53 protein-coding genes and 1 pseudogene (2 of these 54 cut by a window edge) are annotated in these 56,931 nt (G+C 68.9%); 35 read left to right on the plus strand and 19 right to left on the minus strand.

Features of this window, described 5'->3' with window-relative positions:
- Both KOE53_RS08735 and KOE53_RS08740 read left to right on the plus strand, forming a co-directional pair.
- A protein-coding gene (locus tag KOE53_RS08735) for a sensor histidine kinase (RefSeq protein ID WP_188058171.1) crosses the window boundary here: on the plus strand, positions 1-614 show its final stretch. The gene continues 676 nt to the left of window position 1, outside the view; the window shows 614 of its 1,290 coding nt (coding positions 677-1,290); the start codon falls outside the window, past its left edge; its stop codon occupies positions 612-614.
- Complete coding sequence (locus tag KOE53_RS08740) at positions 611-1,300, plus strand: response regulator (protein ID WP_188046224.1); 690 nt, start codon at positions 611-613, stop codon at positions 1,298-1,300. Before KOE53_RS08735 ends, KOE53_RS08740 begins: the two co-directional genes overlap by 4 nt.
- A gap of 74 nt (positions 1,301-1,374) precedes the next feature.
- Here KOE53_RS08740 and KOE53_RS08745 read toward each other — a convergent pair whose 3' ends face one another.
- Entirely contained in the window at positions 1,375-1,956 is a 582-nt protein-coding gene (locus KOE53_RS08745; protein WP_188058172.1) for a DNA modification methylase, read from the minus strand.
- A 164-nt stretch (positions 1,957-2,120) separates the two neighbouring features.
- Between KOE53_RS08745 and KOE53_RS08750 the strand changes: the two genes are divergently transcribed.
- From KOE53_RS08750 to rlmB, 4 genes and pseudogenes are all read left to right on the plus strand, one after another.
- Entirely contained in the window at positions 2,121-2,603 is a 483-nt protein-coding gene (locus KOE53_RS08750) for a CarD family transcriptional regulator (protein WP_188046226.1), read from the plus strand.
- 23 nt (positions 2,604-2,626) lie between these two features.
- A pseudogene (gene ispD, locus KOE53_RS13920) lies at positions 2,627-3,939 on the plus strand (2-C-methyl-D-erythritol 4-phosphate cytidylyltransferase).
- 10 nt (positions 3,940-3,949) lie between these two features.
- On the plus strand, positions 3,950-5,389 hold the full coding sequence (cysS, locus tag KOE53_RS08760) for a cysteine--tRNA ligase (protein WP_188058173.1): 1,440 nt from the start codon (positions 3,950-3,952) through the stop codon (positions 5,387-5,389).
- Positions 5,386-6,405, plus strand: coding sequence for a 23S rRNA (guanosine(2251)-2'-O)-methyltransferase RlmB (rlmB, locus tag KOE53_RS08765; RefSeq protein ID WP_188058174.1), 1,020 nt, complete (start codon positions 5,386-5,388; stop codon positions 6,403-6,405). Before cysS ends, rlmB begins: the two co-directional genes overlap by 4 nt.
- A gap of 88 nt (positions 6,406-6,493) precedes the next feature.
- On the opposite strand, the gene KOE53_RS08770 is transcribed toward rlmB, so the two are convergent.
- The gene (locus KOE53_RS08770) at positions 6,494-6,940 is read right to left on the minus strand and encodes an Rv3235 family protein (protein WP_188046229.1); all 447 of its coding nucleotides are present in this window, start codon (positions 6,938-6,940) and stop codon (positions 6,494-6,496) included.
- Positions 6,941-7,128: 188 nt separating this feature from the next.
- Between KOE53_RS08770 and KOE53_RS08775 the strand changes: the two genes are divergently transcribed.
- Positions 7,129-8,634 carry a sensor histidine kinase gene (locus KOE53_RS08775; protein WP_188046230.1) on the plus strand — a complete coding sequence of 502 codons (1,506 nt, stop codon included), beginning with the start codon at positions 7,129-7,131 and terminating at the stop codon, positions 8,632-8,634.
- Here KOE53_RS08775 and KOE53_RS08780 read toward each other — a convergent pair whose 3' ends face one another.
- Together KOE53_RS08780 and KOE53_RS08785 are read right to left on the minus strand one after the other, a co-directional pair.
- Positions 8,635-8,967: a hypothetical protein gene (locus tag KOE53_RS08780; protein WP_188058175.1), complete on the minus strand. Its 333-nt coding sequence runs from the start codon at positions 8,965-8,967 to the stop codon at positions 8,635-8,637.
- Complete coding sequence (locus KOE53_RS08785) at positions 8,964-10,544, minus strand: PspC domain-containing protein (protein ID WP_188058176.1); 1,581 nt, start codon at positions 10,542-10,544, stop codon at positions 8,964-8,966. Before KOE53_RS08785 ends, KOE53_RS08780 begins: the two co-directional genes overlap by 4 nt.
- A gap of 113 nt (positions 10,545-10,657) precedes the next feature.
- On the opposite strand from KOE53_RS08785, the gene KOE53_RS08790 reads away from it, so the two are divergent.
- On the plus strand, positions 10,658-12,079 hold the full coding sequence (locus KOE53_RS08790; RefSeq protein WP_353055621.1) for a PspC domain-containing protein: 1,422 nt from the start codon (positions 10,658-10,660) through the stop codon (positions 12,077-12,079).
- Positions 12,076-12,768 carry a LuxR C-terminal-related transcriptional regulator gene (locus KOE53_RS08795; RefSeq protein WP_188058177.1) on the plus strand — a complete coding sequence of 231 codons (693 nt, stop codon included), beginning with the start codon at positions 12,076-12,078 and terminating at the stop codon, positions 12,766-12,768. The genes KOE53_RS08790 and KOE53_RS08795 overlap by 4 nt, the downstream gene beginning before the upstream one ends.
- A gap of 20 nt (positions 12,769-12,788) precedes the next feature.
- Here the strand turns inward: KOE53_RS08795 and KOE53_RS08800 are convergent, their stop codons facing one another.
- The gene (locus KOE53_RS08800; RefSeq protein WP_353055622.1) at positions 12,789-14,324 is read right to left on the minus strand and encodes a phospholipid carrier-dependent glycosyltransferase; all 1,536 of its coding nucleotides are present in this window, start codon (positions 14,322-14,324) and stop codon (positions 12,789-12,791) included.
- A gap of 34 nt (positions 14,325-14,358) precedes the next feature.
- On the opposite strand from KOE53_RS08800, the gene KOE53_RS08805 reads away from it, so the two are divergent.
- From KOE53_RS08805 to rbfA, 6 genes are all read left to right on the plus strand, one after another.
- Positions 14,359-16,125, plus strand: coding sequence for a proline--tRNA ligase (locus tag KOE53_RS08805; protein ID WP_188046234.1), 1,767 nt, complete (start codon positions 14,359-14,361; stop codon positions 16,123-16,125).
- 267 nt (positions 16,126-16,392) lie between these two features.
- The gene (locus KOE53_RS08810) at positions 16,393-17,460 is read left to right on the plus strand and encodes an LOG family protein (RefSeq protein WP_188058178.1); all 1,068 of its coding nucleotides are present in this window, start codon (positions 16,393-16,395) and stop codon (positions 17,458-17,460) included.
- A gap of 105 nt (positions 17,461-17,565) precedes the next feature.
- Positions 17,566-18,558 carry a transcription termination factor NusA gene (gene nusA, locus KOE53_RS08815; RefSeq protein WP_188046236.1) on the plus strand — a complete coding sequence of 331 codons (993 nt, stop codon included), beginning with the start codon at positions 17,566-17,568 and terminating at the stop codon, positions 18,556-18,558.
- Positions 18,559-18,644: 86 nt separating this feature from the next.
- Positions 18,645-18,902, plus strand: a complete 258-nt coding sequence (locus KOE53_RS08820) for a YlxR family protein (protein WP_188046237.1) — start codon at positions 18,645-18,647, stop codon at positions 18,900-18,902.
- Between the two features lie 77 nt (positions 18,903-18,979).
- The gene (gene infB, locus KOE53_RS08825) at positions 18,980-21,721 is read left to right on the plus strand and encodes a translation initiation factor IF-2 (RefSeq protein WP_188058179.1); all 2,742 of its coding nucleotides are present in this window, start codon (positions 18,980-18,982) and stop codon (positions 21,719-21,721) included.
- A 71-nt stretch (positions 21,722-21,792) separates the two neighbouring features.
- Positions 21,793-22,329 carry a 30S ribosome-binding factor RbfA gene (gene rbfA, locus KOE53_RS08830; RefSeq protein ID WP_188058180.1) on the plus strand — a complete coding sequence of 179 codons (537 nt, stop codon included), beginning with the start codon at positions 21,793-21,795 and terminating at the stop codon, positions 22,327-22,329.
- A 76-nt stretch (positions 22,330-22,405) separates the two neighbouring features.
- On the opposite strand, the gene KOE53_RS08835 is transcribed toward rbfA, so the two are convergent.
- Complete coding sequence (locus tag KOE53_RS08835; protein ID WP_188058181.1) at positions 22,406-23,305, minus strand: iron-sulfur binding domain-containing protein; 900 nt, start codon at positions 23,303-23,305, stop codon at positions 22,406-22,408.
- Positions 23,306-23,323: 18 nt separating this feature from the next.
- Between KOE53_RS08835 and truB the strand changes: the two genes are divergently transcribed.
- From truB to KOE53_RS08855, 4 genes are all read left to right on the plus strand, one after another.
- Entirely contained in the window at positions 23,324-24,277 is a 954-nt protein-coding gene (gene truB / locus KOE53_RS08840; protein WP_188058182.1) for a tRNA pseudouridine(55) synthase TruB, read from the plus strand.
- Positions 24,274-24,633 (plus strand): hypothetical protein, encoded by a 360-nt coding sequence (locus KOE53_RS08845; RefSeq protein ID WP_188058183.1) that lies wholly within the window; start codon positions 24,274-24,276, stop codon positions 24,631-24,633. Before truB ends, KOE53_RS08845 begins: the two co-directional genes overlap by 4 nt.
- A 69-nt stretch (positions 24,634-24,702) precedes the next feature.
- The gene (locus KOE53_RS08850; RefSeq protein ID WP_223160186.1) at positions 24,703-25,143 is read left to right on the plus strand and encodes a hypothetical protein; all 441 of its coding nucleotides are present in this window, start codon (positions 24,703-24,705) and stop codon (positions 25,141-25,143) included.
- Positions 25,140-26,102, plus strand: a complete 963-nt coding sequence (locus tag KOE53_RS08855; RefSeq protein WP_188058184.1) for a bifunctional riboflavin kinase/FAD synthetase — start codon at positions 25,140-25,142, stop codon at positions 26,100-26,102. The genes KOE53_RS08850 and KOE53_RS08855 overlap by 4 nt, the downstream gene beginning before the upstream one ends.
- On the opposite strand, the gene KOE53_RS08860 is transcribed toward KOE53_RS08855, so the two are convergent.
- Entirely contained in the window at positions 26,099-26,725 is a 627-nt protein-coding gene (locus tag KOE53_RS08860; RefSeq protein WP_188058185.1) for a histidine phosphatase family protein, read from the minus strand. The two genes, KOE53_RS08855 and KOE53_RS08860, sit on opposite strands and share 4 nt — an antisense overlap.
- A gap of 185 nt (positions 26,726-26,910) precedes the next feature.
- Here KOE53_RS08860 and KOE53_RS08865 point away from each other — a divergent pair, with 185 nt between their 5' ends.
- Positions 26,911-29,019 (plus strand): DEAD/DEAH box helicase, encoded by a 2,109-nt coding sequence (locus KOE53_RS08865; RefSeq protein ID WP_188058186.1) that lies wholly within the window; start codon positions 26,911-26,913, stop codon positions 29,017-29,019.
- A 124-nt stretch (positions 29,020-29,143) separates the two neighbouring features.
- Complete coding sequence (locus KOE53_RS08870) at positions 29,144-30,178, plus strand: 6-phosphofructokinase (protein WP_188046246.1); 1,035 nt, start codon at positions 29,144-29,146, stop codon at positions 30,176-30,178.
- Between the two features lie 9 nt (positions 30,179-30,187).
- On the opposite strand, the gene KOE53_RS08875 is transcribed toward KOE53_RS08870, so the two are convergent.
- Positions 30,188-30,409, minus strand: coding sequence for a mycoredoxin (locus tag KOE53_RS08875; RefSeq protein WP_188046322.1), 222 nt, complete (start codon positions 30,407-30,409; stop codon positions 30,188-30,190).
- 305 nt (positions 30,410-30,714) lie between these two features.
- On the opposite strand from KOE53_RS08875, the gene KOE53_RS08880 reads away from it, so the two are divergent.
- From KOE53_RS08880 to KOE53_RS08890, 3 genes are read left to right on the plus strand one after another with little or no spacing between them, the layout of a single operon-like run.
- The gene (locus tag KOE53_RS08880; RefSeq protein WP_188058187.1) at positions 30,715-32,016 is read left to right on the plus strand and encodes an inorganic phosphate transporter; all 1,302 of its coding nucleotides are present in this window, start codon (positions 30,715-30,717) and stop codon (positions 32,014-32,016) included.
- Positions 32,016-32,309, plus strand: a complete 294-nt coding sequence (locus KOE53_RS08885) for a hypothetical protein (protein ID WP_188046248.1) — start codon at positions 32,016-32,018, stop codon at positions 32,307-32,309. The genes KOE53_RS08880 and KOE53_RS08885 overlap by 1 nt, the downstream gene beginning before the upstream one ends.
- A 10-nt stretch (positions 32,310-32,319) precedes the next feature.
- Complete coding sequence (locus tag KOE53_RS08890; protein WP_188058188.1) at positions 32,320-33,729, plus strand: aldehyde dehydrogenase family protein; 1,410 nt, start codon at positions 32,320-32,322, stop codon at positions 33,727-33,729.
- Positions 33,730-33,763: 34 nt separating this feature from the next.
- On the opposite strand, the gene KOE53_RS08895 is transcribed toward KOE53_RS08890, so the two are convergent.
- Positions 33,764-34,957 carry a winged helix-turn-helix domain-containing protein gene (locus tag KOE53_RS08895; RefSeq protein WP_188058189.1) on the minus strand — a complete coding sequence of 398 codons (1,194 nt, stop codon included), beginning with the start codon at positions 34,955-34,957 and terminating at the stop codon, positions 33,764-33,766.
- A 38-nt stretch (positions 34,958-34,995) separates the two neighbouring features.
- On the opposite strand from KOE53_RS08895, the gene KOE53_RS08900 reads away from it, so the two are divergent.
- Together KOE53_RS08900 and ilvA are read left to right on the plus strand one after the other, a co-directional pair.
- A complete protein-coding gene (locus KOE53_RS08900) occupies positions 34,996-36,216 on the plus strand; it encodes an AI-2E family transporter (RefSeq protein ID WP_353055624.1) in 1,221 nt (406 codons plus the stop codon).
- On the plus strand, positions 36,213-37,457 hold the full coding sequence (gene ilvA, locus KOE53_RS08905) for a threonine ammonia-lyase (protein WP_188058191.1): 1,245 nt from the start codon (positions 36,213-36,215) through the stop codon (positions 37,455-37,457). The genes KOE53_RS08900 and ilvA overlap by 4 nt, the downstream gene beginning before the upstream one ends.
- A 72-nt stretch (positions 37,458-37,529) precedes the next feature.
- On the opposite strand, the gene greA is transcribed toward ilvA, so the two are convergent.
- Entirely contained in the window at positions 37,530-38,018 is a 489-nt protein-coding gene (greA, locus tag KOE53_RS08910) for a transcription elongation factor GreA (protein WP_188046252.1), read from the minus strand.
- Between the two features lie 99 nt (positions 38,019-38,117).
- Positions 38,118-38,537, minus strand: a complete 420-nt coding sequence (locus KOE53_RS13720) for a DUF4307 domain-containing protein (protein ID WP_188058192.1) — start codon at positions 38,535-38,537, stop codon at positions 38,118-38,120.
- Positions 38,538-38,626: 89 nt separating this feature from the next.
- Here KOE53_RS13720 and mca point away from each other — a divergent pair, with 89 nt between their 5' ends.
- The 3 genes from mca to recQ are packed head-to-tail and all read left to right on the plus strand — an operon-like array spanning position 38,627 to position 41,848.
- Positions 38,627-39,490, plus strand: coding sequence for a mycothiol conjugate amidase Mca (mca, locus tag KOE53_RS08920; RefSeq protein ID WP_188058193.1), 864 nt, complete (start codon positions 38,627-38,629; stop codon positions 39,488-39,490).
- Positions 39,491-39,811 (plus strand): hypothetical protein, encoded by a 321-nt coding sequence (locus KOE53_RS08925; protein ID WP_188058194.1) that lies wholly within the window; start codon positions 39,491-39,493, stop codon positions 39,809-39,811.
- A 21-nt stretch (positions 39,812-39,832) separates the two neighbouring features.
- Positions 39,833-41,848, plus strand: coding sequence for a DNA helicase RecQ (gene recQ, locus KOE53_RS08930; protein WP_188058195.1), 2,016 nt, complete (start codon positions 39,833-39,835; stop codon positions 41,846-41,848).
- Positions 41,849-41,889: 41 nt separating this feature from the next.
- Here the strand turns inward: recQ and KOE53_RS08935 are convergent, their stop codons facing one another.
- Positions 41,890-42,687 carry an isoprenyl transferase gene (locus KOE53_RS08935; RefSeq protein ID WP_188058257.1) on the minus strand — a complete coding sequence of 266 codons (798 nt, stop codon included), beginning with the start codon at positions 42,685-42,687 and terminating at the stop codon, positions 41,890-41,892.
- A gap of 93 nt (positions 42,688-42,780) precedes the next feature.
- On the opposite strand from KOE53_RS08935, the gene trhA reads away from it, so the two are divergent.
- Positions 42,781-43,551: a PAQR family membrane homeostasis protein TrhA gene (gene trhA / locus KOE53_RS08940; RefSeq protein ID WP_188058196.1), complete on the plus strand. Its 771-nt coding sequence runs from the start codon at positions 42,781-42,783 to the stop codon at positions 43,549-43,551.
- Between the two features lie 132 nt (positions 43,552-43,683).
- Here the strand turns inward: trhA and KOE53_RS13725 are convergent, their stop codons facing one another.
- The gene (locus KOE53_RS13725; protein WP_285895462.1) at positions 43,684-44,400 is read right to left on the minus strand and encodes a GntR family transcriptional regulator; all 717 of its coding nucleotides are present in this window, start codon (positions 44,398-44,400) and stop codon (positions 43,684-43,686) included.
- 100 nt (positions 44,401-44,500) lie between these two features.
- Here KOE53_RS13725 and KOE53_RS08950 point away from each other — a divergent pair, with 100 nt between their 5' ends.
- The 3 genes from KOE53_RS08950 (at position 44,501) to KOE53_RS08960 (ending at position 47,498) form a co-directional block, all read left to right on the plus strand.
- The gene (locus KOE53_RS08950) at positions 44,501-45,292 is read left to right on the plus strand and encodes an SDR family NAD(P)-dependent oxidoreductase (RefSeq protein WP_188058197.1); all 792 of its coding nucleotides are present in this window, start codon (positions 44,501-44,503) and stop codon (positions 45,290-45,292) included.
- Between the two features lie 50 nt (positions 45,293-45,342).
- Positions 45,343-46,668: an amidohydrolase family protein gene (locus KOE53_RS08955; protein WP_188058198.1), complete on the plus strand. Its 1,326-nt coding sequence runs from the start codon at positions 45,343-45,345 to the stop codon at positions 46,666-46,668.
- A 74-nt stretch (positions 46,669-46,742) separates the two neighbouring features.
- Positions 46,743-47,498: a nucleoside phosphorylase gene (locus tag KOE53_RS08960; RefSeq protein ID WP_188046265.1), complete on the plus strand. Its 756-nt coding sequence runs from the start codon at positions 46,743-46,745 to the stop codon at positions 47,496-47,498.
- 154 nt (positions 47,499-47,652) lie between these two features.
- Here the strand turns inward: KOE53_RS08960 and KOE53_RS08965 are convergent, their stop codons facing one another.
- The 6 genes from KOE53_RS08965 to mtnA all read right to left on the minus strand — a co-directional run bounded on the left by KOE53_RS08965 (position 47,653) and on the right by mtnA (position 54,065).
- On the minus strand, positions 47,653-48,177 hold the full coding sequence (locus KOE53_RS08965) for a cupin domain-containing protein (protein ID WP_353055625.1): 525 nt from the start codon (positions 48,175-48,177) through the stop codon (positions 47,653-47,655).
- Positions 48,174-49,088: an ABC transporter permease gene (locus tag KOE53_RS08970; protein ID WP_188046266.1), complete on the minus strand. Its 915-nt coding sequence runs from the start codon at positions 49,086-49,088 to the stop codon at positions 48,174-48,176. Before KOE53_RS08970 ends, KOE53_RS08965 begins: the two co-directional genes overlap by 4 nt.
- Complete coding sequence (locus KOE53_RS08975; protein WP_188046267.1) at positions 49,085-50,221, minus strand: ABC transporter permease; 1,137 nt, start codon at positions 50,219-50,221, stop codon at positions 49,085-49,087. The genes KOE53_RS08970 and KOE53_RS08975 overlap by 4 nt, the downstream gene beginning before the upstream one ends.
- Positions 50,218-51,804: an ABC transporter ATP-binding protein gene (locus KOE53_RS08980; protein WP_215401683.1), complete on the minus strand. Its 1,587-nt coding sequence runs from the start codon at positions 51,802-51,804 to the stop codon at positions 50,218-50,220. The genes KOE53_RS08975 and KOE53_RS08980 overlap by 4 nt, the downstream gene beginning before the upstream one ends.
- A gap of 102 nt (positions 51,805-51,906) precedes the next feature.
- Positions 51,907-52,965 carry a BMP family ABC transporter substrate-binding protein gene (locus KOE53_RS08985; RefSeq protein ID WP_188058199.1) on the minus strand — a complete coding sequence of 353 codons (1,059 nt, stop codon included), beginning with the start codon at positions 52,963-52,965 and terminating at the stop codon, positions 51,907-51,909.
- Between the two features lie 59 nt (positions 52,966-53,024).
- Positions 53,025-54,065 carry an S-methyl-5-thioribose-1-phosphate isomerase gene (mtnA, locus tag KOE53_RS08990; RefSeq protein WP_188058200.1) on the minus strand — a complete coding sequence of 347 codons (1,041 nt, stop codon included), beginning with the start codon at positions 54,063-54,065 and terminating at the stop codon, positions 53,025-53,027.
- A gap of 449 nt (positions 54,066-54,514) precedes the next feature.
- Here mtnA and phoH2 point away from each other — a divergent pair, with 449 nt between their 5' ends.
- Positions 54,515-55,804: an RNA 5'-3' helicase PhoH2 gene (gene phoH2, locus KOE53_RS08995; RefSeq protein ID WP_241095627.1), complete on the plus strand. Its 1,290-nt coding sequence runs from the start codon at positions 54,515-54,517 to the stop codon at positions 55,802-55,804.
- A 132-nt stretch (positions 55,805-55,936) separates the two neighbouring features.
- Positions 55,937-56,931, plus strand: partial view of an acyl-CoA dehydrogenase family protein gene (locus KOE53_RS09000; RefSeq protein WP_188058201.1) — the 5' portion only. Its footprint extends 172 nt past the window's final position; only the first 995 of its 1,167 coding nucleotides appear in the window; the start codon lies at positions 55,937-55,939; its stop codon lies beyond the right edge, outside the window.

Here is a 56,931-nt window from a genome sequence, read left to right on the forward strand (position 1 = left end):
AGGAAGTGGACGCCCACCGCATCCTCGCGGGGGAGCGCCGGGTGGAGCTCGTCGTCATCGAGTCCGACGCCGCCGACGCCGCGCGCGCCGCCGTGATGCTGGGGCGCCCGAGCGCCCTCGGTGTGGCAGTGGCGAACCTGCTCTCCAACGCGATCGAGCATTCGCCGCCCGGCGGTCGAGTCGGGATCGGCATGGAGTTTGAGGGCCGCGCGCTGGTCGTGACGGTCACCGATCAGGGCAAGGGCATCGCCGCGGAGCACTTGCCGCGCGTCTTTGAGCGATTCTTCCGCGTCGACGACGGCCGCAGTCGCGACGAGGGCGGCACTGGCCTCGGCCTGAGCATCGTCCGGCACACGCTGCGGAGCCACGGCGGCGATGTCGACGCCTGGTCACAGCCCGGGGTGGGCTCGAGCTTTTCGCTCACCTTCCCGCTCGCCGAGGGGGGCGACGAGGGGCGAGGCAAGCGTTCTAAGAAGGCAAAGAAGTCGGGGCGCAAGCCCGGAAAGACTGCGAAGTCGGCACGACCCGCGCTCACCGCGCAGGGTGACGAGCCGACAGGGATCACGGGTGCGCGCCTCGGGGCCGCACCGAGCGAACTGGGGGAGAACTCATGACACAGCGCATCCTGCTCGTCGAGGACGAGGAGTCGATCTCGCAGCCACTCGCGTATCTGCTGGAGCGGGAGGGGTACTCCGTGCGCGTGGTCGGCGACGGCAACCTCGCCGTCCAGGCGTTTGGTGAGGAGACGTTCGACCTGGTGCTGCTCGATCTCATGTTGCCGGGGCTGCCAGGCACCGAGGTGTGCCGTTCGATTCGGGCACGCTCGCAGGTCCCCATCGTCATGCTGACGGCGAAGGACAGCGAGATCGACATCGTCGTCGGGCTTGAACTCGGCGCCGACGACTACATCACGAAGCCGTACTCGACCCGCGAGCTGCTCGCGCGGATCCGGGCCGCGCTCAGACGGCGGGGCATCGAGCCGGAGGCGCCGCTGGACCAAGCTGGCGTGCTTGAGGTGGCCGATATTCGGCTCGACACCGACCGGCACTCAGTGACGGTGCGCGGCGAGGAGGTGGCGATGCCGCTGCGGGAGTTCGAGCTGCTGGAGCTGCTCATGCAGAATGCTGGCCGCGTGCTCACCCGCGGCCAGCTGATCGACCGCGTCTGGGGTAGCAACTACTACGGCGACACGAAGACCCTCGACGTGCACATCAAGCGCATCCGCTCGCGCATCGAAGAGTCGCCGAGCTCGCCCACTTTGCTGAGCACGGTGCGCGGCGTCGGCTACCGCTTCAACTAGCCACACACGAACAGAGCCCCGCCGCCCAGAAGGGCGAGCGGGGCTCTGTTCGTGTTACTGCCGAAAAGCGGAGGTTATTCGGCGGCCGGGGTGGTCGTGGTTGCCTCGACGTCGGTCTCGGGGACCTCTTCGCCGGTCAAATCGTCAGTCGCGGGCAGTGCGGCCTTCAGCTGGGCTGCGGTCAAGACGTAGTTTGCGTACTCCGCCAGGGTGCCGTCAAGAATGGGGACGTCGCGCTGGACCTCGGTCGAGTTACCCGACTGCAGGTAGACGCTCGCCAGGGCGCCGGCGCGTGCGGCCGGATCCTGCACGATTGCAAGGTCAAGATCCGAGCTGGGATCGCCGAATTTGGTAGTGCCAGGCTCGATCTCGAAGGTGTGCACCGTCTGCTGGCTGTCGCTCGAGACGATCGTCATTGAGAGCTGCTGCACGCTGTCGCTCGAGTTCACCGCCGTGAAGACGGTGTTCAGGACGCCGTTCTCCTCGGAGACGACAAGGAGAAGGTTGCGCACCTCGACGGCGCCAGCATTCGCATCGATGCCATCGCTCGGGGCGTAGGGGGTCAGGGTGCCCTGGTGTGCGATCAGGCTGCAGCCAGTCGCGCCAAGGGCGATGACGGCCGCGAGCGCGACAGACGAGACGATCCGGGTGTTCAACGTGGGTCCTCCGAAGCTGGTGCTTTTCCAGGGTCAGTCACCCTGCGGATGACAGTCAGATTGATTCTATCTCCCGTGGCGAATGGTGTGCAGCTTAGGATACCCTAACTAAGGCGTGTCGAGTGTGGTATTCTAGGGGCTGGACTGTTAAAGGAGCTCACTCGATGCAATTTGAGGTTGGCGAGACTGTTGTCTACCCCCACCACGGCGCGGCGAAGATCATTGAGGTCAAGAAGCGCAAGCTCGGCGGTGAAGAGAAGCTCTTCCTGAAGCTGCAGGTGAACCAGGGCGATCTGACCATTGAGGTACCCGCGGAGAACTGCGACCTCGTCGGCGTTCGTGACGTCATCGACCAGGAAGGGCTCGAGCGCGTCTTCGAGGTGCTCCGCACCCCGTTCACGGAAGAGCCGACCAACTGGTCGCGCCGGTACAAGGCGAACCTTGAGAAGCTCGCCTCCGGCGACGTCATCAAGGTGTCGGAGGTCGTGCGCGACCTGTGGCGCCGCGATCAGGATCGCGGCCTCTCGGCTGGAGAGAAGCGCATGCTTGCGAAGGCGCGCCAGATTCTCGTGTCTGAGCTGGCGCTCGCCGAGAAGACCGACGAGGAGCGCGCGGGCGCGGTACTCGACGAAGTACTGGCCTCCTAGTAGCTTCGCTCCCTCGGGCACCCGTGACACAACCGACGGCCACAGGTCCGCACCCGCTCGCCCGCTTGGGCGTGATCGTGGTCGCGGCCGGCCGAGGCGAACGACTCGGCGCGAGCGTCCCCAAAGCTTTTACGAGCATTGGCGGGCGCTCGCTGCTTGAGCATGCCCTCTGTACTGTGGCCTCGCTCCCCGGCGGCGGCCAACTCGTGCTGGTCGTTCCGCAGGATCGCGCCGCCGAAGTACTGGAACTCGTTGCCGCCAGTCCGGCCGAGGCGCACGGCTGGCATGTGGCGGTCGTGGCCGGGGGCCGTGAGCGTCACGAATCGGTGCGCTTCGGGATCGAGGCGCTCGTGCCGTCGATCGACACCGTGCTCGTGCACGACGCCGCTCGCCCCCTCACTTCTGGCGCGCTGTTCGCGCGGGTCGCCGCCGAGGTGCACCGCACCGGCGAGGCCGTCGTGCCCGGCAGCCCGGTCGCCGACACGCTCAAGCGGGTCACGGCTGACGGCATCGTCCAGGAGACCGTCTCGCGCGCCGATCTGGTCGCCGTGCAGACTCCGCAGGGCTTTCCGCGCGAACTGCTCGAGGCGGCGCACGCCGGCCTCGGCGCACGCGGTTCAGCGCACGCGCTTCCGACTGACGATGCCGAGGTCGTGCAGCTTGCCGGCGGCCACGTCCGCGTCGTCCCTGGCGAGCTGCGTGCGCACAAGCTCACGACCGCCGCCGACGCCGCCCTCCTGGAGGCGCTGTGGCAGGCCTCGGTTGGGCGAGCGGACTCGACGGGCGCTGCCCGTGACGGGGAGGACCGATGACCCCCGAGATCCGCGTCGGCAGCGGCGTCGATGTGCACGCGTTTGACCCCGCGTCTCCGCTTCGCCTCGCTGGCCTTGACTGGCCCGGCGAACCCGGCCTCGCGGGCCACAGCGACGGTGACGCGGTCTGTCACGCGATCGTCGACGCCCTCCTCTCGGCGGCTGGCCTGGGCGACATCGGCTCGCGGTTTGGCACCGCTGACCCGCAGTACGCGGGGGCGCGCAGCGCCGTGTTTGTCACCGACACCCTCGCGCTCCTGGCCCAGCACGGCTGGCGGCCGATCAACGTGACCGTGCAGATCGTGGGGGAGCACCCGCGATTCTCCCCGCGTCGCGCCGAGGCGCAGGCGGCGATGACCGCGCTCGTGGGTGCTCCGGTCAGTATTGGGGCCACGACGACCGATGGTCTGGGCTTCACCGGACGAGGCGAGGGCCTCGCGGCGCTCGCCACGGCATTGATTGGGGCGGATCCTGGTGGCGCCCCCGCGGGGAAAATCGCAGGTAACGCCAGCGCGACCGCGTAGGCTTGCACCCGTGCAACAACGGATTTACGACTCCAGACGACAAGAGGTCGTTGACTTTGACCCCCGGATTCCGGGCGAGGTCGGTCTCTACGTGTGTGGTCCCACCGTGCAGTCGGCGCCGCATATCGGCCACCTGCGCAGCGCGCTCGTGTACGACCAGATGCGCCGCTGGTTTGCCGCGACCGGGTTGCAGGTCACGCTGATTCGGAACGTGACCGACATCGACGACAAGATCCTCGATCGGGCGAAGGCATCGGCCGAGGCCGGCGAGCCCGAAGAATGGTGGGCGCTCGCCTACCGTGTTGAGCGCGAGTTCACCGCCGCCTACGACGCGATCGGTGTGACGGCGCCGACCTACGAGCCACGCGCCACCGCGAACATTGCGCAGATGGTCGAGCTGATCGAGCGGCTGATCGAGCGCGGTCATGCCTACCCCGCGGCCGACGGCAGCGCGAGCGTCTACTTCGACACCGGCAGCTGGCCGCAGTACGGCGAGTTGACTCGCCAGCGCGCCGACCAGATGGAAGCCGCAGCCGACAGCGAGCCGGTCGGCAAGCGCGACCCGCGCGACTTTGCGCTGTGGAAGGCGCACCGCGCACACGAGCCCGAAAGCGCGGCCTGGCCGTCGCCCTGGGGCCTCGGCCGCCCCGGCTGGCACATCGAGTGCTCGGCGATGGCCGCGCGCTACCTCGGCGGCGAGTTCGACATCCACGGCGGTGGGCTCGACCTGCGCTTCCCCCACCACGAGAACGAGCTGGCGCAGTCGACCGCGGCGGGCGATGCGTTCGCCCGGTACTGGGTGCACAACGGCCTCGTGAACACCGGCGGCCAGAAGATGTCGAAGTCGCTCGGCAACTCGCTCTTCGCCCATGACCTGCTGGCGCAAGCGCGGCCCGTCGTGCTGCGGTACTTCCTCGGCTCGGCGCACTATCGCTCGGTCCTCGACTATCAGCCCGATGCGCTCGTCGAGGCGGCCGCGGCGTTTGAGCGCATCGAGGCGTTCCTCGAGCGTGCCGAGCGTGTGCTCGGTACCGTCGCCGCCCCTCGGGGCGGACGGGCGCGCCTGGCAGAGCTCCCCGCTGAGTTTGTCGCGGCGATGGTCGACGACTTCGCCACCCCGCTCGCCCTCGCGGCGCTGCACCAGACGATTCGCGCGGGGAACACCGCGCTCGACGCCGGCGACAAAGAATTGGCCGCTGCGCGCGCAGACGAGGTCGTCGCAATGCTCGACGTGCTCGGTATCGACCCGCGCGATCCGCTCTGGACGAAGTCGTCCGACGCGGGCTCCGACCGGGCGCTGGACGCGCTCGTCACTGAACTTATCGCTGAGCGACGGACGGCTCGCGCCGCCCGCGACTTTGCGACCGGCGACGCGATCCGCGACCGCCTCTTGGCGGCAGGGATCGCCTTGGAAGACACCCAAAATGGAACCCACTGGAGTCTCACATGAGTAGCAAGCACGGGCGCGGCGGCGCTGTCCGCAAGAAGAGTCGCGGCAAGGCCGTCGGTTCAGGAGGCCAGGGGCGTCAGGCGCTCGAGGGCCGCGGACCGACGCCGAAGGCGGAAGACCGCACCTACCACGTCAAGGGCAAGGCGAAGCTGGCGCGGGAGCGCTACGTCGCAGCCGGCGGCAAGGATCCGCGCAAGGGCGGACGCCCGAGCGGCGAGCGCAGCCAGCGCGGAGGCAGCGGCAAGCGCAGCGAAGACATTGAGTTGGTCACCGGCCGCAACGCGGTGCTTGAGGCACTGCGTACGCGCACCCCCTCGACCGCACTCTACGTCGCGGCGAAGGTCGAAATGGACGAGCGCATGCGCGAGATCCTGGGCCTGGCCGTGGGCCGCAACATCCCGGTGCTCGAGATCATGCGCGCCGAGATGGACCGCATGGTGTCGCGCGACTCGGTGCACCAGGGCATCGTTCTCAAGGTTCCGCCGTACAAGTACGCGCACCCGGAGGAGCTGCTCGACCAGGTCCTCGATCGCAACCAGACCCCGCTGCTCGTCGCGCTCGATGGCATCACGGACCCCCGCAACCTCGGCGCGATCATTCGTTCCGTCGCCGCGTTTGGCGGCCAGGGCGTCATCGTGCCGCAGCGCCGCTCGGTCGGCCTCACGGCCTCTGCATGGAAGACGTCGGCCGGAGCCGCAGCTCGGGTGCCGGTGGCTATGGCCGCGAACCTCACGCAGACCATCAAGACGTTCAAGGACCGCGGCGTCTTCGTCGTGGGCATGGACGGCGGCGGCGACGTCTCGCTGCCCGGCCTGGACCTGGCCGACCGCCCGCTGCTGATCGTGATCGGCAGCGAGGGCAAGGGCCTGTCCCGCCTCGTGACCGAGCACTGTGACGCCATTGTCTCGGTGCCCATCAATGCAGCGACCGAGTCGTTGAACGCCGGCATCGCGGCGAGCGTCGCGCTCTACGAAGTGTCGAAGCTCCGCGCCGAGCGCGCGCGCCCAGCGAAGTAGTCCTTGCGGCCCGGGGTTCGACCCGCGGCAACGCACGCACGACAGCACCGGATCCTCGCCTCGCGCAGGGATCCGGTGCTGTCGTGCGTTACAGCACGGTCAAGTGGGTCGCTCGCCAGCGCCCGCGCAGCCACTCGAGCCGCATCGCGACCGCGAAGCTGTGCCCCTCGCTCGTGATGACGATCGCCGCTTCGATCACGCCGGCCGCCGGCTGACTCAGCTGCACGGCGCCGGGCGCGGGGACCCGCCGGCGCCGGTCTCGGTAGCTCGCGTGTCGCTCCTGGCGCAGTTGGCGGCGGAGGGTGAGGGCGACGGCGACCTCGTGCGTAATCCACGCCGAGAACTGCTCAATCGGGCGGACGCCATCGAGCGCCTCCACCGCGCAGACCGCGAGATTGCGAATCAGGTGCACCGTGATCGTGCCCGGCAGCGGCGGGTCATCCGGCACTGCGACATGGCGCGGATGGATGATGGGCGTGCCCGTGCGGGGACGGCGTTCACGAATGGTTGCGGAAGTCTGGGGTGGGGCGGTCATTGCGTTCCTCTCGGAGAACGCGCCGGTCAGGTCCAATTAATTCGATCGCCCCGGAGACCGACCCGGCGCCATTGCTGGGTACTTGTCTGCACACAGTAATCGCACACGGTAGTGCAAGGTCAACGTGCGTTCGTGCCCGGAGTGCGCGGACGCTGCTCGGTGTCCAGGTGCCGCGCTAGGCTTGCCCCGTGTCCACGCTGCGTAATCTTGTGTCCCGCTATGCCGAACTCCCCGACATCGATGTCGACTGGCTCGAGCTGCTGACTGCCGACTGGCAGCTGCTTGCTGACCTTGCCCTCGGCGACGTGGTGTTGTGGGCGCCGACGATTGACGGCGACTACATCGCCGTCGCGCACAGCCGCCCCGCCGGCTCGGTCACGCTGTTCTACCGGGACGTGCTCGGCGACCTGCTGCGCGACGACTGGCGAGAGCTCGTCGAGGAAACCGTGCGCACCGGGGCCGCGGCCGTGTCGACCTCCCCTGCGTGGTACGAGGAGAACCCCATGAAGCTCACGGCGTATTCCGTGAGCCGAAAGGATCTCGAGACGGGCGAACAGGTCGGGCCGATCGCGGTCGCGACCGTCCACACGAGCCTGAACGACGGCCAGAGTGCCTCGCGCATTGGAGCGGCGTTTCGTGAGTGCGCCGATGACCTCTTCGCGATGATCCAGCTGGGGCTGTTCCCCACTACCGCGAGCTCCCGAGGCCGTGAGCGGGGTGCCCCGCGCGCCGCCGACGGCCTGGTGCGCGTTGACCCTTCGGGCGAGATTACGTTTGCGAGTCCCAACACCCAGACCACCTTCACGATGCTCGGCTACCGCGACGAGATGGAGGGCGAGAACTTCTCGGACGTCGTGCACGAGGTCGTGCGCGGTCAGTTCGACACGAACGAATCGCTGCCGCTCATCACGCAGGGCAAGGTTGCCAAGCGCTCGGACATTGAGGCGCTCGGCAGGGTCGTGACGCTCCGCTCGATCCCGGTCACGCTCGAGAATGCGCGCTCCGGCGGCATCGTGCTGACGCGCGACATCACCGACCTGCGCCAGCAGGAGCAGGAACTCATCACCAAGGACGCGACGATTCGCGAGATCCATCACCGGGTGAAGAACAACCTGCAGACCGTGGCGTCTCTGCTGCGCGTGCAGGCGCGTCGTGCCCGCAGCGAGGACGCTAAGGAGGCGCTCAGCCAGGCGATGCGCCGCGTCGCCGCGATCGCGGTCGTGCACGACACCCTCGCGACCGGGCTCTCACAGATCGTCAGCTTCGACGAGGTATTCGACCGGGTGGTCGGCCTTGCGGCCGAGGTCGCCAGCATTCACAACACGACCGTGCACCTGCGCCGGGAGGGTCGCTTCGGCGAGCTCCCCTCGGAGTATGCGACCCCGCTCGCGCTCGCGCTCACCGAAATCGTCACGAACGCTGTGGAGCACGGCCTCGCCGGGATGGAGGGCGAGGTCGCCATCGTCGCCGAGCGCAACGAGGAGCGCCTGCTCGTCCAGGTCACCGACACCGGCACCGGACTTCCCGGTGGCACCGTCGGCGACGGTCTCGGCACCCAGATCGTGCGCACCCTCATCCAGGGCGAGCTCGGCGGCTCGATTGAGTGGGGCCCGCACGAGGGCGGCGGTACACGGGTCGCGATCAGCATTCCGCTGCACTGGATCGCGTCCCCGGTTACCCACCCGCTCGCGTAGCTAGCGGTCCCGGCGCGACTGCTTCACGACGGCGGCGATGCCCGCCACGAGCAGGAGCACGCCGAGCCCGAGGACGATCGCGGTCACCCAGGCGGTGGCGTCGAGCGTGCCGGGGGCGAGCACCTGCTGCGCGACGAACGCGCAGGCAACGAGCACGAGTGCGCCCCACACGATGGGGCCGCTGCGCACCGGGCGCGGACCGCGGGGTTGTGCTTCGGCTGGCCTCGCAGGATCCGGACCGGGGGCCGGTGTTCGCCCGACGGGCTGTGCCTGGCCGTCGGCGTTCGCCTGGCCGCCGGAGTGCGGGGCGGCGGGGATGGGTTCGGTGTTCATCGTGCGTCCTCCTGAATCATCGTCGCGCTCAGCTCGCGCGCGGACGCGGTCGCCGCGGTGTCCGAGGTGATCGACTGAGCGGACACCCCGTCGATCGTCGTATTGCCCGCGAGCATCCAGACGCGGACGGTGGTGACCGGCGTGGAGTCGCCCGGGCGGGCGGCGATGCCGGTCGTCTGCGCGAGCAGCGGGCTCGACAGACGTGTCTCGTTGCCCGCGCGGTCGATCGTGATCTGCTGCCCCGCCAGGGTGCGCGCCTCGACGCGCACCGGGATGGTGCGGTCCGGCAGCAGGATCTCGGCGGTGCCGGCGACTACCCAGACGTCAAGTATGCCCCCGGTCTCGTCGAGCCCGCGTAGGTCGACCGTGCTGTCGCCCGCGAGCAGACCCACGCCCGCGCGGGTGCCCGATTCGAGGGAGGTGACCCGGGTGTCGATGTCACCGAAGGGGACGAACTGCGTGTTCGCCGGAATAAACGCGACCCACAGCATGGCCACGACGCCGGCGAACGACCAGAATCCGATCCAGCCGCTGCGTCGGCCGCGCAACCCCGCGACGATCAGGGAGAGCCCGAGCACCGCGACGGCCGCGACGATTCCGGCGAGCAGCGGTGCCGCCCCGGCCGTGACCGCCAATGCCGCCGCCGCACCCGCGGCGAGCAACGCGACGCCGAGCGTCAGGATGGTGTGCGCCGGATCGAGTCGGGTGCGGCGGTGCTCAGCGATATCCCGAGCCGTCCAGTCGTTGACCTGCGCGGCGACGCCGGCCACACTGGCGCCCGCCTGGGCGCCCCAATGGGAAGGCTGTGCGCTGGCGGCACCCGCTGTGCCCGGTGCCTGGGCGGTGTCCTGCTTCTCGGTGGGCTGGCCCCAGGTGCTGGCCTTCTCACTGAAGCTGTTGCCCCACTGGGTGGCCTTGTCGCCCACCTGGTTTCCCCACTCCGTCGCGCGCTGGCCGAAGCGGTTTCCCCATTCGGCGGCGCGCTGCTCGGCCTCCTCGCGCGACAGGTGTGGATTTCTCCGGGCGATGATGAGCAGGGTGATCCAGACGACTGCGGCGGAGAGGACAAGCCACCACAGCACGGTGAAGAGCACGATCAGCCACTCCGGCATGCCGAGCACGCCCCAGACGCCCCAGCCGCCGATGCCGCCTGTGAACAGGCCGCCGACTCCGGTGAAGATCGGTGAGATGACGAACAGGCCGATGACGACGGCGAGCGTAATGCTCGTGCCATTGCTGTTGCCGCGAAACAGCTGCTCTGCCTCGATGCGTCCGCGTGAGTCGGGGAGCAAGAACCAGCCGATCGCGTAGAGCAGGATCCCGGGGCCGCCCACGATCGCGAGCGCGACAAAAATGCCGCGCACGATCAGCGGGTCGATGCCGGCGCGCTCCGCGATTCCGGCCGCTACGCCGCCGAACCACCGATCGTTCGGGCGGCTGACGCCCAAGCCGCGTAGCCAATTGAAGAAACCCTCGCCCGCGGGGCGGGGCTGATCCTGCTGGGGCGCCTGCTGCGCGGTTGGCTCGGCCGCGGGGTCGGTGCCCGTGCCCTCCGGCGTGGTCTCGTTCGTATCCATAGGTCGAGTGTCCCGCGGGAGCAGGGTGGCCGCCATCGGGGTTTGCCCTGACGCGCCCCTGATCATTGCCAAGGGAGACCCCGAGGCGGAGGCGCGAGTGCTTGGATAGGGGCGTGAGTTCAGTTATGCATCGCGAGCGCGAGGGCCGCATCATCGGTGGGGTCTGCGCCGGCTTCGCCGAGCACACGGGCCTGCCGGTGGCCGGCGTCCGCGTCGGCACAGTGCTGCTGACCCTGCTCGGCGGGCTGGGCCTCGTGCTGTACGTCTGGCTGTGGATTCTGGTGCCCGAGGCGCAGGGGGAGGGCGGGCCGAGCGTCTTGACTCCGCTGCGCGACGCCCTTACCCGGCCCGCCCCCGCACCGCAGGCTCCCGCCCCGCCCGCGCAGCGAGATCCCGCGTTCGGGGACTCCGCTCCGCGGGACCCTGCGCAGCCAAGGACATTTGCTGACGCGCCCGAGCCCGAGCGGGGCACCGGCCCCCGTGCCTCGTCCCGCGGCGGGCGGCTGCCGATCGCCGAGATCCTGCTGGGTGGCTGCCTCACCGTCGCCGGCGTCGCCCTCGTGCTTGTGCAACTGGGGGTGCGCATTCCGCTCGAGGTGATCCTGCCCGGCATGGTGGTGCTCGCCGGCGTGGGACTGGCCTGGTGGCAGATCGCCGACGGCGGTGGGCCCGGGCGCAGCCCGTTCATTCGACTACTGGGCGCGCTCGCGCTCGTCGCCGCCGGCGTACTCATGTTCTTCATCACCGCGCGAGAGCCCAACCTGTGGACCATCGTCGCGGCGGCCGTCGCCGTGCTCGCCGGTGTCGCGCTCGCGCTCGCGCCGTGGCTCGTGCGGCTGAACCGTGACCTGCTCGCCGAGCGCGCCGGGCGCGCCCGCGAGGCCGAGCGGGCCGAAATCGCGGCGCACCTGCACGACTCGGTGCTGCAGACCCTCGCGCTCATTCAGCAGCAGTCCGGGCCGGGGTCGGACGTGTCGCGGCTGGCACGCCGACAAGAGCAGGAGCTGCGCGACTGGCTGTTTCGCGGCGCAGACTCGAGCGATGGCGGCGAGAGCACCCAGCCGGCCGAGGCGGCGCTCCGGGCGCACGCCGTCGCGCTCGAGTCGGAGCACGCCGTGCGTTTCGAACTCGTCCCGGTGGGGGCCGCGGGCGCGCAGGTGCCCGACTCGCTGCTTGGCGCCGCGCGCGAGGCCATGCTGAACGCGGCCAGGCACGCCGGCGGCGACGTCACGGTGTACCTCGAAGTCACGCCCACCATCTACGCCATCGATGTCACCGATCGCGGGCCCGGTCTCGGAACGGTTCTTCCAGGCTTCGGCCCAGCCGGGCTCTCCGCCGAGACCGACGCCGCGGGCCTACCCGATGGGAGGATGGGGGTGCGCGCATCGATCCTCGGGCGGATGGCGCGGGCGGGCGGCACCGCCCGGATCCTGCCAGGCCCTGGCGGCACCGGCACGACCGTCAGGCTTGCGCTGCCGCGGGAGCGCGCGGCGGAAACTGGCCCGATCGACACCGACCCTCAGGAGCAGCCATGAGTAACGAGCACACCCCTGGGGCTCCCGGCGCCGCGCGCATCCGCGTCGTGATCGTCGATGACCACCAGATCTTCCGGGCCGGCCTGCGGGCCGAGCTCGGCGACGCCCTCGAGGTGCTCGGCGAGGCGGCGACAGTCGACGAGGCCGTGGCCCTCATCCCGGAGCTGCGCCCGGACGTCGTGCTGCTCGACGTGCACCTGCCGGGTGGAGCGGGCGGCGGGGGTGCCGAGGTGGTGCAGCGGCTCGCCGCCAACCCCGCCGCGGCGGCCACGAAGTTTCTCGCCCTCAGCGTCTCTGACGCCGCGGACGACGTCGTCCGCGTGATTCGCTCGGGGGCCCGCGGGTACCTCACCAAGACGGCCTCGGGCCGGGAGGTGGCCGAGGCTGCCCGGCGGGTGCACGGGGGCGACGCGGTGTTTTCGCCGCGCCTCGCCGGGTTCGTGCTCGACGCCTTCGGTGCGGGCGGCGGCGAGATCGCGGACGCCGACGACGAGCTCGACCGGCTGACCGCGCGCGAGCAGGAAGTCATGCGAATGATCGCCCGCGGCTACGCCTACAAAGAGGTCGCGGCGGAGCTTTTCCTCTCGGTCAAGACGGTCGAGACGCACGTCTCGCGGGTGCTGCGCAAGCTGCAGCTCTCGAACCGGCACGAGCTCACCGCCTGGGCGCTGGCGCGGCGGCTGCTGTAGTCGGCCCTTCCGCCTTCCGCTTACCGCCACCCCGGTAGCCAGAGGTGGAGCTGCCAGTAGCCTCGGTCGATCGGCATCCCAGTCCAGAGCGGGAAGAAGAATGCTGCCGCCGCGAGCGCCGCCCCCACCAGGATCCCGGCGGCGATGCGGCGCCCGCGGAGATCCTCGGGGGAGCGGCCGACGCGGGGCGCGACCCAGGCGGCGAGCGCGAGGGCGAGCGCGAGCGCGGAGAACGGCGTGAGCACGACGGCGTAGAACTGGAACACCGCCGAGCGTGACACCGTGAGCACCCAGGGGAGCCAGCCCGAGAGATACCCCACGAGCGCGAACGTCGCGGCCGCCAGCAGGGGGCTCGCCGTCAGCGCCTGCCAGCGCGGCCACGGCCCCGAGCCCTCGCGTGGCCGGAGCGCCCGAATCGCGGCGCGCACCACCAACACCGCGAGCGTGATGAGGGCCGCGACGCCCGCCCAGGTGACGATGGGGTTCGGAATGGGGGAGATGACCGAGATAAGGCCACCCGGCAGCTCCTCGGAGTACATCGCGGTGGGGCGCAGGCCGAGCGGCCACGTCCACGGGTCCGAGCGGTAGGGGTGCGGTGCGGACAGAGTTTCGTGCCACGTGATGGTCTCGACGTGGAATTGCCAGAGGGCGACGAACCAGTTGCTGCCGTCCTGCCGGGCCCAGCCGCCCGGGGTCAGGATCCAGCCCAACCAGGTGGCGAGGTATGCCGCGGCGGCGGCGGGGAGCGCGATGGCCCCCGTGACGAGGGTCTGGAGCGTGGCGCCCAGGACGGGGCGCGGCGCGCGGCCGACCGGGTGCAGCCGCGCGCGCACCAGCGCGTCGCGGACGACCGTCAGGAGCAGGAACGCGGCCAGCGCGAACATCCCGGACCATTTCACGCCGGCCGCCAAGCCAAACACCACCCCGGCCGCGAGTAGCCACGGACGTCGCCACTGCACCCAGCGCCCGCCGCGGCGCCAGGAGGCGGAAAGCGACTGGTGGTCGTGCACCATGCAAAGCACCCCCGCCGTGACGAGCAGCGTGAGGAAGCCGTCGAGCAGCGACACCCGACTGAGCACGACGTGCACGCCGTCGATCGCGAGGAAGAGGCCGGCGAGCGTCGCGGTGGCCAGGCTTTCCGTCAGCAGCTGGGCGATCCGCATCGTGAGCGCAACCGTCAGGATCCCGGCGATCGCGGCCGCGATGCGCCACCCCCAGCCTGAGTCGATCCCGGCCCCGAGCGGGTCGCCGCCCCCGAGCGCGAGCATGCCGAGCCCGATCAGCCACTTCCCGAGCGGCGGATGCACGGCGAGCCCCGGAGCGTCCATGAATGAACGGCTGCGCTCGCCGCCGAACGCCGGGTCATCGTCGGGCCAGGTCGTGGGGTATCCGTGCGTGAGCTGGCTCACGGCGTCGCGCACGTAGTACAGCTCGTCGAAGACGAGGGTGCCGGGTCGGCCCAGGTCGATCAGGCGGAGTGCCGCCGCAAGCGCCAGCACCGCGACGGGCCAGACCCAGCCCGGCACGCGGCGAAGGGTTCGGGTGAGCGCAGGCACACACCCACCCTAGGCGCGGGTCTACGATGGAGGGGTGCTAACCCGCCTCAGTAACTACTTCCTGAAGACCCTCCGCGAGGATCCCTCCGATGCCGAAGTCGCGAGCCACCGCCTGCTCGTGCGCGCCGGCTATATTCGCCGTCAGGCACCGGGCGTGTTCGCCTGGCTGCCGCTGGGCCTTCGGGTCAAGGCAAAGCTCGAGCAGATCGTGCGCGAAGAGATGGCCAACGCTGGCGCCCACGAGGTCCACTTCCCGGCGCTGCTGCCGCGTGAGCCGTACGAGGCGACCGGCCGTTGGGAAGAGTACGGCGACGCCCTCTTCCGCCTGAAGGATCGGCACGGCGCCGACTACCTGCTTGCGCCCACGCACGAGGAAGCGTTCACGCTGCTCGTGAACGACATCGTCAACTCCTACAAGGACCTGCCGCTGTCGTTGTACCAGATTCAGGACAAGTACCGCGACGAGGCGCGCCCCCGCGCGGGCCTGCTGCGCGGTCGCGAGTTCACCATGAAGGACGCGTACTCGTTCGATGTCACCGACGCCGGACTCGACGCGAGCTACCAGGCGCAGCGCGACGCCTACGAGCGCATCTTCACCCGGCTCGGCCTCGACTACGTCATCGTCTCGGCAGACGCGGGCGCCATGGGCGGCTCGCGGAGCGAAGAGTTCCTGCTGCCGATCGCCATCGGTGAGGACACCTTCGTGCGTTCCGCGGGCGGCTACGCCGCCAACGTCGAGGCGTACACGACGCCCGTGCCCGAGGCGCGCTCGATCGAGGGCCTGCCGGCGCCGGCCATCCTCGACACCCCGAACACCCCGACGATCGACACCCTGGTCGCCGAGATCAACGCCAGCCTGCCCCACCCTGAGGGGCGCGCCTGGACCGCCGCGGACACGCTGAAGAACGTCGTCATGACGGTCACCGCGATCGACGGCACGAAGGAGATCGTGGTCATCGGCCTGCCCGGCGACCGCGAGGTCGACGGTAAGCGTCTCGAGGTCGCCTTCCCCGGCTGCGAGGTCGCGGCGACCTCGGCCGAAGAATTCGCGAAGCACCCGCTGCTCGTCAAGGGCTACATCGGCCCGGGCGCAGAGGGCGCACCCGTGCTCGGCGAGACGGGCACCACCGGCCTGCGTTACCTGCTCGACCCCCGCGTCGTCCCGGGCACCGCCTGGGTGACCGGCGCGAACATCGACGGCAAGCACGTCGCCGGCCTCGTCGCCGGGCGCGACTTCGTCGGCGACGGCACCATCGACGTGGGCGACGTGCGCGAGGGAGACCCGGCGCCCGACGGCTCGGGCCCGATCGAGACCGCGCGCGGCATGGAGATCGGCCACGTCTTCCAGCTCGGACGCAAGTACGCCGAGGCGCTCGGCCTGAAGGTGCTCGACGAGAACGGCAAGCTCGTCACCGTCACGATGGGTTCGTACGGCATCGGCATCACCCGCATCATGGCGATCCTCGCGGAACTGCACCACGACGACCGCGGTCTCATCTGGCCGCGCGCAGTGGCGCCGTTTGACGTACACCTGGTAGCCACCGGCAAGGATCCGGCGATCATCGAGATCGCCGAGTCGCTGGCAGCTTCGCTCACCGCCGCCGGCGTCGACGTCCTGTTCGATGACCGCCCGAAGGTCTCGCCGGGCGTGAAGTTCGGCGACGCCGAGCTGCTCGGGGTGCCCCGCGTTGTCGTCGTTGGGCGCGACGCGAGCGAGGGCTTTGCCGAGGTCTGGGACCGTGCCGCTGGCACCAAGGACAAGGTCGCCCTCGGCGATGTCGAGGCCTGGCTGGCTTCGTAGGCACTGACGCGCGAGCTGCGGCCCTGATCCTGTCCGGATCGGGGCCGCAGCCGTAATGTGGGCGCCCCTCCGCTCCCGCCGACGTTCCCGGAGCGATTCGAGTTCTCGGAGGCGGTTTCCGGCAATATTCACTCCGGGAACTCAGATCGCTCCGACAACTCGGGGCGCGACGGGGGAGAAGCTCCGTGACGCGCCTGGACAGCCTCTCTGGGTGCAGAGGTGGGCCGCCCCCGCGCGCGTTCGCCACACAAGTGCCAGACTCGGGGCATGAGTACTCCGATCGTGCACGCCGGAAATGACGAGGCCATCGCGCAGCTGGTCGCGGACGCAGGAATCGTCGCCAATCACGAGGTGATCGAGCGCATGGTGGCGACGAGCCTCGGGTTCGGCGGGGACGGTGCGAGCAAACTCGACCTCAAAATCTCCTCGGCGGCGCTCGACGAGATGCGCGAGGCGTTTCGGCTCTTCGAGGCGCACACCGGCGTCCCGAAGGTCACCGTGTTCGGTTCGGCGCGCACCGCCCACGATGATCCGCTGTACCAGCAGGCGCACGACGTCACCGCGCGTCTGTCCGAGTGCGGGTGGATGGCGGTCACGGGGGCCGGCCCCGGCATCATGGAAGCTGCCGCCTCGGGCGCGGGCCCCGACCGGGCGCTCGGAGTGTCGATCAGGTTGCCGTTTGAAGAGCTGCCGAGCGACTCGGTGACGGGCTCGAGTCATCACGTCACGATGAAGTACTTCTTTACGCGCAAGCTCATGCTCGTGAAGGAATCGAGCGGGTTCGTGTGCCTGCCAGGAGGCTTTGGCACGCTCGACGAGATGTTCGAGCTGCTGACCCTGCAACAGACGGGCAAGGCCGAGCCGGTGCCGATTGTGCTGCTCGACCGGCCGGGCGGCAGCTTCTGGACGCGGCTACAAGAGTTCGTTGAGGCGGAGCTCGAGGACGGCCGATACATCTCGCCGGGCGATTTCGACCGCGTACTCGTCACCGACTCGGTGGACGCGGCCGTCGCTGAGATCACCGGATTCTGGCGGAACTACCACTCGCTGCGCTGGGTGGGGGATCGCCTGGTGATCCGACTGCGCCGCACACCGAGTGACGCCGACCTGGCGGGGCTCAACGAGCGATTCGCGGGGATGCTTGCGAGCGGCGCGATCGAGCGTGCGGAACCGATGCGGACGGAACGGGCCGATGGCGACGCGCTCGAACAACCGCGTATTCGGCTCACGCCCGCCCGCAGACGCGTCGGAGACCTGTTCCGGCTCATTCGCGCGATCAACGAGCTGTCGACGGCGCCGGATCTCGGCACCCAGGAGACGCAGACGCCGGGGTAGGCGCGCAAACCTCGGGTGCGCGCCCCGAACCACCCGGATAAGTGCGGTACCCTGGACTGTTGACCGCGTCGGCGGTCCACCCAACATCTGAATAAGGAGGCCATTGTGCACATCGACCTCGCCACTCTGCGTGGACTGGAACGCGAGCAAGAGATCCCCTTCGAGGAACTCGCCGAGATCATCGAACAGGCCATCCACTCGGCATACCTGAAGCACGCGGTCGAGCGCGGCTTCACCACGCCTCCCGAAGACGTGCGCGTCGAGCTCAACCGCAAGACGGGTGACATCGACATCATGCTCACCGAGCGTGACGAAGACGACGCAATCATTGGCGAGTCGCCGGTCAAGACGGACGACTTCGGTCGGATCGCCGCGAGCGCCGCCAAGATGGTCATCAACCAGCGCCTGCGCGAGCTTGCCGATGACGCCGTGCTCGGCGAGTTCAAGGGCAAGGAAGGCGACATCCTTTCGGGCGTCGTGCAGCAGGGCCCGAACCCCCGCATGGTGAACGTCGACCTGGGCGTCGTCGAGGGCATCATTCCTCCCGAGGAGCAGGTGCCCGGCGAGTCCTACGCGCACGGCACCCGCATTCGCGTGTACGTCACGAGCGTCGCCAAGGGCCCCAAGGGCCCGCAGGTCGTGCTGTCGCGCACGCACCCCGGGCTCGTTCGTCGCCTGTTCGCCCTCGAGGTCCCCGAGATCGCTTCGGGCGTCGTCGAGATCGTCTCGCTCGCCCGCGAGGCAGGCCACCGCAGCAAGGTCGCCGTGCGCTCGCACGACGCCAGCATCAACGCAAAGGGCACCTGCATCGGCGAGATGGGTCGCCGCGTGCGCGCCGTCATGGCCGAGCTCGGCGAAGAGAAGATCGACATCATCGACTACTCGCCCGACCTTCCGAAGTTCGTCGCAAACGCGCTCTCGCCGGCAAAGGTGACCGAGGCGTTTGTCATCGATCAGTCGCTCAAGCAGGTGCGCGCACTCGTGCCCGACTTCCAGCTTTCGCTGGCGATCGGCAAGGAAGGTCAGAACGCACGACTCGCGGCAAAGCTGACCGGCGCAAAGATTGATATTCAGCCCGACTCGGTCATGGATTCCTAACCAGGCTGCGTTCTCCCCGCACCGGATCCGCGTGGCAGCCCCTCGCGGATCCGGTGTCTGAATCAATCAGGAAAGGTGCTGGTAGTATGGATCCGGTCCGCAGCTGCGTCGGATGTCATGCGCGAGCAAATCGTGCGGAGCTTCTGCGCGTAGTGCAGCGTGATGGTCAGGTTTTGCCTGATGATCGTGCGGTGCTCCCGGGTCGTGGTGCTTGGGTGCACCCGACCGTGCAGTGTGTGGAACAAGCAGTGAAGCGCGGAGCTTTTTCGCGTGCACTGCGATCTTCGGGGAAACTCGATACCAGTCCCCTACAGAACAGGCTGAAATCACTCATGGACAACTAATGAGCGGCTCATAATGAGGCCCGTCCAATAATTACCCGTTCTCGCCCTGTCTGGCGTGAACGTTAGACAGGAGAAATGTGGCAAACCCACGTGTTCACGAAATCGCCGCCGAGCTCGGCGTCGACAGCAAGGTCGCTCTGGCCAAGCTGAAAGAAATGGGCGAGTTCGTCAAGGCGTCCTCGTCCAGCATTGCGCCGCCCGTTGCGCGCAAGCTGAAGGCAGCACTTGAGGCTGAGGGCCTCGTGCACGCCAAGACCGACGACGCGCCGGCGAAGCCCGCGGCGGCTGCGAAGCCTGCCACGACGGCAAAGCCCGGTATGAAGCCCGGCCCCAAGCCGGCTCCGAAGCCGGCACCCGAGCCCGAGGCTGCACCCGCACCCGAGGTCAAGGCTCCCGAGGCACCGGCTCCCGCAGCGAAGGCTCCCGCCGCCGACAAGGCCGCAAAGCCTGCGGCCGCGAAGCCCGAGGCCAAGGCTGAGACTGGCGACGCGAAGGCGGCCGAGGCGAAGCCTGCTGGCGACGCGAAGGCAGCTGCTGGCAAGCCCGGCGCCCCGCGCCCCGGCAACAACCCCTTCGCCACGAGCCAGGGCATGGGCATTCCCCGCCCGCCGCGTCCGGGCAACAACCCGTTCGCAGCGAACCAGGGCATGGGCCGCAAGCCCACGCCGGGGAACATCCCGCGCCCCGCGCGTCCCGCAGCTGGCGCAGCCGGCACGGGTCGTCCCGGTGGCCCCGGCCGTCCGGCTGGCGCTGGTCGTCCCGGCGGTGCCGGTGGTGGCGCAGGCCGTCCCGGTGGCACCGGCCCCGGAGCAGGTGCAGGCGCACCCCGTCCCGGTGGCTTCGGCCCGCCCCGTCCCGGCGGTGGCCGCGGTGGACGCGGTGCTGGCACGGCAGGCGCATTCGGCCGTGGCGGCTCCAAGAGCAAGGCTCGGAAGTCGAAGCGCGCGAAGCGCCAAGAGTTCGAGATGCGGGAAGCTCCGTCGCTCGGCGGCGTGAGCGTACCCCGTGGCGACGGCACGACGCAGGTTCGCCTGCGCCGCGGCGCATCGCTCGCGGACTTCGCTGAGAAGATTGGTACGAGCGCATCGAACCTGATCACGGTGCTGTTCCATCTCGGTGAGATGGCAACCGCGACCGAGTCGCTCGACCAGGCAACGTTCGAGATCCTCGGTGACGAGCTGGGCTTCAAGATCCAGATCGTCTCGCCCGAGGACGAAGACCGCGAGCTGCTCGAGGGCTTCGACATCGACCTGGAGGCCGAGCTCGAGGAAGAGGGCGACGACGTCCTGCAGCCTCGTCCCCCGGTCGTCACCGTTATGGGTCACGTCGATCACGGTAAGACCCGACTGCTCGACGCGATCCGCAAGGCGAACGTCGGCGGCGGCGAGGCCGGCGGCATCACCCAGCACATCGGTGCCTACCAGGTGTGGGCTGAGCACGAGGGCAAGCCTCGCGCGATCACCTTCATTGATACTCCGGGCCACGAGGCGTTCACCGCCATGCGTGCCCGTGGTGCGCAGGTCACCGACATCGCGATCCTCGTGGTCGCGGCAGACGACGGCATCATGCCCCAGACGATTGAGGCGTTGAACCACGCACAGTCGGCTGGCGTGCCCGTTGTCGTCGCGGTCAACAAGATCGACAAGGAGGGTGCAAACCCGGCGAAGGTGCGTCAGCAGCTCACCGAGTTCAACCTGCTTGCAGAGGAGTATGGCGGAGACGTCATGTTCGTCGACGTGTCGGCCAAGAACAACGTCGGTATCGACGAGCTGCTCGACGCCGTGCTGCTCACGGCAGACGCTGGTCTCGACATGCGCGCGAACCCGGACAAGGCTGCTCGCGGTGTCGCCATTGAGGCTCGTCTTGACAAGGGTCGCGGTGCGGTTGCAACCGTGCTCATCCAGTCGGGCACGCTCCGTGTCGGAGACGCAATCGTTGCCGGAACGGCCTACGGCCGCGTCCGCGCGATGGTCGACGAGAACGGCGAGCCCGTCGCGGAAGCGACGCCTTCGCGTCCCGTCCTCGTGCAGGGCCTGTCCTCGGTGCCCCGCGCCGGCGACACCTTCCTCGTGACCTCTGAGGATCGCACCGCCCGTCAGATCGCTGAGAAGCGCGAAGCGGCCGAGCGTAACGCTCAGCTCGCGAAGGCCCGCAAGCGCATCAGCCTTGAGGACTTCACGAAGGCCCTCGAGGACGGCAAGGTTGAGTCGCTCAACCTCATCATCAAGGGTGACGTGTCGGGTGCTGTTGAGGCACTTGAAGAGTCGCTCATGAAGATCGAGGTCGACGATTCGGTCCAGCTGCGCATCCTGCACCGCGGTGTCGGCGCGATCACCGAGTCCGATGTGGACCTGGCGACGATCGACAACGCGATCGTCATCGGCTTCAACGTCCGCCCGGACGTCAAGGCCCGCGAGAAGGCAGCCCGCGAGGGTATCGATGTCCGCTTCTACAACGTGATCTACAACGCACTCGATGACATTGAGGCAGCCCTCACCGGCATGCTCAAGCCCGAGTACGAAGAGGTCCGTTCGGGCGTCGCCGAGATCCGCGAGGTGTTCTCTTCCTCGAAGTTCGGCAACGTCGCGGGTGTCATCGTCCGCAGCGGCGTCATCACTCGCAACGCGAAGGCTCGCGTTATTCGCGACGGCGTCGTGATTGCGGATGGCCTGGCCATCGAGTCGCTGCGTCGCTTTAAGGACGACGTGACCGAGGTCAAGACTGACTTCGAGTGTGGCATCGGCCTCGGCAAGTTCAACGATATTCGTATCGGTGACGAGATCGAGACCACCGAAATGGTCGAGAAGCCGCGCGGCTAACGCACGGCATTGTCCTCCGCGGGGTCGGGGCGTTCGCGCCCCGACCCCGCGGCTACGAGTAGGGTACAAATATGGCAAACCCACGGGTAGGCAAGGTTGCTGAGCGAATCCAGCAGATTATTGCGACGCGGCTCGAAAAGGGCCTGCGGGATCCTCGGCTTGGTTTCGTGACGATTACCGACGTGCGCGTCACCGGAGATCTGCAGCACGCGAGCGTGTTCTACACGGTCTACGGAGACGACAAGGAGCGCGCGGACACGGGCGCAGCGTTGAAGGCCGCGACCGGAATGCTCCGCCGCGAGGTCGGCAAGGGACTCAAGATTCGGCTCACGCCGACGCTCGAGTTCATCGCTGACGCGCTGCCGGAAAGCGCCAACCAGATGGCGGCTCTCTTGGAGGAAGCGCGCAAGCGCGACGCCGAGACCCAGGCGCTTGCAGTCGGTGCCCAGTACGCGGGCGACGCGAACCCGTACGTCACCTCTGACGATGACGACGACGATGACGATGACTTCGACGATCTCGACGAGGCCGGCGAGGAAGACGACGACCTCGACGAAGACGACGATCTTGACGACGACGTTCTTGACGACGACGACGCCCGCTCTTAACCAAGCGGGGTAGCGATGACGGGTGGGACGGCGAACGCCGGCCCACCCGTTCGTCGTTTCCGCACGACCGCGCGGCCTACGGGAGCGTGAGCCCGTCGGGGCCGTCCACAAGTAACCCATCGGCGACGAGCGACTCGAGGGCGCGCAGCGGTTGAGCCGGATCCGCCGGCCGCTCGACCGCCGCCAGCGCCCGTGCCCGCGGGACCGCCGCGTGCGCCCGGCGGGCGACCGCCATGATGGCGCCCCGGGCCTGCCGGTCGCTCCCCGCGAAGGCTGCCTGCTTCGGGCGCTTCACCGGCGCGTTGTCGGGGTAGCCGGCGCCGCGCCACTCGCACCACTGCGCGATCGGGCACTCGTCGCACCGAGGCTGCCGCGCAGTGCAGACCACGGCGCCGAGCTCCATAGCGGCCGCGTTCACCGTCGCGGCCTCGGAGAGTCCTTCCGGCAGGATCGCCGCCATGTCGTCGAGGTCAGTTGCCTTGGGCATTCCGGCCGCAGCAATGCCGTGCACCGCGCGCGCCAGCACCCGCCGAGTGTTCGTGTCGACGACCGGGTGCCGCTCGCCGTAGGCGAAGACGGCGACGGCTCGGGCGGTGTACGGGCCGATGCCGGTCAGCGCCTCGAGCGCTGCGATGTCTCGCGGCACGATGTCCCCGTGACGTTCGGCGATCTCGCTTGCGGCCCGGTGCAGCCAAAGCGCGCGGCGTGGGTAGCCCAGCCGGTCCCAGGCGCGCACGGCGTCGCCTGCGGGATCTGCGGCGAGCGCGGACGGGGTCGGCCAGCGTTCGATCCACGAGAGGTAGCGGGGGATGACGCGCTCGACCTGGGTCTGTTGCAGCATGAACTCCGACACGAGCGACGCCCAGGGCGTGGTTTCGGGTCGACGCCAGGGCAGATCCCGTGCAGTCTCGCCGAACCAGTTGATCAGGGCCTCGGCGACCTCGGCGCGGTGGCTGATGGGTGCGGGCTCTGGCATCGGTCCAGTCTAGGCTTGATGGGTCGCACATCGCGCGGCCTGAAGGGAGGGCGAGTGTCACCGAACGGGATCCTGTTCGTCGATAAGGCGGAGGGCTGGACGAGTCATGACGTGGTCGCGAGATCACGCCGCGCGCTGGGGACGAAGAAGGTCGGCCACGCCGGGACGCTCGACCCCATGGCGACCGGCCTGCTCACGCTCGGGGCCGGCCCGGCGACCCGCCTCCTCACCTACATGGTGGGGCTCGATAAGACGTACGTCACGACGATTCGCCTCGGGGCGACCACCGTCACCGACGACCGCGAGGGCGATGTGCTCGAGCTCGCCGACGCTGACGTGCTGGCGCGTGTTGACGCCGCCGCAATCATGCTGGCGGTAGCGCCCTTGACCGGCGCGATCATGCAGTCCCCGAGCGCGGTCAGCGCGATCAAGGTTGATGGGAAACGCGCCTACGACCTGGTGCGCGCCGGCGAGGAGGTCGAACTCAAGCAACGGCCCGTCACCGTGCACGAGTTCTCCCTCGGTCAGCCGCGCCCCGCAACGCTTCCGAGCGGTGAGCCCGCCATCGATATCGACGCGACCGTCCGTTGCTCATCAGGTACCTACATTCGCGCCCTCGCCCGGGATCTCGGTAAGGCGCTCGGCGTCGGGGGCCACCTCGTTGCCCTTCGTCGCACCGCGGTCGGCCCGTTCTCGGTGGAGGACGCGATCTCGATGGAGCAGCTGGTCTCTGGCGAGCCGCCTGCGCTGCACAGCCCGGCCGCGATTGCCGCGACCTTGTTTCCCACCATCAATCTCACCGAGCAGCAGACCACGGACCTGAGTCAGGGCAAATCGTTGGCGGTGCCCGACGCGGATGACGCCCCGGTTGTCGGGGCGGTGGCGCCAGACGGTCGCCTCGTGGGCCTCGTGAAGATCCGGCGCGGCGCAACACGGGTTGTCGTCAACTTCCCGACGGGCGGCGCCCAGTGATCGCGGGATTCGCGTTCGCGATCGTCGGGGTGGCGGCGATTGCGGCCCTCGTCGGCATCGTGTTGTTCGCGCGCAAGAGCTCGCCGAATGACATCTCGCTGGGCGCGACGCTCCTGGTGGCGCTCTTGTTGCTCGTCCAAGTGGTCTGGTCGATTGTTGCCCCGCTGGCCGGCAACCCGGCGGTGGGTGACCCGCTTGAGTTTTGGCTCTACCTCATCGTCGCGTTCGCGCTGCCGATTGGTGCTGTCGTCTGGGCGCTGATTGACCGCACCCCCTGGGCCAACCTGGTGCTCGCCGTGGTGAATGTCGCGGTCGCGGTAATGACGCTGCGTATGCTCTCGATTTGGGCGGGGTAGCGCGGCGGTAGACTGACCTGCGTGTCTGACCCGACTTTTTCTGCAGCCGCCGGCGCCGAGGCGCCGCACCTGAGCGCGCCCGTGAGCGACGTGACGCAGGGCTCCGCCGCTCCGAGCACGCGCATCACGGGGCTCGGGCGTGTGTTGGTGGCGGTCTACCTGATCCTGGCGCTCGCGGCGACGTTCCGCTCGCTCTTTCAAATCGTGCGCAAGTTCGACGAGGCACCGGTCGCATACCTCCTGTCCGCCCTCGCGGGCGTCGTCTACATTGTTGCGACGATCGCGCTGACGCGGCGCGGTGCTGCCTGGCGTCGCGTCGCCTGGGCCGCGCTGAGTTTTGAGCTCGCCGGGGTGCTCGTCGTTGGCGCGCTGAGTTTTCTTGCCCCGCAGTGGTTTGCCCACCCGTCCGTCTGGTCGTGGTTCGGCGCGGGCTACCTGTTTATCCCGCTGGTGTTGCCCGTGCTCGGGCTCATTTGGCTGTCGCGCACGTCCCCGGCAGAGGCGTCGTGACGCTCCGTATTTTCCGCTCGATTGACGAGCTCGACGCCGCTGACTTCCCGCGCGGCACGGCGGTAGCCATTGGTAAGTTCGACGGCGTGCACCTCGGGCACCGCAGCGTGTTCGCGCGACTTCGCACGGCCGCCAGCGAGCGCGGTCTCGAATCGCTCGTCTTTACGTTTTCGCACAACCCGCTGAGCCTGTTGCGCCCCGAGCTGTGCCCGGTACCGGTCATGAGCCCGACGCAGCGCATTGAGGAGATCGGCCGGGCCGGCATCGACGTCGTAGCGATGGTGGACTTCACGCCCCAGTTCGCCCAGACCTCAGCGGAGGAGTACGCAGAGCGCGTGCTCGCCGGAACCCTTGCCGCGAAGCACGTCATTGTGGGCGCCGATTTCCACTTTGGCAATCGCGGGGCTGGCGATACGGTGCAGCTGGAAGCGTTCGGTCGCCGATTCGGGTTCACCGTGGAGATCATCGACGAGGTGGGCACCCCAGCTGGCGAGCGCGTCTCATCGACCAGGATCCGCGAAGCCATCGTTGCGGGGGTTGTCGCCGGCGCCGGAGCCATGCTCGGTCGTGAGGTCGCGGTTCGAGGCGAGGTCGTGCACGGCGACGCCCGTGGCCGCGAGCTCGGTTTCCCCACCGCGAATCTCGGCGGCGAGATCGAGGGGCTCGTGCCCGCCGATGGGGTATACGCGGGCTATGTGACTATCGATGGCGAAACCTATGTTGCTGCGATCTCGGTCGGCAACAACCCGACGTTTACCCCGGAGGGGCAGTCCAGGGTCGAAGCATTCTTGCTGGATTTCTCGGGCGACCTCTACGGCAAGTCCATGGAAGTGCGATTCGCGCACCGCATTCGCGGGATGGTCGCGTTCGAGGGGATCGACGCCCTGATTACGGTGATGAACGAAGATGTGCGTCTGACGCGCGAGCTGATGGGCGCGCCCCTTTCGGGCCGGAGCTAGCTAAGCGCGCCGCGAGGCGGCTCATTGAAGGTACAAAGCGACCAGCCCGAGTCGTCGCGTTGGAGCACAGTGAGCGTCGCGTTGTCGAGTGGGGCAATCTGGTGGCCCAGGAGGTGTCCAAGGAGCAAGCGTAGGCAGGCGCCGTGGCTCACCACGATCGCCGCGGACCCGGGCGCCTCCGCGTGTAAGGACTCGAGCACTGCGGCGGCCCGAAGCGCGACAGCCGCTCGCGGCTCCGACCCCGGGTACTCGCCGCCCGCGCGGGCCGCGACGAGTTCGGCCCCCGCGAGGCCCTCAGCGACCCCAAAATTGCGCTCAAGGAGTCCCGGGTGCTCGACCGGAGTTTCCAACTGTAGACGCGCGGCAATGATGCGGGCAGTGTCGCGCGCTCGAGCAAGCGGGGAGGTGAGGACGGCGCCCCACTCCACGGCGTCCCACTCCACCGTGCCCTGCGCCGTCGGGGCGCCGGGCCCGGCCCAGGGAGCCGCGATATGCTCGGCCACCGCGTGCGCTTGTGCGATTCCTGCCGCGTTCAGCGGCACTTCGGTGCGGCCCTGGACCCGTCCAGCGAGGTTCCAGTCGGTCTGGCCGTGCCGGATCAGGGCGAAAGTGCTCGGGTGCATGGGTTCACGCTAGCAACACACGCTTGTCATCCTGTTAGGATCATCACGAGGCCCAGCCCACACGCTTTCTTCGTGCCACCCGTGCGTTCGCGTTATTCGCAATGAACTCACGCCGTCTGGCTCGGGACGCGCCTCACCGCTCGCAGGGCCCTCTCGGGCCCGCGATCCCGCCAACCAGGAGATCCATGGCATCGTCGACCGCCGCGCGCTCGAACTCGGGCAAGCGCCGCCACACCCACAACGAGGGCATCATCCCGCTGCTTGCGCGCGCCGTGCGCGAGGTAGAGGCTTCTGCCCAACGTGGCAAGGCCACCCCCGCAAACCGCACCAAGTTTCACGTCATCGCGCTGCTCATGCGTGAGGAACGCGCTCGGGCAAAGACGGCGGAGGACCTGACCGACGCGGAGCGCGCCGAGACGCTGAAGCGCCTTGACGGCGTCGCGTCAATCCTGGCGAAGACGGCCGCGCGCGACACTTCGCTCATCACCCTGCTCGAGCCCGCAGCGCCCATCACCGAGGCGACCCGCGCGCTGAAGCGGAAGATGCTGACGTCGGCTGGCGTCGAGCTGCCCGTGGAAGAGACGGCCCCCGAGGTGGTGGCCCCGATCGTGCCTCCCGAGCTGGCGGAGCGCCAGGTCGAGCCCGCCGGCATCGAGGCCCGCCGCCGCTCAAACCCGTTTCTTGAGCCGCACCCGGCGCCCGCGGTACTGCCGACCCCGGTCGTGCGCCTCGCGAACTGGGAGCTGCTTGGGCCGCTCCTCAAGTCCTTCGAGCAGGGTGGGGCAAAGGCGTGTATGTCGCTGCCCGAGCCGATGCTGCCCGATCGCCTTGCCCCGCGCGGCCAGGAGCTCATGCCGCACCAGGCACGATTCCTTGAGTCGGTGCGCGCCGGTCACCGGAGCTACTTGCTCGCCGACGAGCCGGGCCTCGGGAAGACCGCGCAGTCGGTCATCGCCGCCTCGGTCGCGAACGCGTACCCCCTGCTCGTGGTCGTCCCGAACGTCGTGAAGATGAACTGGGCCCGCGAAGTACAGCGCTGGACGCCGCAGCGTCGCGCCACGGTCATTCACGGCGACGGCCAGGACATCGATGCGTTCGCAGACGTCTTCATCGTGAACTACGAGATCCTCGACCGTCACCTGAGCTGGATCTCCCGCTTCGGGTTCCGCGGCATGGTCGTCGACGAGGCGCACATGATCAAGAACGTGCAGTCGCAGCGCTCGCGCAACGTGCTTGCGATCGCCGACCGCATCCGCGCGAACACCCCCGGTGGGAACCCACTGCTCATGGCCCTGACCGGCACGCCGCTGATCAACGACATCGACGATTTCCGCGCCATCTGGCGCTTCCTGGGGTGGACGGACGCCGACAAGCCCGGCCCTCAGCTGCTCGCGGCGCTCGAGTCGAACGGCTACACGCCGGCCGACCCCGGCTTCTACCCGGCAGCGCGCGAGAGCGTGATCGAGCTCGGCATTGTCCGTCGCCGCAAGATCGATGTGGCCGCCGACCTCCCCGCAAAGCGCGTGGTCGACCTGCCGGTCGAGCTTGACGACGACATGGGCCGCGGCATCCGCGAGGCCGAGCGCGAGCTCGCCCGCAAGCTGCTTGAGCGCTTTGACCGGGCGAAGGGCGGCAAGCTCGGCCGTGAGCTCACCGACGAATCGATCATCCGCATGATCTCGGCGCAGGAGCTCGAAGAGTCAAACGCGCAGTCGGGCACCAACGTCTTCACGATGGTGCGCCGGATCGGCCAGGCGAAGGCCGGGCTGGCGGCGGACTACACCGCCCAGCTGGCGCACTCGGTCGGCAAGGTGGTCTTCTTCGCCAAGCACATCGACGTCATGGATCGCGCCGAGGCCCTGTTCGCCGAGCGCGGCCTCAAGACCGTCGCGATCCGGGGCGACCAGAGCGCAACGTTCCGGCAGACACAGATTGACGCGTTCAACCAGGATCCCAGCGTCTCGATCGCGGTGTGCTCGCTCACCGCCGCCGGTGTCGGGGTGAATCTGCAGGCCGCGTCGGACGTCGTCCTCGCCGAGCTCAGCTGGACCGACGCCGAGCAGACGCAGGCGATCGACCGCGTGCACCGCATCGGGCAGGAAGAACCGGTCACCGCGTGGCGCATTGTCGCGGCGCAGACCATCGACGCGAAGATCGCCGAGCTGATCGACCGCAAGGCCGGGCTCGCCGGTCGGGCGCTCGACGGCGCGGAGGCCCGCCCCGACGACGCCGATTCGGTGCAGCTCGAGGCGATCATGCACGTGCTCCGGACCGCGATTCGCGCGCGAGCGTAGTTCCGACTCCGAACACAGAGGCGGCTGTTCCCGACACGGGACGGCCGCCTCTTCGCGTCTCGCCTCGCGAGCCTCGCCCGCGATAGTCTGGGCAGTCCGTGGACGCGGCACAGGAGGAAACGCAATGAAGCTTGGTGTGATCTGTTCAGGTGGCGACAGCCCCGGCATGAACGCCGCCATTCGCGGCGCGGTGCTGCGCGGCGTCGACGGGCTCGGGTTCGAGATGATCGGCTTCCTGGACGGCTGGCGCGGCTTCCACGAGGGGGACTGGGTCACGCTCGACCGCCTCGCGGTACGGGGCCTTTCTCCCATGGGTGGGGTCATGCTCGGCACGAGCCGGGTGCCGCCGTTCGAGAGCAGAGGCGGTACGGAGGCGGAGTACGACGCCCTGCGCGACCAGATGGAAGAGTACGGCCTCGACGGCCTGATCCTGATCGGCGGCAACGGCACGCAGACCGTCGCCCGGCTGCTCGACAGCGCCGGGATCAGGGTGATCGGAATGCCCAAGACGATCGACAACGACATCAGCGGCACGGATTACACGTTCGGCTTCGACACCGCCGTTTCGATCGCGACCGAGGCAATCGACCGGCTGCGCACGACGGGGGAGTCGCACCGCCGCTGCATGCTGCTGGAGGTGATGGGCCGCGATGCCGGCTGGATCGCGCTCCATTCGGCGATGGCTGGCGGCGCGCAGGTCACCCTGATTCCGGAGTTCCCCGAGTCCATCGAGGACATTTGCGCCTGGATCACCCACGTGGGGGAGCGCGGGCGCTCGTCGCTCGTGGTGGTGGCCGAGGGGTTCACGCTCGCGGGCGAAACGTCCGTCACGCGCCAGGGGCTCGACGGCTTTGGCCGCCCGCGCCTCGGCGGCATCTCAGAGGTGCTCGCGCCGCTCATCGAGGAGCGCACCGGCATCGAGACCCGAGCGACCGTGCTCGGCCACGTGCAGCGCGGTGGGGTGCCGACCGCGTTCGACCGCGTGCTCGCGACCCGGGTCGGCTTCGCCTCGGCTGAGGCCGTCTCCAGTGAGGACTGGGGCACCATGGTGGCGCTCGACGGCGACCGCATGCGCCTCATCCCGCTCGCCGAGGCGGTGGGCGAGCTCAAAACAGTTCCCGCGGATCGCTACACCGAGGTCCGGCGCCTGTTCGGCTAGGTGAGGCGGTTAGGCGAGCGCCGCCTGCACATCCTTGAGTGACGGGTTCGTCGCCGAGGTGCCGTCCGGGTAGAGCACCGTGGGGACAACCTGGTTCCCGTTGTTGATCGACTCGACGAGCTCTGCCGTTCCCGGCACCTCTTCGATGTTGATCTCGGTGTAGCCGATCCCCTCGCGATCCAGCTGCGTCTTCAGTCGTCGGCAGTAGCCGCACCACGTGGTGGAGAACATGGTGATGCTGCCGGCTTCGGGGATATACGAGGTGCTCAAGAGGGCCTCCGTCGGGGCTGGGTGTTTGCTGAACGTGATCGCGCGGTTTTCGGCGTTCTTCGCCGACTACAACGCCTTGAACCCGAGTCTATTCCGCGCGGCGCGCCGCCGTCTGAGCGCTGACTTGACCTGCGCCGAGTGAGATGAAACGATTTGCCTGGATCATTTCGGTTGCAACCCCATCCGGGTGAACACACGGTGACGTTTTCGTAAACGAATTCGTGACTTCGATCCGGACCCCCAGGCACCTCAAACGAAAGACGCCGGTGGAACTCACTCTTATCGTGATACTGGTCATTGGACTAGCTCTCTTCTTCGACTTCACGAACGGCTTCCACGACACGGCGAACGCTATGGCGACGCCGATCGCAACGGGCGCGTTGAAGGCGAAGACGGCTGTTCTCCTGGCTGCGATCCTGAATCTTGTCGGCGCGTTCCTCTCCACCGAAGTGGCGAAGACGATCTCGAGCGGCATCATCCGCGAGGGCGAGGGAGGCGTGCTCATCTCACCAGAGATGATCTTCGCCGGCCTCATCGGCGCGATCATCTGGAACCTGTTGACCTGGTTGTACGGCCTGCCCTCGAGCTCGTCGCACGCCCTCTTCGGCGGCCTGATCGGCGCCGCGATCGTCGGCGCAGGTTTCGCCGCGATCGATGGGGGCGTCTTCCTGTCCAAGGTCATCATCCCGGCGCTCGCGGCCCCGCTCACCGCGGGCCTCGTCGCGTTCATCGCCACGAAGGTCGCGTACCGCATCACGAAGCGCAACGACGGTCGCAAGGACGGCCGCGGACGCTTCCGCTACGCCCAGATTGCGTCCTCGTCGCTCATTGCGCTGGCGCACGGCACGAACGACGCGCAGAAGACGATGGGCATCATTACCCTGACGCTCGTCGCCGCCGGCCTCCAGGAGGCGGGCACCGGCCCGCACCTATGGGTCGTCATCTCGTGTGCCCTCGCCATCGCAATCGGCACCTACTCGGGCGGCTGGCGCATCATCCGCACGCTCGGGGCAGGGCTCACCCAGGTCAAGCCCGCCCAGGGTTTCGCTGCGGAAACCTCCACGGCCGCCACGATCCTGGCCTCCAGCCACCTCGGTTTCGCGCTCTCCACCACCCAGGTGGCCTCGGGCTCGGTCATCGGCTCGGGCCTCGGCCGCAAGGGCTCCAGCGTGCGCTGGCGCACCGTCGGCAAGATCGGCCTCGGCTGGCTCTTCACGCTGCCCTCCGCCGCTGCGGTCGGCGCGGTGGCCGCGTTGATCGCCCACCTCGGCACGGTCGGCATTGTCATCGACTCGGTCCTCGGCCTCGCCGCGATCCTGTTCATCTTCTGGCGTTCAGCGCGAAACAAGGTCGACCACACCAACGCCATCTCGGACGTGGCGGAGTCGGGCTACGCGGTCCGCATTCGCAAGCGCAAGATTCGCCGCGTGCCGACTGAGACCGGGACGATCCCGCCCCTCACCTCGCTGGCGCAGACCGCGGTGCGCGAGGACAAGGCCGCCAAGGAAGCCGCGGGAGTTGCCGCTGATGAAGCGCGCGCCGCTGAGCAAGAGCAGGAGAAGCTCTGATGATCGACTGGATGGCATTTGTCGCAGTGTTTGTCGCCGCGCTGGTATCCGCGCTCGTCGTGGTCTCGTTGTACTCGTTCGGGATTCGCTTCCTTGCGGTTCCGACCCCGCCAGCGCCCCAGCCGGATGGCACCTTCGCCCCGAGCGGACCGTCGCGCGACGACGAGGACGACGACGTCGACGACCATGACCGGCCCCGCTGGGCAACGATCGCTGCCTACACGTGCTTCGCACTCTCGGCGGCCTGCGTACTCGGTGGAATCTATCTGATCGTTCCCGCCCTACACGGCTAGCATGGGTGGCATGACGCCCCAGGCCCATGCCACCACCGGAATTCCCGAACTCGTACACTCGCTGCGCGAGAGCTTCGCGAGCGGCCTGACTCGGCCGCTCGCCTGGCGTCGCGCCCAGCTCGACGGAATGCGTCGCATGCTGCTCGAGTGCGGCGACGAGTTTGAGCGCGCGCTGCGGGAAGACCTGGGCAAGTCAGGTACAGAGGCGCAGCTCACCGAGATCGGGTTTCTGCTCAGCGAGATCTCGCACACGCTGCAGCATCTCGCGGCTTGGACCCGCCCGCGCCGGGTGGCTGTCCCACTGGCGATCCAGCCAGCGAGCGCCCGCGTCCGCCCCGAGCCGCTCGGCCTTGCGCTAATCATCGCGCCGTGGAACTACCCGCTTATGCTCGGCCTCTCGCCCCTCATCGGTGCGCTGGCGGCCGGTAACGCCGCGATCCTGAAGCCGAGCGAGCTGGCCCCCGCGACCGCCGAGGTCATCGCGCGACGGCTGCCCGAGTACGTTGACCGGCGCGCGGTATCGGTCGTCACGGGCGATGCCTCGGCCGCGACCGCACTGCTCGCGGAGCGGTTCGACCACATCTTCTACACCGGCAACGGCCGGGTGGGTCGGATCGTGGCGCGGGCGGCCGCCGAGCACCTCACCCCAATCACGCTCGAGCTGGGCGGAAAGTCGCCGGTGTACGTCGATGCTTCGGTCCCGCTCGCCGAAGCGGCGAAGCGAATCGCCTGGGCGAAGTACATGAACGCCGGCCAGACCTGCGTCGCGCCCGACTACGTGCTCGGCACCGCGGCGGTGTTGCGCGCGCTCGGCCCGCTGCTCGCGGAAGCGATTCACGAGCTCTATGGCAACGCGGCTGAGAGAAACCCCGACTATGGCCGTATCGTGACCGACAGCCACTTCACGCGGCTCACGGGGTATCTGTCGGACGGCACCGTGTTGGCGGGCGGCCGTAGCGATGCGGCGACGCGCTTCATCGAGCCGACCGTGCTCGGCGGCGTGGCTCGCGACTCGTCCGTCATGACGGACGAGATTTTCGGCCCCATCTTGCCCCTGGTCGAGGTCAGCGGCCTCAGCGACGCGATCGACTTCGTCGTGGGCCGCGACAAGCCGCTCGGGGCGTACGTGTTCAGTGACGAGCCCGAGGTGCGCAGGCGCTGGGAGCTCGAGACGAGCTCGGGCGCGCTCTGCTTCGGCGCTCCCGTGCTGCACCTCACCGTGCCCGAGCTCCCCTTCGGCGGCGTCGGCGAGAGCGGTATGGGCGCCTACCACGGCGAGCGTTCGTTCCGCGTCTTCAGTCACGAGAAGGCAGTGCTGTCTAAGCCCCTGCGCCCGGACACACTCGCGCCGACCATCATGCCGCCCTTCACCTCGGCGAAGGACACGATTGTGCGGCGCGTGCTCGGCAAGCTGCGCTGATCGGGCGGGCATGCGCCCGGCAGGATCCTGCCGGTTACGACTCGAAGTGTGCGGGGAGCGGAAGGTTGCCGACGCCGCTGACGCTCACCCGGTCGAGGCCCTGCCAGGACGCGGCACGCGCCAGCAGGCCCTGCGCGACCTCGGCGGTGTGCGCCGGCGCACCGTCCTCCTGCCACGCCGCCTGGACCAGTAGCGCGCGGCCCGCCCGGTCGGCCTTGAGATCGATGCGGCCGACCAAGCGACCCCCGACCATCAGGGGGAGGCAGTAGTAGCCATATCGGCGCTGTGCTTTCGGGGTGTAGATCTCGATGCGGTAGTGAAAATCGAAGAGGCGCTCGGTGCGCGGGCGGAACCAGCAGACCGGGTCGAACGGGGTGAGCAGCGCGTCGGGCGCGAGCCGGGCGGGCACTCGCGCGCCCCGGTGCATCCACGCCGGAAGCGGCGCGCCCGCAGGAGTCGTCCAGCCCGCTACCGCGACGGGGACGAGCGTCCCCGCATCCTCGAGCGCGCGTGCCGCGACTCGAGCCTCGGCGACCTTGAGACGGTGGTAGTCGGCCAGGTCGGCGAGGGTCGCGACCCCCAGCGAGCGGGCGGCGCGCTCGACGAGTGTGCGCTGCGCGTCGGCCCGGCTTGGCGGCTGGGCGAGGGCCGACTCCGGCAACGCGCGCTCGGCGAGGGCGTAGCGGCGTTCGAACCGCTCTCGGCCCGCGGACACCACCTCGCCCCAGGCGAACAGGCGCTCCACCGCGAGCTTCGTGTCGCTCCAGTCCCACCAGGGGCCACGTGACTCGCGCGGGCCCTCCTCGAGCTCGCGCACGAACTGGGGCCCGCCGTCCGCCAGGGCGGAGCGCACGCGGGCGAGCGTCGCCCCGTGTGCCTCGAGGAAGCCCTCCCGCAGGTGCCGGGCCCGATAGTCGTCCATGCGCCAGGCAAAGAGAGGACGATCGTTGACCGCGATGAACGCGGCCTCGTGCGCCCAGTACTCGGTGAAGTCACCGCTTTTCCAGAGGAGCGTATCGAGCGCCTCGGCCGAATATTCGCCGTGGCGCGAGAATACCGGCAGGTAGTGGCTGCGGGCGAAGACGTTGACCGAGTCGATCTGCAGCACGTGCAGGCGCTCGAGCGCCGGGTCGAACGGGCGCCTCGCGCGCAGCCTCGGCGTGCCCGCAAAGCCCTGCGCGGCGAGCGCGATCCTGCGGGCCTCGGACGGGGTCAGGGAGTCGCGCATCACGGTACGGTAGCACGCGCCTCGCTAGGATGAAGCTCGTGAAAGACTCACCGTCAGTGGAACCCAGCGCCGAGACACCTGCCCAGCAGGATCCGGGGGAAAGCGCTGCCAGCGCGCTGCCGCTCGGGGTACGCATCGCCGCCGCCTGGTCCTGGCGCCTGATCTTGATCGCCGCGTCCGCGGCCGTGTTCATCTGGCTCATCGTCCAGGTACGGTTCATCGTCATTCCGGTGCTGGTCGCGATCCTGCTTACCGCCCTGCTCGCGCCGATCGTGCACCGCTTCGTGAAGTGGGGGCTGCCGCGCTGGACGGGCATCCTAGCCGCGCTCTTTGCGTTGCTCACCGCGGTGTCCATGCTTGTCTACCTCATCGTCACCCAGTTCCGCAGCGGCTTCTCGGACCTCGCGAAGCGATCCGCCGGCGCCATCAATGACCTCGCGCACTGGCTGGAGAGCGGCGTGCTGGGCCTGAGCGCCGAACAGGTGCAGGACTACATCGACAAGCTCGTCACGTCGATTCAGGCCGACTCCGGTGTGATCTGGAGTGGGGCGCTATCGGTCGGCACGACGGTTACCCAGGTGATCGCGGGGATGCTCCTCACCCTCTTCAGCCTCATCTTCCTGCTCATCGACGGCAAGCGCATCTGGTACTGGGTGCTGGGCTTCCTTCCCGCGGGCGCACACGCCGCGATCGATGGTGCGGGCCGCTCCGGCTGGATCTCGGTCGGGCAATACGTTCGTGTGCAGATACTCGTCGCGTTCGTCGACGCGGTCGGCATCGGCATCGGCGCTGCAGTGTTGCAGGTCCCGCTCGCGATCCCGCTCGCCGTGCTCGTCTTCCTCGGCTCGTTCATCCCATTCTTGGGCGCGATCGTGACGGGGGCACTGGCCGCCTTCGTCGCGCTCGTCTACAACGGCCCGGTCAACGCGCTCATCATGCTCGGCGTTGTTGTGCTGGTGAACCAGCTCGAGGGGCACATCCTGCAGCCGCTCGTCATGGGCAACGCGGTGCGCGTGCACCCGCTTGGCGTCGTGCTCGCGGTGTCCACCGGCGCGCTGGTCGGCGGCATCCCGGGCGCGCTCTTCGCAGTGCCGCTTGTCGCCTCGGCGAACTCGATCGTCAATTATCTGGTGTCGGGGAAGTGGAAGGGCGAGCCGGATCCGGTCGCCGCGTTCCACGCCGATTACAAACGCGAGCACGATGTGCGGGCGAGAGCCCGCCGCATCAAACGCTTGATCTCCAAGGAGGAAACAGAATGACCGAAGCGTTCCGCACGCCGACACTGGCCGACTTTGAGCGGGCGCGCGCGATTGTGGAGCGGGTCACCCAGCCGACTCCGCTCGAGTCGTCGCGCTACCTGGCCGAGGTGCTCGGGGTACCCAAGGTGTACCTCAAGTGCGAGAACCTGCAGCGCACGGGGGCGTACAAGCTCCGCGGCGCGTACAACCGCCTGACCCAGCTGAGCGAGGCAGAGCGGGCCGCAGGTGTCGTCGCCGCGTCCGCCGGGAACCACGCCCAGGGCGTTGCCTTCGCGGCGCGTGAGCTCGGAATCAAAGCCACCATCTTCATGCCGCGCGGTGTCGCGCTGCCCAAGCTGCAGGCGACCCGGAACTACGGCGCCGAGGTCGTGCTCGAGGGCGACGACTTTGACGCGTGCAGCGCCGCGGCGCAGGCATTTGTGCAGGCGACGAACGGAACCTTCATCGCGCCGTTCGACGACGATGCGGTCATCGAGGGCCAGGGCACGGTTGCACTAGAGATGCTCGACGTCGCCCCTGACATCGAGACGCTCGTCGTCCCGATCGGCGGCGGCGGGCTGATCTCGGGCGTCGCGGTCGCCGCGAAGCTGCGCGCCCGCGCCGAAGGCCGCCCGATGCACGTCATCGGGGTGCAGGCGGAAAACGCCGCCCCGTACCCGCCCTCGATCGAGGCCGGGCACCCGGTCACGATCAAGACCCGCTCGACGATCGCCGATGGTATTGCCGTTGCGCGACCCGGCGAGCGCAACTTCGCACTGATCCGCGAGTTCGTGGACGAGATCGTCACCGTGAGCGACGAGGACATCGCTCGCGCGATCCTCGTCCTGCTCGAGCGCGCGAAGATGGTCGTCGAGCCGGCCGGCGCGGCAGGGGTCGCCGCAATGATCACGGGGAAGATCAAGGCGACGGGCGTCACCGCGACGATTCTGTCGGGCGGCAACATCGACCCGCTGCTCCTGCAGCGCGTGATCGGCCACGGCCTCGCCGCCTCCGATCGCTACATGAAGCTGCGCATCTCGCTGCCCGACCGCCCGGGCCAGCTCGCGCGCACCGCCGAGATCGTGTCGGCCGCGAACGCGAACGTGGTCGAGGTGCTGCACACCCGGCACGGCACGGGGCTGCCCATCAGCGATGTCGAGCTCGAGCTGCACGTCGAGACGCGCGGCACCGAGCACGGTGAGGAGCTGCTGCGCATCCTGCGCGCCGAGGGCTACGAGGTCCGGATCGGCGAGCGCTACTAGCCTTGCGCTGAGACAGATACGGCGCGGCTCCCACTCGGGAGTCGCGCCGCATCTCGTTCGCCGGACTGAAAACTAGCCAGCGTAGGTGTCGACCGCCAGAATCTTGACGTCGATCGTCTTGCCGTTCGGGGCGACATAGCTGGACTCGTCGCCGACCTTGAGGCCCAGGATCGCGGTGCCCAACGGGCTCTCCGCGCTGTAGACGTCGAGGCCCGAATCGCCAGCGAGCTCGCGGCTGCCGAGCAGGAACTTCTCGGGATCGCCGAGGACGTTTGCGGAGATGACGGTGCCGACCTCGACCACGCCGTGGCTCTCAGGCGCGGCGCGCACGACGGCGTGCTTGAGCAGCTCCCCGAGGTCGCGGATGCGCGCCTCAAGCTTGCCCTGCTCGTCCTTGGCGGCGTGATAGCCACCGTTCTCCTTGAGGTCGCCCTCTTCGCGGGCAGCCTCGATGCGCTTCACGATCTCGGTACGGCGCGGTCCGGTGAGCTCGTCGAGCTCGAGCTGGAGACGATCAAACGCCTCTTGGGTCAACCAGGTTGCTGTGGGCAATGCGGCCATGCTGGGATCCCCTTTCTTGACAGTGTCGGGTTCGCTCGCACGAGTGTGAGGGACGAACGGAATGCGCCCCGGGAAAACCCGGAGCGCAGCAGCAGACTATCAGGACTGCTCAGGGATCCAACAGTGGTTGACGGTTCCGGTTGTTGCCGGATTGGTCGTCACGAGCGACTCCGTGACGGTGCGCGTGCGCTCTGAGGAGGCGGGTAGCTCGGTGAACTTCCAGCCGACCGTGGCGTACGAGGTGTTCAACGCCTCGACGGCGCAGAGCACGGTTGTCTCGGGCGGTGCGGTGACCTCGAAGGTTACCGTGACCGTCTGGTCGTCCGGCATCGAATGCGCCAGATCGCGGAACTCGAGCTTCGAGGAATCGTTCCATCCGCTGAAGGCGAGAAACGCGATGCCGCCCGCTACGAGCAACCCGCCGGCGACGTATCCGATCCGTTTGTCCAGTCGACGAGAACGCCCGGTGCCATAGCGGTCCTCAAGGGACGCGGCCTGGGCTTCCGCTGGAACTGACACGCGAACCTCCGATGTGGACCAAGTAGAGTGAGGGGTCGGTATCCAGGCTACCTGGCGACACCCGAACGCCCCATGAGAGAGGGATGCGGATGACCCCCAGACTGATCGCGGTGCACGCGCATCCTGATGACGAATCAAGCAAGGGCGCGGCGACCTACGCGCACTACGTCGATCGCGGCGTCGAGGTGCTCGTGATCAGCTGTACCGGCGGCGAACTCGGCGACATTCTGAACGAGCTCGTCGCTCGCGACCCGAAGTCGCGTCGAGACCTGGCGGGCCTCCGGCGCGATGAGATGGCTCGGGCGCGCGAGATCCTGGGCTTCGAGCACCGCTGGTTGGGCTATCGCGACTCAGGGCTGCCCGAGGAGGGCGAGACGGTACCGCCCGGATCCTTTGCGGCGATCCCGATCGAACTCTCCGCCGAGGCGCTCGTGCGCGTCGTGCGCGAGTTCCGGCCCCACGTCATGATCACGTACAACGAGATCGGTGGCTACCCGCACCCCGATCACATTCGCTGCCACGAGATCAGCAAGTTTGCCTACGACTTCGCAGGTGACCCCGAGGTGTTCCCCGAGGCCGGCGAGCCCTGGAACATCGAGAAGCTGTACTACGAAGAGATCTTCAACTCGGAGCGCATGCGCCACGTCGGCGAGCTGGTGCGCGAGCGCGAGCCCGACTCCGAGATTGCCCGCCAGTTTGCCGAGCTCGAGGAGTGGCTGGGAGACCGGCCCTACAGTGCAACCGCCCGGGTCGACGTCGGCGGTTTTTTTGAGAAGCGCGACGACGCGCTGCGTGCCCACGCGAGCCAGGTGCCGCCGGACAGCAGGTTCTTCTTCTGGCCGAACGACCTACAGCGCGAGGCATGGCCATTCGAGGACTACCGCCTGGCGGCCAGCCGGGTGCCCACCGCTGAGTTTGAACACGATCTGTTCGAGGGAATCAAGGAGGAGTAAGTGGTGAACTTCGTCACCGTATTCGCTGCCGAGGAAGTGCCGGTGTACGACCCGGACAAGGTCACGCCGGGAGTGCTCGGTTTTGCTGCGATCGCGCTCGTCGCGGTCGCCGTGATCTTTCTCCTGCTCGACATGAATCGCCGTGTCCGCCGCATCCAGTTCCGCGAACAGGTTCGTGAGGAACTCGCGCAGGAGGTCGCCGATCTCGACGCAGCGCCCGCCGACGGCGTGGATCCTGCCCCCGCGGATGCGGACGTCGCGACCGACGCTGCCGACGAGCCAGACCCAGACCAGAACCCGCAGGACAACGCCGGGCGCTAGCCCGGCCACACAAGGAGCTTCGTGCTGACAGGGCAGGATCCGGCACAGATCCTCTCGCAGGTCTTCGGCTACGCCGATTTCCGGGGCGAGCAGGACGAGATCATCCGGCATGTGACCGGCGGCGGCGACGCCGTCGTGCTCATGCCGACCGGCGGCGGCAAGTCGCTGTGCTACCAAATTCCGTCCATCGCCCGCGAGGGCACCGGGATCGTGATCTCGCCGCTGGTCGCGCTCATGCATGACCAGGTGGCGGCCCTGCGCCTCGCCGGCGTGCGGGCCGGCGCCCTGAACTCGACGATGGACGCTGGCGAACAGCGCCAGGTCACCGAGGCGTACCGCGCGGGCGAGCTCGACCTGCTGTATCTCGCGCCCGAGCGGCTGTCCTCGCCCGGCACCATCGAGTTTCTCGCCTCGGGCAAGATCGCGCTCTTCGCGATCGACGAGGCGCACTGTGTGTCGCAGTGGGGCCATGACTTCCGCCCGGACTACCTGCGCCTGGGTGCCCTGGCCGAGCGCTGGCCGGACGTCCCGCGCATCGCGCTGACCGCGACCGCGACCCCCGAGACGCACCGCGAGATCACCGAGCGGCTGCACCTCGGTGCGGCTCGCCACTTCGTCGCGAGCTTCGACCGCCCGAACATTCGCTACCGGATCGGGGCGAAGGACCAGGTGCGCAAGCAGCTGCTGGCGTTCATCCGTGACGAGCACGCGGGCGAGGCCGGCATCGTCTATGCGCTGAGCCGCAAATCAGTCGAGCAGACCGCGAAGTTCCTGCGCGATCAGGGCATTGATGCGGTCGCCTACCACGCGGGTCTCGACGCGTCCGAGCGCATGCGGGCGCAGACGCGCTTCCTGCGTGAAGATGGCGTCGTGGTGTGCGCCACCGTGGCGTTCGGCATGGGTATCGACAAGCCCGATGTCCGCTTCGTCGCGCACATCGACCTGCCGAAGTCGGTCGAGGGGTACTACCAAGAGACGGGCCGCGCCGGACGCGACGGCGCCCCCTCCGACACCTGGCTCGCCTACGGCCTCGCTGACGTGGTGCAGCAGCGCCGCATGATCGAGACGGGTGACGGCGACGTCGCCACGAAGCGCAACCAGTCGCGTCACCTCGACGCCATGCTCGCGCTCTGCGAGACAGTCGCCTGCCGCCGCGTCTTCCTGCTCGACTACTTCGGCGAGCATGAGAACGCGGCCTGCGGTAACTGTGACGTCTGCATTGATCCGCCCGTGCTCTGGGACGCGACCGTGCCGACCCAGAAGCTCCTCTCGACCATACTGCGCACCGAGCGCGAGTACGGCCAGCGCTACGGCGCTGGCCAGCACATCGACGTCCTGCGCGGCGTCGCCTCGGCGCGCGCGAGCCAGATCGGGCTCGACAAGCTGAGCACCTGGGGTATCGGCCAAGACCTGACTGCGACCCAGTGGCGCGGGGTCGCCCGGCACAGCGTCGCGACCGGGCTGCTCGCCTCGGTCGGGGAGTGGGGCGTGCTCACCCTGACCGACGAGAGCCGCGCGGTACTCGCGGGCACCGCGAAGGTCGAGCTGCGCGAAGAGGTCCTCGCGGTGAAGGCACCGCGCGCTCCCAAGGCGTCTGCGGCGGCGCTCGATTTGGCGCCGGATCAGCTCGAACGATTCGAGCGCCTGCGCTCGTGGCGCGCCGAAGAGGCACGCGAGCAGGGCGTCCCGGCGTACATCGTGTTCGGCAACGAGACGCTCAAGGCGCTCTCGGTGCACCGGCCGTCCACGCTTGAGGAGCTCGGCGGCATCAGCGGCATCGGCGAGGCGAAGCTGGAACGCTATGGCGAGGCGGTGCTCGCCGTACTCGCCGGGCTCGGCGAACCCGCGGCGTCCGCGAGCCCTGCGGGGCCCCCCACCGCCGCGGCGCCCCGTGCGGCTCCGGCGAGAAAGGCGCCGGGTCGTTCGGCCGCCACGCGGACGCCCGTCACGAGCGCTCCGCCGCCCGAGGAGCCGCCCTTCGAGTTCCCCGAAGAGCCACCGTACGACCCATACGACGAGCCGCCCTACGAAGGCTAGGGTCGGGGGCGCGTCTGCGCCTCCGGGATCCTGCTCGGGAGCTAGCTGCCGTAGCGCCGGTTGCGGCGGGAATAGTCGCGCAGAGCGCGCAAGAGGTCGATCTCGCGCAGATCAGGGTAGAGCGCGTCAACGAAATAGAACTCGGAGTGCGCGGACTGCCAGATCATAAAGTCGCTCAGGCGTTGCTCGCCCGAGGTGCGGATGACGAGGTCAGGGTCGGGCTGCCCGCCCGTCCAGAGGTGCTCGCCGATCTGATCGGGAGTGAGTCGCTCAGCGAGTGAGTCGAGGTTGCCGCCGTCGCGCTGATGCTTCTCGATGATGCTGCGCACCGCCGCCGTGATTTCGCTGCGCCCGCCGTAGCCGACCGCGAGGTTGACGTGCAGCCCCGTGTGGTCGCGGGTGCGCTCCTCGGCGCGCCGAATCGCGCTGCAGAGCGACTCGGGCAGGCCGTCGCCGGAGCCCACATGCTGGATGCGCCAGTCGGGCTGCTCGCCCAGCACCTCGGCGAGGTCGGCGATGATGCTGAACAGCTCGTCGAGCTCGGCTGAGTCGCGGCCCGTGAGGTTGTCGGAGGAGAGCAGATAGAGCGTGACGACCTGCACGCCGGCGTCCTGGCACCAGCCGAGAAACTCGGGGACCTTGCGCGCTCCGGCGCGATGCCCGAAGGCGGCGCGCTCCTGCAGCCGCAGCTTCGCCCAGCGGCGGTTGCCATCGACGATGACTGCGACATGGTGCGGCACCCGGGCCGGGTCGATCTGCCGGCGCAGGCGTCGCTGGTACAGGCGGTAGAGGGGACCATCGTCGGGCTGCTCCGCCGAGCTGGGGCGCGGATCTCGCATCACCATGCAACTGTACCGGTTCGCATACCCGAGAACAGTGGACGCCGCCCGATGTATGTCTCGGAATTCAGCGGCGATCCGTAGACTCGGCACATGACGCCAGACCCCGCCGCAGAACGCTCAGCGCGTCCGTTTCCCGAGCCCGATAGCCTGTCGATCCCGCTGCTCGAGGACTCGATCGACCACGAGGCGGACCCCGCTCTGCCGGGGGTGCCGGCCGATGAGGCGAAGCCGACCTGGCGCGGCTGGATCCACGCGGGCACCTTTCCCGTCACGATCGCCGCGGGCATCGTGCTCATCTCCCTCGCCGACGGCCCCGTCGCGAAGTGGGCGTCCGCGGTGTTCATGCTCACGAGCATGCTGCTCTTTGGCAACTCGGCGCTGTATCACCGCATCAACTGGAAGCCGTCGACCAAGCAGATCTTCCGCCGCATCGACCACGCCAACATCTTCCTGCTCATCGCGGGTACCTACACCCCGCTCGCGCTCCTGACGCTGCCGCTTGACAAGGGGCTGATCCTGCTGGTCGCGGTCTGGGCGGGCGCCATCTTGGGCGTCGCCTTCCGAGTCTTCTGGATCGACGCCCCGCGTTGGCTCTACGTCGCCCTCTACGTCGGACTCGGCTGGGCGGCGATGGCGTTTATCGTCGACATCGCGCACGCGAACCTCGCGGCGATGGTGCTCGTCGTCGTCGGTGGACTGCTCTACACGATTGGCTCAGTCGTCTACGGGATGAAGCGGCCGAACCCGATCCCGGGGGTCTTCGGATTCCACGAGATCTTCCACACGCTCACCGTGCTGGCGTTTCTCTGCCACTGGGTCGCGTCTCTGCTGGCAGCGCTCGACCCGTTCTACCTGCGTTAGGTCGCGCAGGATCCTGCCCCGCGTGAATTATTCCGGAAATGACAATCATTTCGGAGTGTTTGGGACGGTTCGATCCGAAATGATTGTCGTTTCCGACATGTTTGACGGCGGAGGCGGGCCGGCTCGCCGGGCTCAGACCGTGCGCAGCATCGAAAACGCGATGCGTCCCTCGATGAAGTAGGTGCGGGAGTAGAGCAGGAGCGCGCCCTCGGCGTCGTAGTGGAGCTGGTCGAGCAGCAGGTAGAGCGCTTCGTCTTCGGCGTCGGGGCCCCAGGCGACGTGCGCGGAGGACACCGCGTGAATTTCGGCCACGCTGTGGTCGGGCACGCGGCCCAGCTGCTCGCGCAGGTACCCGAAGATTGAGCCGTCGAGGTGCTCGGCCGGGCGGCCCTCGGGGAAGACGCCGACGGGGATCAGGTCGTAGGAGTACGCCACGAGCTCGCCATCGGCGAGGATCGCGCGGCGCGCTTCGAGCGCCGTCGCCTCTGCGGTGAGGCCCATCTTCTCGGCCTCGTCGGGCATGACGGGGCGGATGACTCGGCTGCGGTACGTCATTCCGGGCTGCTGCCCCATCGCGCGAATGGAGTCGGATACTGAGGTCAGCCGCTCGAGCCCGGCGCGGATGCGCGGCCGGTCGCTCACGAACGTGCCAACGCCGTGCTGGGTGCGCACGAGCCCGGTCGCCTCGAGCTCTCGAAGCGCGGCGCGCAGGGTGGGCCGCGAGACGCCGTAGCGCTCGGCGAGCTCGTGCTCGGTGGGCAACCGTTCGCCTGGCGCGTAGGTCCCGTTCCCGAGGGCACTGCGCAGCTCGCCGGCGACATGGGCAACACGGGTGAGGGCTCTGACCAACGCTGGGCTCCGATCGGCGAAGACGCGAGGAGGCCACACGTCTTGGCGTCGTCGCATCCCCGGACTAGGGTTGTTTTACAACATACCGGAAGGCGGGGACATGTCGACAGTCGGCTCCACTGCTCAGGCTGATCCCTTCTCGATCTCGGGCCAGCGCGTGCTCGTCACCGGCGGCGCCGGCGACATCGGCTCGGGCATTTCACGTCGCTTTGCGGCTGCGGGCGCCCGGGTCGCTATCCAGTACCGTTCGTCGGCCGTCGCGGCGGAAAGGCTCGCGGACGAACTGTGCGCCGCCCACGGCGAAGGCGCCGCGGTCGCCATCGCGTGCAACCTCGACGACGCTGACGCCGCCGAGACGCTCGTCGCGCGCACGGTCGCAGCGCTCGGCGGCATCGACGGCGTCGTGAATAACGCGGGCGTGCAACCCGTGCAGACGCTCGACGAGATGAGCCGCGCCGACTGGGACGGCATGTTCGCCACGAACCTCGGCGCAGTCTTCGCAGTGAGCGCCGCCGCCGCCGCGGCGATGGCCCCCGGTGGCTGGATCACCCACATCGCCTCGATCGAAGCGACCCGGCCGGCCGTCGGCCACGCCCATTATGCGACCGCGAAGGCCGGCGTCGTGATGCACGCCCGCGCCGCCGCCCTCGAGTACGGCCCCCGCGGCCTCCGCGTGAACACGGTCTCGCCGGGCCTGATCGACCGGGGCACTCTCGAACAGGACTGGCCCGAGGGCGTGGCGAGCTGGAACGCCGCCGCCCCGCTTCGCCGCCTCGGCCGCCCCGACGACATCGCGAACGCCTGCGTCTTCCTCGCCTCGCCGGGCGCGAGCTTCATCACCGGGCACGAGCTGGTCGTCGACGGCGGAATGCTCGTTACGCCCGGCTGGTAGCCGAGCCGATCCTGCCACTACGCGTTTCCCTGACCCCGAGAGCACACACCATGAGCGAGCCCCACGCCGAGCGCACCGCGCAGGTCATCCACGCCGACTGGATGCTGACGCCGAGCGGCGCCGTCGCCGCCGCCGAGCTGGCGTTTGACGCCGCCGGCCTCATCACCTACGCCGGCCCGCGACGCGAGGGGAGCATCGCCGACCACGTGCTCGCCGGCCACGCGTTGATGCCAGGCCTCGTGAACGGGCACACGCACTCCGCGATGACGCTGTTGCGTGGCTCGTCGGACGACGAGGGCTTCATGCCGTGGCTCGACGAGGTGCAGGCGCTCGAGCAGCACCTGACCCACGATGACGTAGCGACGGGCCTGCAGCTTGCGATGCTCGAGATGATCGAGAGCGGCACGACCACCTTCGCCGACATGTACCACTGGGATGCTGAGCTGCTGGGCCTCGTGCGGGCCACCGGCATGCGCGTGCTCGCTGCCCCCGCGGCGTTCGCGGCAGATGCGGTCGCCTTCCCCGGCGTCAGCCCCTGGACAGGTGCCGAGGCCCTGGATCAGACCGAGGCCCTCGCCGAGCAGTTCGCCGGCGACCCGCAGATCAGGCTCGCCTATGGCCCGCACGCGCCCTACACGTGCCCGCCGGAGTTCCTGCGCGAGGTGGGGGAGCGCGCGGTGCGAAGCGGCCTGCCCGTGCACATTCACATCTCGGAGTCCGCCGCCGAGGTCGAGCAGATCCTCGAGCGCTTCGGGGCGACCCCCGCGGACTTTGTCGCAAGCCTCGGCCTGTTCAACGCCCGCGTACTCATCGCCCACGGCGTGCACCTCACCCCCTCTGAGCTCGAGATGGTTGCTGCCGCGGGCGCCGCCATCAGCCACAACCCCGTGTCGAACCTGAAGCTCGGCAACGGCATTGCGGCGCTGCCCGAGTGGCTCGCATCGGGTGTGGACATCGCGCTCGGCACCGACTCAGTCGCCAGCAACAACACGCTCGACCTGTTCGAGGAAATCAAGACGGGCTCGATCGTGCACCGCGGGGTGCACCAGGACGCCGCCATCGTGCGCTCGCTCGATCTCATCGAGCTCGCCACCCGCCGCGGCGCCGTGGCCGTCGGTTTCCCCGAGACGGGCGCTCTCGAGGCCGGCCGGCTCGCCGACGTCATCGCGCTCGATCTCACCGGCAACGCCGCGACCCCGCTGCCCTCGCTCACCTCCCACATCGGCTTCGCCGCGCGAGGCGCCGACGTGCGCCACGTCTTCATCGGCGGCCGCCACGTCTACGCGGACGGCGCGCACCTCACGCTCGACGCCTCCGCGGTCCGGGCGGCCGCGCTCGCTGCCTCCCGCAGGATCCGGGCGGCCGCTGCCCGCTAGGCGCCGCGGCCGGGATCCTGCCCGGACACCTCAACGTTTCATCTCCCACCGAACCCCCTGTGAAAGGACCTTCCATGGCTCCCGTCCGACTTCCCGCCGATGCCGAACTGCCGCTTCTGCGCGCCCGTGTCTCTGACCTTGCCCCCCGCGCCCTCGTCGTGGGCGACCCGGCGCGCGCGGCGCTCGTCGCCAGCCGTCTGGACGACGTCAAGCAGCTCTCGAACAACCGTGAGTACCACGTGTACACGGGCACTCACCGCGGTGTCCCCGTGACGGTGGCCTCGCACGGTGTCGGCGCTGCCGGCGCCGCGGTGTGCTTCGAGGAGCTCGCGCGCGGCGGCGTGACCCGCATCATCCGCTCGGGGACCGCCGGCGGCATGCAGCCCGACGTGGTTGACGGCGCGATCGTGGTCGCCACCGGCGCGGTCCGGGCCGACGGCGTCAGCCACCAGCTCGTCCCCGCCGAGTTCCCGGCGATTGCGACCCCCGAGCTCACCATCGCGCTTGCTGCCCGCGCCGCCGAGACCGGCCTGAGCGTGCACCGCGGCATCGTGCTGACGGGCGACATGTTCTACCCGAGCGACGTCATCACGGGCGTCGACCACAAGATGTGGCAGCGCGCGGGCATCGTCGCGGTCGAGATGGAGGCCTCGGCGCTCCTCGTGATCGCGTCGCTGCACGGTATCGAGGCGGGCGTCGTGCTCGCGATCGACGGCAACCCGCTGAACGCCGCAGACGAGTCGATGGGCGACTACGATCCGTACCGCGAGATCGTGACCCGCGCGGTTGACGGGGCGCTCGAGACGGCGCTCGACGCGCTGATCGCATAGTTCGTCACCGCTGCGCGCTGTCTCGGGTCCTCGGGGCCCCGGCGCCGCGCCGCCGCCGAAAATGCACCTCTCCGACAGGGTCAATCGCTGCAACACCCTGCCGGAGGGGTGCATTTTCGCATTCTCTCGCCGGCGAGGCGGCGGAGTGGGACAGCTAGCGGGTGAGTTCCGCGATGCGGCCGGCCGCGGCGGGGTAGGCGGCAGTGAGCGCCGCGCGCTCCCCGAGCACGAAGCCCTCCCAGTTGAACGCGGGCGCCATTGTCGTACCGATGAGGCACCATTCACCCTGAGGGGAGGATCCCTGCATCACCCCAGCGGGAACGACGATCTGCGGCAGCTGACCGGCTTCCGCGTCGGGGCCGAGCACGGGTTCTTCGACGCGCCCGTCGGGGTGCAGCAGCAGCAGGCGCAGGGCGGACCCGGCGTGCCAGTGGTACACCTCGACGCCGTCGAGGCTGTGCAGCGCCGAGAAGTCCGGGTCGGCGAGCAGATACAGGATCGCGCTCGAATGCTCGTCGAGGTAGGTGCGGCGGTAGAGCCCGCCCTCGTGCTCGAGCGGTTCGAGCTGCAGGCGCTCCGCCCAGGCCGCGGCCTCCGCGGGTAGCTGCACGGCCTCGGCCGCGACGTTGTCGACCGTCACGACGGCAGGATCCTGCCCAGAGTTCACCGCGCCACTCACGCGAGCTGCGCCTGACGGGACTTACGGAAGCGGGTGCTCATCAGGATCAGCGCGATGAGCGTAATGACGTACGGGCCGGCATCGGTGAGCTGCTGCGGCAGGCCAAACGCCTGCAGGCGGAACCCGATCGCGTCGGCGAAGCCGAACAGGAGCGCCGCGCCCAGCACGCCGACCGGGTGCGCGCGGGCGAGCATGACCACGACGACCGCGATCCAGCCGCGGCCTGCCGACATGTTCTCGGTAAAGCCGACGACGTTTCCGAGTGCGAGCTGCGCGCCGCCGAGGCCCGCGAGGGCGCCCGAAGCGACGACCGCCCAGAGCTGGTACCGCTGCGGGTTGACGCCCATGGTGGAGGCCGCCAGGGGGCGCTCGCCGACGCCGCGCAGGCGCAGGCCGACGGGCATGCGGAAGAGCATGATCCAGAGGGCGGGGACGAGCAGCAGCGCGAGGTATCCGAGCGGGGTCAGCGCGAAGAGCGCGCCGATCCAGGGGATGTCGGCGAGCACGGGGATGCGCCAGACCGGGATGCTGTCGATGCCCGGATCCTGGAACGAGCCCTGCACCTTGAACATCGCGACGAGCAAGAAGCTCGTCATGCCGACCGCGAGGATGTTCATCGCGATCGCGAGCACGATCGGGTCGCCCTTGCGATAGACCGCCCCGTAGCCGAGGATCAGCGAGAACAGTGCACCGGCCATCATCGCGACGATGACGCCGATCAGCCAGTTGTGCGTGAAGAACGAGGCGGCGACGCCGGCGAACGCGCCGACGAGGAGCATGCCCTCGAGGCCGATGTTGAAGACGCCGGCGCGGTCGGCGATCATGCCTCCGAGCGCCGCCAACAGGATCGGGATCAGCGAGCGGAGGACCGACGAGATGAGGTCCTGATCAAACACATCGAGGATATTCATCGTCCCGCCTCCGTGGCCGTGGTTTCGGGTTGTTTCTTGCGGAAGCGGGGGAGCGCGACCTTGAACGCGAGCAGGATGATGACGAGCGCCTGGATGACTGAGGCGATCTGCGGGGAGAGCCCGAGCTCGCGGCCCATCGCGTCGCTGCCGACCATGATGGCGGCGAAGAAGACGCCGGCGATGACGATGCCGGTGGGCCGGTACAGCGCGAGCAAGGTCACGAGCAGCGCGGTCCAGGCGTAGTTGGTCTGCAGGAACTGGCCCTCGATGAGGCGGGTGTTCGGCGCCCCGATGACGAGCAGCATGCCGAACATGCCGGCGAGGCCGCCCGAGATCGCCATCGTGCGCAGCACCAGCGGGCCGGGCTTGACCCCGGCGTAGCGGACGAACTCGGCGTTCTGGCCGCTGAGGCCCGACTCGAAGCCGTAGCGCGTGCGGCGGTTGACGAAGATCGCTCCCAGCACGACGATGATCACGATCACCAGCGACCAGTTGACGCTCGTGAGGACCGCAGTCACGGGGCTCGTCGGTCCGAACGTGTTCCGCAGCACCTCGGCGAATGCCGAATCACGCGGCACGAGCATCGAGAGCTGCACCTCGGGGCGGACCTGCTCGCTCGCGACGAGGTCAGAGGTGGGTTCGTCGAGTTTGAAGCGGATCATCCACGAAGAGAAGTAGCGCGCGGGATAGTTGAGCAGCAGGGTCGAGAGCAGGATCGGGACGCCGAGCAGGTTCTGCAGGGCGGCTGCGATGAGGCCCCAGAGCGCGCCGGTCGCGATCGCCACGACGAATGCGAGCGGGACGATCAGGGCCGCGGGCCCGGGCACGTAGATCGCCACGATGCCGCCCGCGAGCGCGCCGAGGCCAGCCTGGCCCTCGGTGCCGAGGTTGATGATGCCGGCGCGGAACGCCACGGCGATCGCGATGCCGATACCGATGATCGGGATCGCGCGGGCGAGGGTGTTCGCGAAGCCAGCGCCGCTGCCGAACGATCCGGTGAACATGGCCGCGTACCCGCTCAGCGGGTCGACCCCGGCAATGAGCATGAGGCAGGCGCCGATGAGGAACGCGAGGATGACGGAGACGGGGATCGGGCCTGCCGCCCAGCGCCCAATCTTTCGCAGGACGGTCACTGTGCAGACTCCTTCGCGGTGGCGGTGCCGGTGGCGGGGTTGAGCGCGGCTGCAAACGTGCCGGGTCGGTGCCGCGCCTCGGGGGCGTGCCCGGCCATGTACAAGCCCAGCAGTGCTTCGGTGGCGTCGGCCTTCGGGACCTCGGCGACGACGCGGCCCTCGAACATGACGAGAATGCGCGAGGAGAGCGACATGATCTCGCTCAGCTCCGCGGAGATGAGTAGGAGGGCGCCGCCGCCGTCGCGATACTCGCAGAGTTCGCGGTGGATCGCCTCGATGGCGCCGATATCGACGCCACGGGTCGGCTGCTCGGCGATGAGCAGCGGCGAGCGGTAGTCCAGCTCGCGTGCCACGACGATCTTCTGCAGGTTGCCGCCCGAGAGTGTGCCCACCGCGGTGGTGGGCCCGGCGATTTTGACGCCGAAGCGAGCGATCAGGCGCTTGGCGTGCTCGAGCATGGGGCCGCGGGCCAGGAGGCCGCGGCTGAGGATCGGCGCGCTCCGGTGGTGCCCAAGCGCCAGGTTCTCGATCGCGTCGGCCGTGCCAGCGCTGCCCACCCCGTGCCGGTCCTCAGGGACGTAGGCGATGCCGCCGTCGCGGCGATCGGCGATGGACGCGCGGCTGAGATCCTGCCCCTGCACGGCGATGGTGCCGGCGGAGGTCCCACGCATGCCGATGATGGCCTCGGCAAGCTCGACCTGCCCGTTGCCAGCGACGCCGGCGATGCCGACGACCTCGCCGGAGCGCACGAAGAGGCTCGCCTCGGCGACGGCGGGCCGGCCGGCGCCGGGCACCGAGAGTCCGGCGACGTCGAGCACGACGTTACCTGGCGCGTTGGCGGGCGGCGGGGTGCTGAGGTCAACGTCACGGCCGGTCATGTGCCGGGTGATCTCCGCGGGGGAGCTTTCGGCGGTGACGAGGCTCGCGACATTGCGGCCGTCACGCAGCACGGTGACGCGGTCCGAGATCGCCATGACCTCGTTCAGCTTGTGGGTGATCAGGATGATCGTACGACCGTTGGCCTTGAGCGCGCGCAGCACGTCGAAGAGGCGCTCGGTTTCCTGCGGCGTGAGCACGGCGGTGGGCTCGTCGAGGATGAGGACCTGGGCATTGCGGTAGAGCGCTTTGACGATCTCGACGCGCTGGAGGACGCCCACGGGGACCGAATCGACGCGAGCGGAGGGGTCGATCGCGAGGCCGTACTGCTCGGCAATCTCGGCGACCTTGCGGTTCGCCTCGGCCCGGTTGATGAGTCCGCGCTGAGTCGGTTCGCTGCGGAAGACGACATTCTCGGCGATCGTCAGCGAGGGAAAGAGTTTGAAGGACTGGAAGACCATGCCGATGCCGGCATCGATCGCGTCGAGGGGCGAGGCGAAATGCTGGCGCTCCCCGCGAATGAAGATCTCGCCCTCATCGGGCTGGTACACGCCGGCGAGCATCGACATCAGGATCGACTTGCCGGCGCCGTTCTCGCCCATGAGCGCGTGGATCTCGCCCGACTCGACCTCGAGGTCGACCTGGTCGTCCGCGAGTACGCCGGGGAATCGCTTCGTGATGCTCCGCATCGAGACTTCGACGGTCACATGCGCTCCTTTGGATGGGAAGAAAGAACAGGGTAAAACACTACCGAAGGCGCTGCCCGGGTGTCTGTGACAACCTGGGCAGCGCCTTCGGTGCGGTGCGATTTAGGCCAAGGGATCCGTGACCTTGATCTTGCCGGCGACGATGTCATCGAACGCCTGCTGGACCTGCTCGAGGACCTCGGGGTTCTCCATGACGGTGCACTGCGAATCAGCTGCGTCGTCCGTGAGGCTGACGATCGTCATGCCGCCCTCGGCCAGGCCGAAGGACGTCGTCGCGTCTGCCGCGCTGGTGCCGTCCATGATCTCGCCGACCACGGTCTCGACGACCGCGTTCACGGCCTTGATCGAGCCGTCAACGACGAATCCGGGGGCCAGCGGGCACTGGTTGGTGTCGACGCCGTAGGCGAAGAAGCCCTTCTCGGCTGCGGCCTCCATGATGCCGGGGTTGGCGGCTGCGCCAACGGCGAAGACCTGATCGACGCCGGACGCGGCATAGGCGAGAGCCTGCTCCTTGGCGCGGGCCGTGTCAGCGAACGGGTTGTCGCCGCCGATGATCTGGGGCGCGACGGTCTCGACTGCGGGGTTGACGCTCTTCGCGCCCTCCGCGAAGCCGTCCGAGTACTTGGCGAGCAGCGGGATGTCGAGCGACAGGACCGAACCAACCTTGTTGGCCTCGGTCAGCAGGCCGGCCTCGACGCCGAGCAGGTACGACGGCTCCTGCTCGCGGAAGGTTGCCTGGTAGAGGTTCTCAGGAGCGCCCTCGACGAAGGTGTCGATCAGGAGGAACTTCTGCTGCGGGTTCTGCTCAGCGAGCTCGAGCGCGACGTCGCCGAACTGGAAGCCGAGCATGACGACGACCTCGGGTGCCTCGGCGATCGCGGCCTCGAGGTGCGAGCGACGAGTTGCCTCGTCCTTGCCCTCGAAGGTCTTTGCCGTGCCCTCGAACTCGGTGGCGACAGCTTCGATGCCGTCCTTGCCCGACTGGAGGAACGCGTTCTGGCCGATGGGGTCGCTCGTGATGTAGACGAACTTGGGGCCGTCCGCGGGGGCTGCATCGCCCGAGTCAGCCGAGCCGCCGCCGCTGCACGCGGTGAGGGCGAGGACGGACAGAGCCGCGGTCGCAGTGAGGGCCGCCTTGGCGCGGCGCGAGGAGATGATCATGCGATCGATCCTTTCATGGGGGTCATTGTGAGGGAAAACCTACGGAAAAACTGCTGAGGCTAGGGGGTGCGCGTGGCGCCGAGGGGAACCGAGTCGAGCGTCTCGCCGCGATCCAGGCGGATCACGCGGCGGTCGGTGACGATCGCGGTGATGAGCTCGTGCGGGGTGACGTCGAATGCCGGGTTGACCGCCTGCGTGCCCTCGGGCGCGGTGCGGGTGCCACCAAAGCCGCCGACCTCGGCGGAGCCGCGGTCCTCGATCTCGATGTCGGTGCCGCTTAGGGTGAGCATGTCGACGGTGGTCTCGGGGGCGACCACGATGAAGGGGACCCCGGCGTGCTTCGCTGCGAGCGCGAGCGAGAACGAACCGATCTTGTTCGCCGAGTCACCGTTGGCCGCGATGCGGTCCGCGCCGATGAAGACGGCGTCGGCGATTCCACGGGACAGCAGAAACGGGCCGGCCGAGTCGATGAGCAAGCGGAAGGGCGCACCCATGCGCTGCAGCTCGAACGCGGTGAGGCGCGCGCCCTGCAGCAGGGGGCGGGTTTCGAGCGGGAAGGCCTCTTCCAGCGCGTCCTGTTCGAGCAGGGTCTGGATCACGCCGAGCGCGGTGCCGCGCTCGACGGTCGCGAGGCCGCCCGTGTTGCAGATGGTCATGATGCGCAGCTTCTCGCGGTCGACGAGCTCGCGGGTGAGCTCAGCACCGTACTGGCCCATCGAGATGCACGCGGCGATGTCCTCGTCGCGGATGTTCAGCGCCTCGGCGAGCACGGCTCCCGCGCCCTGCTCGAGCACAGTGAGTGCGCGGTCGACGCCCCACGAGAGGTTCACCGCGGTGGGGCGTGCTTCGCGCAGCAGCGCTGCCTGGCGGCGCGCCTCGTCGATGTTCAGCGTGCCGGTTTCGTCCGACTCGTTCGCCGCGATGAGCGCGACGCCGAGGGCGCCTGCGACACCGAGCGCCGGGGCGCCGCGGACAGCGAGCCGCTGAATGTCGTCGATCAGATCGTCCAGGGTCGTGACCCGGCGCATCTCGATGGTGTGGGGAAGCAGGGTCTGATCGATCAGCTCGATCGCTCCGTCGGCCCAGTCGATAGTGCGCACGCACTCTCCGTCTCTGCAAGCGTTGCCTCGGTGGCGCGCGGGCGCATAGTGGCGGCCCCCGCACCGACGTTTGACAACGGCGGTCATTCTGGCGCAGACGCGCCCGAGGAATAGGCTACTCCACCCGTGCAGATTCCGCGCGTCGAGCGGGCGAGCGCCCAATCCGGTGTTGTCTGACAACTGCACCTGGCTGGTGCAAAATCCCCGAACGTTCACCCAATCCCCGCGCGTGTCCGGCTCGAATTGTCACCTGCCGGGCGTAGCGTGTGTGGCATCGGGCAGGGCGCCCGACGAGGCGACTCTATGAACCCTCGACCCACCGGGATCGGTCGTCTCACTGACCCGGGCTGCGGCCCGGATTGGGAGGAACCGTGGCGACGATGAGCGAACAGGATCGGTCCATACAACGCCCTCAGGGGGACGACCGCCCAGCCGCGAGCGAACGCTCAATGCAGGCGGAGCGCACCTATGTGGTCGACACCTCGGTATTGCTGGCCGACCCGGGGGCGCTGTTCCGCTTCGCGGAGCACTCGGTGGTGTTGCCGATCGTTGTGGTGAGCGAGCTCGAGAAGAAGCGGCACGACCCCGAGCTCGGCTTCTTCGCGCGCCGCGCGCTGCGCCTGCTCGACGAGCTGCGCGAGAAGCATCTGCGCCTCGACTTCCCGGTGCCCGTCGGCGACCAGGGCGGCACCCTGCGCGTCGAGCTCAACCACTCCGACCAGAGCCTGCTGCCGAGCGGTCTCCGCCTCGGCGACAACGACACCCGCATCCTGGCCGTCGCCCAGAACCTCGCCTCCGAGGGATTCGACGTCACGGTGGTGTCCAAGGACCTGCCGATGCGCGTCAAGGCGGCCGCGATCGGCCTCGGCGCGGAGGAATACCGGCATGAGCAGGCCTCGAACGCCAGCTACTCGGGCATCGTCGAGATTCGCATTGACGAGGCCGAGATGTCGACGCTGTGGGACGAGGAGAAGCTCGAGAACGTCGAGGCGATCGCCGGCGAGCCGCTCGGGTCGGGCGTCGTCCTGGTCTCGGACCGCGGCTCGGCGCTTGGCCGAATCACCGGGGCGGGCGCCCTCAAGCTCGTCCGCGGTGACCAAGAGGTCTTCGGGGTGCACGGCCGCAGCGCGGAGCAGCGCCTCGCTATCGACCTACTGCTCGACCCGTCAGTCGGGATTGTGTCGCTCGGCGGGCGGGCGGGCACCGGAAAGTCCGCGCTCGCGCTCGCCGCAGGGCTCGAGGCGGTGCTCGAGCGGCAGCAGCACCGCAAGGTGATGGTGTTCCGGCCCCTCTACGCGGTCGGTGGCCAGGAACTCGGTTACCTCCCCGGCGACCAGGAGGACAAGATGAACCCCTGGGGCCAGGCGGTGTTCGACACGCTCGGCTCGATCGTTTCGGAGAACGTGCTGAACGAGGTGATCGCGCGCGACCTCGTCGAGGTGCTGCCGCTCACCCACATTCGCGGGCGCTCGCTGAACGATGCGTTCGTGATCGTCGACGAGGCGCAGTCGCTCGAGCGGAACGTGCTGCTGACGGTGCTGAGCCGCCTGGGCCGGAACTCGCGCGTCGTGCTCACCCACGACGTCGCGCAGCGCGACAACCTGCGGGTGGGGCGCTACGACGGGGTCGCCGCCGTCATTGAGCGGCTGAAGGGCCACCCCCTCTTCGGGCACATCACGCTCACCCGCTCCGAGCGCAGCGAGATCGCGGCGCTCGTGACGGAGCTGCTCGAGGACTAGGCGCCCGGCGCGCGGCGGGTCCGGTCCGGCGGCTCTGAACTCGTCAGATCCTGCCGACCGGCTCCTGCCGGGCAGCATCCCGCCAGACAGGATCCTGCCCGGCGAGCCTTCGCCCGGGCGTAGGCTCGGGGCATGGCTGCGACATCCCGGGACCCGTTCACGAACAAGCTGCTCGAGACCTTTCGCGAGCGAGCGGCGGGCTATGACGCCGACAACCGGTTCTTTGCCGAGGACCTGGTGCACCTCGGCATGGCGGGCTACCTCGCGGCCCCGGTGCCGGAAGATCTCGGCGGGGCCGGCCTGTCGCTCGCCGAGCTCGTGCGGTCGCAGCGACGGCTCGCGGCGCACGCCCCGGCGACCGCGCTCGGCGTGAACATGCACCTCGTCTGGGTACAGGTGGCGCGGTTCCTCCACGACCGGGGCGACGATCGCCTCGACTGGGTGCTGCGCGACGCGGTCGCGGGCGAGATCTTCGCCTTCGGCATTTCCGAGGCGGGCAACGACGCCGTGCTGATGGACTCACGCTCGAGCGCTGTGCCCGATGGCGCGGGCGGCTATCTCGTGAGCGGCACCAAGGTCTTCACGACGCTGTCGCCCGTGTGGACGCGGCTCGGGCTGCATGCCCGTGACGACAGCGACCCCGACGCGCCCCGCGTGATCTTCGGCTTCGCGCGGCGCGGGGGCGCCGGGGTGCGTGCCGCCGATCGTGGTGGGCCGGGCATTTCCCACCCGGGGCAGTGGAACCCGCTCGGCATGCGTGCAACACAGAGCTGGGCGACCACGCTCGAGCGCGTGCCGGTCGCGGCGGAGGACGTCGCCGGGTCCATCGCCCCGTTCGAGCCCACCGACCCGATCGTGCTCGGCATCTTCGCCTCGTTCTCCGTGCTCACCGCCGCCGTGTACGCGGGGATCGCGGACCGCGCGCTCGAGCTTGCAACCGAGGCGGCGCGCCGGCCGGCCGGCGACGGGATCCGCCTCGACGACCCCGACACCGCTGCCCGCCTGACCGAGGCGGTGCTCGAGCACCGAGCGAGCCTCGACGCGCTCGAGGTGCTCGCGCGCGACGTCGATGCGCGGGCCGACCGCGACGACTGGTTCCTCGCGCTCGCCGCAGCGAAGAACCGGGT

The organism is Leucobacter sp. CX87, from assembly GCF_018682295.1.
GTDB lineage: Bacteria > Actinomycetota > Actinomycetes > Actinomycetales > Microbacteriaceae > Cx-87.

Excerpts from the sequence above, each read along its gene's own strand:
- KOE53_RS08740 (WP_188046224.1), top strand. The coding sequence starts at position 611 with ATGACACAGCGCATCCTGCTCGTCGAGGACGAGGAGTCGATCTCGCAG.
- KOE53_RS08750 (WP_188046226.1), top strand. The coding sequence starts at position 2,121 with ATGCAATTTGAGGTTGGCGAGACTGTTGTCTACCCCCACCACGGCGCG.
- rlmB (WP_188058174.1), top strand. The coding sequence starts at position 5,386 with ATGAGTAGCAAGCACGGGCGCGGCGGCGCTGTCCGCAAGAAGAGTCGC.
- KOE53_RS08770 (WP_188046229.1), bottom strand. The coding sequence starts at position 6,940 with ATGACCGCCCCACCCCAGACTTCCGCAACCATTCGTGAACGCCGTCCC.
- KOE53_RS08780 (WP_188058175.1), bottom strand. The coding sequence starts at position 8,967 with ATGAACACCGAACCCATCCCCGCCGCCCCGCACTCCGGCGGCCAGGCG.
- KOE53_RS08785 (WP_188058176.1), bottom strand. The coding sequence starts at position 10,544 with ATGGATACGAACGAGACCACGCCGGAGGGCACGGGCACCGACCCCGCG.
- KOE53_RS08795 (WP_188058177.1), top strand. The coding sequence starts at position 12,076 with ATGAGTAACGAGCACACCCCTGGGGCTCCCGGCGCCGCGCGCATCCGC.
- KOE53_RS08810 (WP_188058178.1), top strand. The coding sequence starts at position 16,393 with ATGAGTACTCCGATCGTGCACGCCGGAAATGACGAGGCCATCGCGCAG.
- KOE53_RS08820 (WP_188046237.1), top strand. The coding sequence starts at position 18,645 with ATGGATCCGGTCCGCAGCTGCGTCGGATGTCATGCGCGAGCAAATCGT.
- rbfA (WP_188058180.1), top strand. The coding sequence starts at position 21,793 with ATGGCAAACCCACGGGTAGGCAAGGTTGCTGAGCGAATCCAGCAGATT.
- KOE53_RS08835 (WP_188058181.1), bottom strand. The coding sequence starts at position 23,305 with ATGCCAGAGCCCGCACCCATCAGCCACCGCGCCGAGGTCGCCGAGGCC.
- truB (WP_188058182.1), top strand. The coding sequence starts at position 23,324 with ATGGGTCGCACATCGCGCGGCCTGAAGGGAGGGCGAGTGTCACCGAAC.
- KOE53_RS08860 (WP_188058185.1), bottom strand. The coding sequence starts at position 26,725 with ATGCACCCGAGCACTTTCGCCCTGATCCGGCACGGCCAGACCGACTGG.
- KOE53_RS08865 (WP_188058186.1), top strand. The coding sequence starts at position 26,911 with ATGGCATCGTCGACCGCCGCGCGCTCGAACTCGGGCAAGCGCCGCCAC.
- KOE53_RS08870 (WP_188046246.1), top strand. The coding sequence starts at position 29,144 with ATGAAGCTTGGTGTGATCTGTTCAGGTGGCGACAGCCCCGGCATGAAC.
- KOE53_RS08875 (WP_188046322.1), bottom strand. The coding sequence starts at position 30,409 with ATGTTCTCCACCACGTGGTGCGGCTACTGCCGACGACTGAAGACGCAG.
- KOE53_RS08885 (WP_188046248.1), top strand. The coding sequence starts at position 32,016 with ATGATCGACTGGATGGCATTTGTCGCAGTGTTTGTCGCCGCGCTGGTA.
- KOE53_RS08890 (WP_188058188.1), top strand. The coding sequence starts at position 32,320 with ATGACGCCCCAGGCCCATGCCACCACCGGAATTCCCGAACTCGTACAC.
- KOE53_RS08895 (WP_188058189.1), bottom strand. The coding sequence starts at position 34,957 with ATGCGCGACTCCCTGACCCCGTCCGAGGCCCGCAGGATCGCGCTCGCC.
- ilvA (WP_188058191.1), top strand. The coding sequence starts at position 36,213 with ATGACCGAAGCGTTCCGCACGCCGACACTGGCCGACTTTGAGCGGGCG.
- greA (WP_188046252.1), bottom strand. The coding sequence starts at position 38,018 with ATGGCCGCATTGCCCACAGCAACCTGGTTGACCCAAGAGGCGTTTGAT.
- mca (WP_188058193.1), top strand. The coding sequence starts at position 38,627 with ATGACCCCCAGACTGATCGCGGTGCACGCGCATCCTGATGACGAATCA.
- KOE53_RS08935 (WP_188058257.1), bottom strand. The coding sequence starts at position 42,687 with ATGCGAGATCCGCGCCCCAGCTCGGCGGAGCAGCCCGACGATGGTCCC.
- trhA (WP_188058196.1), top strand. The coding sequence starts at position 42,781 with ATGACGCCAGACCCCGCCGCAGAACGCTCAGCGCGTCCGTTTCCCGAG.
- KOE53_RS08950 (WP_188058197.1), top strand. The coding sequence starts at position 44,501 with ATGTCGACAGTCGGCTCCACTGCTCAGGCTGATCCCTTCTCGATCTCG.
- KOE53_RS08955 (WP_188058198.1), top strand. The coding sequence starts at position 45,343 with ATGAGCGAGCCCCACGCCGAGCGCACCGCGCAGGTCATCCACGCCGAC.
- KOE53_RS08960 (WP_188046265.1), top strand. The coding sequence starts at position 46,743 with ATGGCTCCCGTCCGACTTCCCGCCGATGCCGAACTGCCGCTTCTGCGC.
- KOE53_RS08970 (WP_188046266.1), bottom strand. The coding sequence starts at position 49,088 with ATGAATATCCTCGATGTGTTTGATCAGGACCTCATCTCGTCGGTCCTC.
- KOE53_RS08985 (WP_188058199.1), bottom strand. The coding sequence starts at position 52,965 with ATGATCATCTCCTCGCGCCGCGCCAAGGCGGCCCTCACTGCGACCGCG.
- phoH2 (WP_241095627.1), top strand. The coding sequence starts at position 54,515 with ATGCAGGCGGAGCGCACCTATGTGGTCGACACCTCGGTATTGCTGGCC.